Below are 57671 nucleotides of genomic sequence, written 5' to 3'. Positions count from 1 at the left end.
TTAACAACGTGTGTAATAATTTTTTGTGTCTCGCCTACAATATTATCTAATGAATTGATAGTGAATTTTACAAATTCTTTCGAATACTCGATATTCTTCTGATAGGTTTCTATTTTTTTTACTTGAGAATCGATATTGATAATTTCAAGCGAGTTAAACAAATCGTCGCTCAATTTTTCAATGCGACTGTTAGTTATCAATTGATTCTGAATCTTAACTTTTTCGTTGTTAATCTTATCTTGGTTATAAAGATATTTATTTGTCAATATGTTTTCAGTTATTCTCATCTGTTAGACCATTTGAATTATCGTTTCGAGCATTTCATCAGCTGCACGTATTAATCGAGCAGCTGCTTCGTAGGAGCGCTGGTATTTAATCACATTAGTCATCTCCTCGTCTATCGATACGCCCGAGTAAGACGACTTTTGAAGGTTCAATTGTTGTAGAACCATTTCGCTGGTTTCAATTCGATTATCGCTTTGGACTTTTTCCAGACCGAAATTATTCAGGAATGTAGAATAAGCTTCGAGCATAGTCTGATCGCCAAGTTCGCTAAATTTTACGTCCGCCAGTCCTGCAATGTTAACTGCATTGTCGGAATTTCCGTCATTATCTGCCACTCCAGAAGCGGCAATGTTTTTTGGATTGTTTAATATATCCGGATTGATCTTAATCTTTCCGTCAACGAAAGCATCGACCACTGATCCGCCGCTAAGCGTCCCAAAAAACGGGATATCGGTAGACGACGAGCCACTTTGAACCAGTGTATATCCCTGTCGGTGCAATTCATTAACTTTGTCGATGAATACATTGGCAAGGTTTTCCAAGTCGGTTTTGTACTTTGGAATTTGCTTAGAATAAAGATCTGTGAGTGCGTACAATTCACCGTTATTAAGTACTACAGAACTACTTTCATCCGACTTAGGTACAACTTTTAATTTTGTCCCATCAAGTTTTACTGTAAATTCAGTATACACATTACGGTCGGCTGCTAGAACACCACCAACACTAACCGTCACAGTGCCATATTCATTATTGCTGATTGTTATATTTGCCAATTTACTTAACTCACTCAACAGTAAATCTCTTCTATCCTTAAGCTCGCTGGCTTTAATTCCAACTGCTTCGCTATCATAAATTTTCCTATTTAAATCATATATTTCTTTTAAGTAAGAATTCATTTCGTTTACTTTCGATACGGTTTCATTTTTTAGAAGATGCTGTATGGAGCTGATACTATCATATACCTCCTTAAAACGTTCACTGAGTCGTTGAGCATTTTGAACAATCTGAGTACGATACTGGATCGATGTTGGATTTGTAGCCAGCTGACTCCACGAATTAAAGAATTGGTTGAAATAGCTCGATAATCCGTAATCTCCGGGTTCAGCTAATATTGTTTCGACCTGTTGAAGTAACTCTGAACGTTTATTGGCATCTGAATAAGTCGACTGGTATTGATAAATCTGCTTATCAATCAAATCGTTTTTCACACGAACTACATCCTGAATTTTAACACCCATTCCGATACCAGCTTGAGTTTGTTCAGTCCCAAATACAACTTTCTGACGTGTATATTCCTCATTACCAGCATTCGATACGTTTTGAGAAGTCACATCCAGAGCACGCTGGTATGTTGCCATCGTACGCACAGATATATCGAATATTTTACCAATACCCATAACTAAACTCTTTTATTAACAAGCGATTTTTTGCTTTTGCTCAGTAATGTAGTTACAGTATCACGAATAAGATTACGCGATACTCCAACTAAAACCGTAAGCTGAGAATTAATTTTTATAATTTCAGCAGCTTTTTCTTTAATTGAATCCCTAAGATTCTTTAATTGACTGCTTAGATTTGGCAATTTATTCAACAACTCTTCAATCGATGCGTTTTTTAAGTCGATTGAATTTTCCGTTGCGAATACATATGTAAGTCGCTTTCTTTCTCGCTCTTCTTTTTGAATTAAATGGAGCAATTTTTGTTCTGCATCGACGGCTTTGTCGAGTTTTGGAATATCGTTTTCTAGCAATGCTTCTTTTTTGGTTTTGATTGTATCAAGAAGCTCGCTAAAATTTTTTTCCTGCCTTCTTAGAGATTCAATTAACTTTTCTAAGTTCATGATTCATTCTCATTAAAATGATTTAAATAAGAAATTACTTTTTCAATATATCTTTGTGTTTCCTTGAAAGGAGGAATACCATTGTATTTTTCAACATTATTTGGTCCGGCGTTATAAGCCGCCAGTGCAAGCTTCAGATTTCCATTGTATTGTCGAAGCATTTTAGCCAGATATTTAGTGCCTCCAAAGATATTCTGTTCTGGATCAAAACTGTTTTTTACACCCATCTCTGTTGCAGTCGAATCAATCAATTGCATGAGTCCTTTTGCCTTTGCCGGAGATATGGCATTATGATTAGCGGCCGACTCAGCCAGTATAACCGACCTGATCAGATTTTTGTCAACTCCAAATTCATTCGATGCCTTGTCGATAATATCCTCATATTTCCTGAGACGATTCAAAGAATCCGACGCAGGTTTAACACTTTTGAATTCAGTATCATATTTTCTTGTATCCACATCAACTGTCCGCTTGAAAGAGCTTGTCTTAATATTTTTGGGCAACTCTTCACCGGTGACTTTTTTATAGACGGCGTCTGCGATGCCAATACTTTTACCCCTGGTCATAAAGTCAGCAAACTGTTGTTCAAAAATTGCATCGAAGCCGTCGGGCAATCCGAATAAGTTGGAATTATTTTTAACACCGAATTCATTTTCGCTGTTATCAAATATTTCTTCAGTAGCACTATTCATCGAGCGAAGTAGCATCGATGTAAAGAGCGCTTCGAATTGCAATGCCGCTTGAGCAATTTTTGATTTTTGCTTACTGTCGTAGCGTTCATTGACATTTTGCATCTGATTGAGATGCTTGCCCGGTTCGGTTATTTTTACACTCAAATTATTCATATTACATTATCACCAATTCTGCAATTAATGCTCCAGCTTCTTTGAGAGCCTGGAAAATAGCAATTATATCGCGCGGCGATACCTTGAGCGAATTTAATGCAGCTGCAACTTCCTGAACATTAGTTGCACCCTGTATGGCTACCGTTTTAGTTGAATCCTGTGAAACATACGGTACCAGATTATTTAATACGATTGTCTCACCTCTCGAGAATGCATTGGGTTGAGAGATTATCGGGTAAGAACGGATTTGTATATTCAAACCGCCGTGTGTGATCGAAACCGGTTGAATTTTAACATTGCTGCCAGCCACTACTGTACCGGTCCTCTCATTGAGCACAACGCGAGCAACTTCATCCACTTCCACGTTAATGTTTTCAAGTTCTGCCAGAAAACCAATTAAATTATTTTGACGCTCCTGCGGTACCGACACTCTTACTTCAGCTGCATCGACAGCTCTTGCAATATTGCCGCCAAATGTTGTATTTATAGCGTTACTTATATTGTTTGCTGTCGTAAGATCAGGCTCTTTAAGATAGACGGCAACTTCTGATTCATATAAATCAGGAAAAGAGACGGCTTCCTTTAATCTACCTCCGCGTGGCACTCTACCGGCGAGTGAGTGATTTTTTGAAATTCTATTGCCTGAAAAAGTATTGACATCGTAACCACCCACTGAAATTGGTCCCTGAGCAAAACCGTAGACCCGCCCGTTTATTCCAGATAATGGGGTCATTAGCAATGTACCGCCTTGAAGACTTGTAGCATCTCCAATTGAAGATACGGTTACATCGAATTCAGCGCCAGGTTTCAAATTTGCATTCAACGTAGCAGTAACCATTACTGCAGCTACATTTTTGGTTCGGATATCCTCCTGCGGGACTGTAATTCCAAACCGTTTTAGCATGCTTGTTACTGATTGAATCGTAAAGGACGACCTGTAACTGTCACCCGTTCCAGCAAGACCGACAACCAATCCATACCCGATTATTTGTTCGGCGTCATTTCCATTTAAATATGCAATATCCTTGATGCGCTGTGCATTCAAGGTCGTCATTAGAATAAATAGTAATACTGTTGCCTTAATTTTCATTTTCACACCTTAAAATAACCAATGGAATAACCTGGTTAGCCAGCCTGGACTTTGAGAACGGTCGATCATACCGCTACCTTCGAATGTAATTTCCGCTTCCGATATATTATATGAATAAACGGAATTGTCCGGCATTATGTCACTCGGTCTTACAATTCCTTTTATTTTTATAACCTGCTCTTCTCCATTGATTACAATTTTTCTGCTGCCAGTAATTAACATGTTGCCATTTGCATAAACTGTATCGACCAGCGCGCTTATTTTAGTTCTTACAAGACCGGTAGTTTTTGTAGAACCGGTACCTTCGAAAGTATTAGTTGTGCCCAGACTTCCATCTGCTTTTGGTAAAGGAGTGCTGTCCATATTACCCGAAAAATTACCTCCGATATTGCTCGTCCTGCCTGTAGTTGTCTCAGCGTTATTTGATGCCTGTGAAGATTCCATAACAATAATTGTAATTGCATCGCCGATTCCAACAGCTTTGTTATCAGCAAAAAGAGAATAGAGCGAATTCTGTCGCATATTTTGACCGAATACAGTTGCGGTCGTAACTATTAATAAAATCATTATATTTTTCATATTAGTCTTCCAGTATTACGTTTTTCTTGTCGATTATTCTTGCTTTGAATATTTTATTATCAGCTGTAATTACTCTAATTATCTCACCAATTCTTCCTTCCTGACGCGCTGTTGCTTCGACCGAAACATCTACATTTCCTTTTATAACATGGAGTGTAACTTTACTATCAAGATAAATGTCGGGTACAGGTTCAATTATTTCTTCCGTCACTACCACACCCTCATTAATATCGGTTCTGCTTCTTTTTCCTGCAATTTCATCAATTTTGAAAAGTGGAGTCCCTTTAATCGACGTTATTTCGACTTCTGAAGAATCGAACATGTCTGCGTTCAGTATTTCTCCTTTTTTAATTTTTCTATTTGCAGTGAGCACAGTTTTATAAAGTTCAATTTCAATGGTTATAAACGAGTTGCTGATATTGTTGTATGCATCGTAAACCTGCACTGGCAAGAAAGCATATCTGTTACTAATCCTCATCTGTCGACTATCGTCAATTTCAATTCTACTATTGTTGATAGGAAGACCGTTAACTTTGTAAGAAAATCTGGAATACTCCGACAATTTTTCTGACAAATAATTTTGCAGTTTCGATTTGAACGAATCCTCAGGAAATAGTTGAAGCAATATGATTAAGAATATTGCTAACATTATCCCCTCTTCAGATTGTTTGCCATTGTCATCATATCTTCAACTGTTTTAACAGTTTTTGAATTGATTTCGTAAGCACGCTGAGCAGCAATCATTGCAATCATTTCTTCAACTATATCGACGTTGGAAGTTTCGAGATAGCCCTGATGAATTTCGCCGTAGCCGTCTTCACCTGGTGTGCCGAGTATTGGTTGCCCGGAAGCGGGGGTTTCTCCATACAAATTGTCACCGAGTGCAACCAAACCACCGTTATTCATAAATCGGGCTATTTCGATGCTGCCAAGTGTAACTCGTGAACCGTCCACCAATTCAGCTTCGACAGTACCATCTTTGGCAATCATTAAATTTACTACGTCATTATTAATAGTAAAACCTGGATCGAGTTCGTATCCGCTTGAAGTTACGATTCTACCGTCGGCATTTAGTTTGAAGGAACCATCACGAGTATAAGCGAAAGTTCCGTCACTTTTGCGTACCTGGAAAAATCCGTCGCCGTAGATTGCCAGATCCATCTGATTGTTTGTCGCTATCAGGTCTCCCTGTTTGAAAATTTTTTGAGTCGAAGCCGGCTTGACACCATTTCCTATCTGGATTTTATTGTTCGTAGTTTCATAAACACCTGGCGTTGAGCTTGTCAATGGATTGATGTTGACCTCCTGATACATCAGATCCTGGAAGTCGGCTCGGTTTTTCTTAAAACCGGTTGTGTTGATGTTTGCTATATTGTTCGATATAACTTCGATATTAATCTGTTGCGCGTACATTCCGGATGCAGCCGTTCTCAAAGCTCTCGTCGGCATAATCTACCTCGTTTATATTTTGCCAATTTGATTTGCATGATCAAGTGACTGATCAAGCACATTTATTATTTTTTGTGACGTCTCATACGATTTGTTCAACGAAATCATCGCTTCCATTTCCAGAATCGGATTCGTATTCGATTCTTCCAGATATCCCTGTGCCAGTTTGAAATCATTTTCATTCAATTCTTTAAATGGCTGATTTTCCAGCAAAAAGTTCGAAGCACCAATACGGTTTAAACTTTCCGGAAATTCTACGTCTACAACGAGGATCGTATCAATGTATTGGTTGCCAACTCTAATTTCTCCGTTATTGGAAATTTTAACTTCCGCATCTTTATTCCTGATCAATTCACCCATATAAATTTCGCCGCCCTTGCCCTGCACTCTATTCCCCTGTCCGTCGACAAGATAGCCGTCGTCCGAAAGTCGAAATCGACCGTCTCGAGTCAATTCGTACTCACCGTTTCTGTTTTTAATCATAAAAAAACCTTTTCCATAAATGGCAACGTCGAGAGGATTTGAAGTAAGTACAGCTTCACCCTGCTGCATGCTTGTTAATTTTTTGAATTGAGCTTCGCCCGCTTCGTTTATATACTCGGAGAACGGAATTTCTCTTTTATATGCGGTTGTGTTAATATTGGCAATATTATTGGCAATGATGTCGATATTCTGCGATCTCTGCACCATCCCTCTTGCAACAGTATAAATTCCTTTAATCATATAAACTCCTCAGTTATGAAACTCGTAATATTTAAGCCTGGCTGCCAGCATCAACTCACCCTGCGCCACTTTGAGTTCCTTAGCCTTCTTGCTAATATTTTTATCATTCAATTTATTTATTACAGGATTGTTCAATAATTCTTTTCTGAATTTACTTTTTCTGTGGTCGGTTACCAGCTGCAATTTTTCTTGTCTCATCATTCCGATGTTATTTTTCAGTTTCTTCTTCGACATTTTCTGTGCTCTAAGCACGGCTCTTCGAATGAAGATTAGGACGAATAAAAACGCCGAGAAGGAAATCAATAGTTTTATATTAAACGGCAATTCCAGATACAATTGATAAAACGATTTTTTCTTATTAATCACTACGGGCATCTCGTTTTCATATTCAGGAGCTGTTTCAATAATATCAGGCTCTTTAACTGCATTATTTTCGTTTTTAATTTTTGCCATAAGAATTTGTTGAGCGACGAGTTCTCTTATATCGATCGAGTCTTGAACGTCGTCTTCATAAGCCGTTTGCAAAGAGAGCGTATCTTCCTGTGCCTGAGTAGAGAAGCCAGCTAAGAGGATCAATATTGCAACCAGAACTTTCATCTTGTTAACTTCCTTTTTAATGGGAATAACAAATGAATAGAAGTACCTTTTAGCGGCATCGAGTCGTATTCGATTTTGCCGTCACATTTTTTCATTAATTCACCGACAATCTTTATAGTCAGATTGGATATATAGTCTGTCGATTTTCCGAAATCTTCCCAGTAATCTGTAACAAAAACAGAGAGGACAATAACTTCGTTAATATATTTAGTTTGAATTACGATACCGCTGCCGCGTTTCGATTTCTTTTTAATCATTGAAAAGATATTCGTTAGGATTTGCTTAATCTCTTTAGCGTTTGCAAGTACTGGTGGAATATTATCTTCCAGGTCGAGTTCACATTCAAGTTCTAGACTTTTGAGAGTTGCTACAACCACGCCATAGAAATCTTTTACCAGAGAATTGAGGTCGCACGGCAAATTTTGTTTTTCAAAGTTTTTATTTATTTCATTGAATTTGAAAAGCTTTTGAGACAGGCCGCTGAGTCGTTCTACTCGTTCTCTTATTTTTTCGAAAATTTCGGTTTCAACGCCTGTATTCAAACTTTCGATATAATCAACATTACTCAAAATAACCTGCAGCGAGTTGAGCATATCGTGAATAATGCCTTCGGCAAATTCTCCGACGGCATAAAGTCTGAAATCATTATTTAATTTAGACTCGTAAGTGTGTAAATCGTCGTAGAGTTTGTTTATTTTATTTTTCTGCTGTATTGAGATAATTTGTGGTACAACTGAACTCAACAAAATATAGATGGCCTGATTTTCGAGCGAGTCCTCAGATATCTTATAAGCCGGTCCTAAGAGCGACACCACTCCAATCGGATTTTTCTGAAAATAAACCGGAAAGATTGTTTGATATAATTTCGAGCCTTCACCTGTAATTGAACTTAAATCCGGAATAAGTGTCGGCTTTTGTGTTTCGAATATCCAATCCAGTATTCCGTTTTTAAAGGCTTTATTGACCAATTTATTCTGGAGCACCGACGAGTTTGTACTTACAGAGTTTAAGATTGTGCGCGAATCGTCAAACATAAATAAATCGACTTCTTTGGAAGAGATGATCATCTTAACATGATGGCTGAACAAAGAATGGATCTCATCGATATTTTTCAGACCCGCAAATTTTTTCTGAAAAGTAAAAAGCGATTGAATGATGTAGTTGTACTTTTCGAACAAATTGTTTCTCGAACGATGAGTTTCGATATTAATCAGCTGGAAATCCCCTGACGAGTTTCCTTTCGTATAGTATTGAAGCGATTTCGAGAACGATTCGAATCGCGCGGTATTATCTTTAATTACTCTCAAAGCAAATTCCTCAATGATTCTATTTGTGATGAAATTGGTTCTCTGTAACTCTCAATAAATTCTTCAATTTCCTGCATATCTTTAAACTGCAGAATGGTAGCTGCTTCGGCATTTAATTCGAGGTCATTATCCCAATCAAATTTTCCGATATCGAGTTTCTGAGTCATATAATCGCTCAGATGAATAATTGAGGATAGAATTTTTGTATTTGTCGATTGTTGAGGATTGTGGTGATATTTTACCATTTCGCAAATATGCTCTGGAATATTCCAGTTGCGTAAAAGAGTATAGCCGACCATCTGATGGTCCATACCAAGTTGTTGATTTTCGGCCTCTGAATATTTCGAACCCTTTTCCACGCTTTCTTTGATTTTTACAAAGTCTGAATGCATATATCGATGGATAACCGATATGCCCAGGTCGTGAAGCAATGCGCCAATAAACACATCGTTGCTTTCACGAATATTCATATCGTCGGCAATCTTTTTTGCAGTTGTTGCAGTTATATATGAATGAAGCCAGAAGTTTTTCTGGTTCATATATTCATCGTTTTTATTTTTCATAGTTTCCATCAACGAAAGCGCCATAACAATATTTCTGATTTCATTGAAGCCCAAAATCATAATGGCATACTCGATGGACGATACCCTTTTGGCTAGTCCATAAAAGGGCGAATTGGCTATAGTAAGAATTTTAACCACTATGCTCTGGTCCTTCGAAATAGCTTTAGCCAGTTTTTGTGGACTTGTATTGAGATCTTTCAACAATTCCAGAACTTCGGAAAGTATTTTAGGTACCGGCGAGAGCGTCGTTACGCGCTTCAATACGAGTTGTGTACGTTCCCTTTTTTGTGCCTGGTCAAATACTATTGTGTTCATTGCTCTTATCTGTTTAGTGATTCAAAATGTTGATTAAATAAAGGTTTATAACTTTCAATAAATTGTTCGAGATATTCCATATTTCCGAATTGAAGTATATCGAGAATATTGTCGTCCAGAGGCATATTGTTGTCGCACATAAAAGCCCCGATATTAAATTTTTGAGTCATATAGTCAGTTAAATGGACGAGCGAAGTCAAAACGGGATTATATTCCGATTCAGATGGTGTGTGATGATTAACCACGGCATCAACTATATTTCGGGGGAAATTCCACTTGTCCAATAGAAATTCCGCTATATGACTATGAGTATAACCGAGAATTTTATTTTCGGCTTCAAGAAAACTCAATCCCTGATTTTCAACCAATTCAATTATTTGTTTGTAATCGTAATTCATGTATTTATAAAGAATAACCAGTCCCAGATCGTGCAATAGACCGGCAGTAAAAACTTCGCCCGACCTGGGATAGCGTAAATCGTCGGCAATTCTTTTAGCGCCGGTGGCAGTTAGAATCGAATGTCGCCAGTAATCCTGATGATTCCAATCTTTTGCATTTCTTACTTTAAATGTATCGAGAAGAGAAAGCGCCAGAAGAATATTTTTGATGTGATCAAAACCGATAATTACAACGGCAAATTCTATGGTAGAAACTCTGCGGGGTAAACCGTAGAGCGGAGAATTCGCAACGGCAAGAATTTTGGCTGCCAGCGCCTGGTCCCTCGAAATTACTTTGCAAAGATCCGAAGCACTGGTCATTTCATTGTCGAGCATCTGAGAAACTTCAGCTATTACCTGTGGCACAGCAGGTATATTGCCAATCCCTGATAGCTGCTTGCGTATCTTTTCTTTGATATCTGTTGTTCCCTGTTCAACCATTTTTTTCTGTCAGTTTTTGTTTGAGTATTTTCATTATCTTAGAATGCAACTGAGATACGCGCGATACGGTTATATTCAAAACTTTTGCAATCTCCTGATAGTTTAGTTCTTCATAATAATAAAGAGTAATCAACATTCTATCGCGCTCACTCAATTCCTTGATAATCTTAACGAGTCTTTCTTTCATTTCATTTTTTTCAAGAATCTGAAGAGGCTCCTCGCTATCGTCGGCCATCATCTCGTAGACCTGCATTCCCTCTTCTTCGATATAATTGCTGTTGAGCGATACCGTTCCGCTGCTAATTGTGGCAACCGGTTCAGGTTCGCCAATCATTTCGTATTTATGACTGTACTTACGAATTTCATCGTAAATTTTGCCTCGTATTCTTTGGATTGCATACGTTTCGAACTTTGTCCCGTAATCCGGGTCAAAACGATCGATTGCCTCGCTTAAACCTTCGATGCCAAATTGAAAAAAATCTCTCCTGTCGAATAATTCGCTTTGATTGAGATTTGTTTTGTGGATTACATAATGGACAAGATTGATGTAGTTGAGTATTATCTTTTTCTTCAATTCAGGCGAAGGATGCGCCTTGAAGGATTCCCATAATTGTTCGTTTTTATTCATTACTGTCTTTTCCTGATGGTTCTTCTTTTATTTTTTCGAGCGAATTGCGATTGATGGCTTTGATTAAACTGATTGTGACGAAACTTAACATTATCGTCAAAAGGAGAAATATCGAAAGGGAATTCAGTATTACTCGCGTTACATCGAGCCCCTTTTGAACAAAATAAATAACGGAAAAGAAGAAAACGAGTAATCCGAACTGCATTATTATTTTGTTCATCACCTCTCCAATTATTTTGATTAAGAAAGAGGCAAAGACTATACCATTCGAAAAGCTTTATTTTTAGGCTATATTGAGGGTTTTTGACTGAAAAGCTGGCTACTATTAGCCATCTGTGCAATATTCAGGAAACGATGTGCCAGGTCTTCTATCTGGAGGGCAGCCATAGAATTCGGATAGTGTTCGACCAGTAATTCCTGGTTAATAATTGATTTATATGCAGTTCTGTCGTGTCCAATCACACCGAGAAGCATTATTTCTTTGTTGAGAAAATGGCGCACAGCAGTAGATAAATTTTGAAATGCCTGTTCGCCTTCTTCTTTGTCTTCGGCTTTATTGATAACCACTATGTTTTGCGGCATATTCATATACTGCTTTTCAGTAACTAACTCAGTAATCATCTTAATCAACACGTAAGCATCCATAATTGCCGTCGGTTCTGGCGAAGCTACAATCAAGTTCAAATCTGACCGACTGATTTGATACATTGTATTCAAATCGGCTCCAGCAGACGAATCGATAATAATAAAATCGTAATTTCGAGCCGACTTATCGAGATGAATAAAGAAATATTCGATCAAATCATTTGTAATTTTCGGGAAATTATTGCTACCGGAATCTCCAAAAATCAGATGCAAATTTTCGTTATATCTAAAGATCAGCTCGTCAAAAGTAACTTTTTGATGGAAGAAATTGGAAAGCGGTTCTTTTACAGTTTCATTTAAAAGTAAATGCAAATTCGATAAGTTGAAATCGAAATCGACCACAAGTACTTTTTTGTTCAGTCGCGATAGTTTATATGCCAGATTTAACGAGACAAACGATTTGCCAGTTCCTCCTTTTCCAGAACATACGGAAACAATAAGAGTAGAGTTCGCTACCCTCTTATTTTGCAGTCGACGCAATTCCAGCAAACGTTTTATCTGATCGTTCATCAGTAGAGCTTTCCTTTATAAATTACATTGGCAAGGTATTCCGGATTGACGGATAAAATATCGTCGGGAATTACCTGACCATTCGTAAGAAACATAACCGGCAAATTAAATTTATTCGTCAGGTTTAATATATTGCCATAGGTTACTGCTTCGTCAGCTTTTGAAAAAATAACCGAACTGTAATTGAGCACTTTGAACTTCTCGGCTACATCAAAAAGCGTTTTCATAGAACTCGTTGCACTTACGACCAATACAGTTTCGTCCACTTCGGCGGCTTCAAGATATTCATTAATCTTATTCAAATTTTCTCTACTTTTTTGGCTTCTACCAACTGTATCGATAAATATCAGATCTTTATCTTTGAATTTCTTAATTAGCCGGGGCATATCCGAAGGTTCATATGCCACGCTCATTTCGATATCGCTTATTTCCGAAAATATCCTGAGTTGATCGATTGCACCCAGACGGTATGTATCAATCGAAATTAGTCCGACTTTAAGTTTGTGAATAATTTTTGAAATGACTGCCAGTTTGGCTATACAAGTAGTTTTACCGACGCCAGTAGGACCTACAAGTGCAACTTTTGTATTCCGATTTTTTTTGATTTTGAATTCTTTGGTCGGTATCATTGAAGCCATCCCTGCAATCAGATAGCTCTCCAGATTCGATTCTCCGAGCAGACCGTCGTAATTCTTTAATTGTTCTATTAGTTCTTTTGCAAGCTGACGGTTAATCTCCAGATCGAGTAATTTTTCAAAATATTCGTCAAGCTGCGATGTGGTCAATTTTTTTGTTTTTGTATGGACCTCTTCGGCAATAACTTTTTTATTTTCTTTAGCCTCAAATATTTTTTTTGTTAGTTTGGACAATTCAACATCGATATCAACTTTTTCAGATTCGTAATCGTTATCTAACGTGGGAGTTTTTTTAATTTCTTCATCCACTCCAGCAGTTATTTCGAACATTTTCCTAAGGTTAAATCTTCTGTCGTTTTCGATAACTCTTGTTCCCAGAATTATTGCTTCGCCGCCGAGTTCGTTTTTCATTTGTTCTTTGGCTTCTCGTAATGTTGGCGCAATAAATTTTTTAATTTGCATTACCCACCTCTACTTTTCCTATAAATTCAATTTCGATATTTGACGGCAATTCACTATAAGAGAGCAAAACGAGGTCGGGAAAACTCGAATTGACCAGTCGATAAAAATATGGTCTAATTGCCGCCGAGGTTATTATGATTGGAGGATATCCCATATTGTTGAATTTTTCTATCTCTTGTTGAATTCTGATATTCAATTCACGCAGCACTTCGGTTGAAAGTCCAAGTGTAATTATATTGTCTTTTTGAGCCTGGAGCGATTTGGTTATCATCATCTCCAAATTTTCACCCAATGCAACTGCGTGAATCACTCCGTTTGAATCTTTATAGAGGCTTGCAATAGTGTCTCCAATTGAATGCCTAACATATTCTGTAAGCACATCGATATTCTTCGTTATCTTTGAATAATCGATCAATGCTTCGAGAATTCTCACAAAATCTTTAATTGGAATTCCTTCTTTCAAAAGATTCTGAAGCACTTTTTGAATCATACCGAGATTGAGGATATCCGGATTAATATCTTCGACAACAGCGGGATATTCTTTTTTGAGATTCTCTAACAATTGTTTTACTTCCTGACGTGAAAGTATTTTGTCAAAATTTCGTTTGAGAGATTCCTGCAAATGTGTTGCGAGGACAGAAATAGCATCCACAACCGTATAACCCAGCATTTCAGCTTTCTCTTTCTCCTCGTGAGTTATCCAGTAGCTCGGAAGTCCGAAAGCTGGATCGTTCGTAGGAATACCGGATAACTCTTCTTCTGTAACTCCCGGATTCATTGCCAGATATCGATCGGGGTACAACTCATAAGTTGCGACAACATTTCCTTTAATCTTTATTACGTATTCATTTGGAGAAAGCTGTAAATTGTCTCTAACTCTTACAGGCGGAATTAAAACCCCGTATTCGAGGGCAATTACTTTTCGCGTCGATGATATCTTCTGAAATAAATTACCACCCTGTTTTTCGTCAACAAGACTGATTAATCCATAACCAATTTCGACTTCGATCGGGTCAACCTGCAAATATTGTTCGACTTTTTCTTCGGCAGGTTTCGATTCTTCTTTTATTTGTTCGCCTTCGGCTTCTTCAATAACGGTATCCGAAGCGGCTCCTTTTCTGTTCATATACGAAGTAGTTCCGAGCACACCGCTTAGAATTAGGAAAGGGATTGTAGGCATGCCGGGAATAAATGCAAATAAGAAAACTGCACCCGAAACTGTGGCCAGCACTCTCGGATTTGAAAACAATTGAGTTTTCATCTGGTAATCGAGAGCTGTGCCAGATGCACTACGCGTAACAACCAAACCGGCTGCTGTGGAAATAAGTAACGCAGGAATCTGCGACACAAGTCCATCACCAATCGTTAATATTGTATAAGTATGGACTGCATCCAGGAACGACATCCCCTTCTGAGCCACACCTATTATAAATCCGCCCACAATGTTAATAGCATTAATTATTAGTCCCGCAATAGCGTCGCCTTTAACAAACTTGCTGGCGCCATCCATAGCTCCGTAAAATTCAGCTTCCCTTTCGATCTGTGCTCTTCTTCTTCTTGCTTCAGCTTCGTTTATCAAACCTGTATTTAGATCTGCATCGATAGCCATTTGCTTGCCCGGCATGGCATCGAGTGTAAAGCGCGCAGCCACTTCCGAAATTCTTCCCGAACCTTTTACGATTACAATGAATTGAATGATGACAAGGATTATAAAGACTATAAAACCAACCACATAATTTCCCCCAACTACAAATGAGCCAAAAGATTCGATTACCTGACCGGCATAACCGTCAATCAATATTAAACGGGTCGAAGAAATATTGAGCGCTAAACGAAACAGTGTAAGAACGAGTAGAAGTCCGGGGAACACAGAAATATCAAGTGGCGATTGGATATACAACGATACAATCAGAACAAGTACTGCTAGTGTTATATTCAAAGAGAGCAAAAAATCGAGGAATCCTGCTGGCAATGGAATAAGCATCAAACCGAGCATTAATATCAAACCAAATGCAAGGACGATATCGCTATTTTTGCCAAAGAGTTTCATATCAGATTATGCTCTTCTGTTTTTTGAGTTTTTTCATTTGATAGATGTAAGCCAGAATTTGAGCAACTGCTTTGAACAGGTTAGTTGGAATTTCATCCCCGATTTCACAAGCTTTGTAGAGAGCACGTGCCAGTTCGACATCTTCGTATAGCGGCACTTTATTTTCTTGTGCAATCTTTTTAATTTGTTGAGCCACTAAATCCAAGCCCTTGGCAACAACTTTAGGAGCATTGTCTTTGCCCATTTCGTATTTGAGAGCTACTGCCACGTGTGTGGGGTTGGTTATAACCACATCTGCTTTGGGTACTTCGTGCATCATTCTACGACGCACTGCCGAAATCATTTCTTTCTTTATCCTTCCTTTAACTATCGGGTCGCCTTCCGTCTGTTTCAATTCTTCTTTTACTTCTTCTTTAGTCATCATCATATCTTTTCTAAATTTATAACGCTGAAAAACATAATCCACTGCAGCAATAACTACAAAAAAGAGAACTATTTTCCATATTAACGAAAAAGAAGAATCGAGCATAAATTCGACAGTGTCTTCAATACTCAAATCAATTAACTGAATACTCTTACTAATTAGTTCAGAAATGATGAAGTAAGTAAAAATACTGATAATCAACAGTTTGAGAAGGGACTTACCCAATTCGACGAAGGAGCGCGTGGAGAATAAAATTCTTTTAATGCCATTTAAAGGATTAAATTTATCGAGCGATAAGGAAATTGCCTTGGGCGTAATTTTAAAACCTACTTGCGACACATTGCTGACAATCGAAGCAACAAAAACAGCTAAGAGTACCGGCATTAATAACATTAAATAAAAGATTCCCCATTTTAATGCGTATGTCTGTAGCACAGTAATGTTCATTTCTACATGATTGAGTTTTGAAAATATATCTGTCGAAAATTCATAGAATTGTCCGCCGATGTAGTTTTTAAATAAAAAGACAATTATCAGGCCACTGCCAAAAATTGCAAGTGAATTAATTTCGGTACTTTTTGCAACCTGTCCTTTCTGACGCGCATCTTCGAGTTTCTTACCAGTTGGTTGCTCAGTCTTTTCCTGTCCTTCTAAGTTCGGCATTCTTTATTGTCCCATTGCTTTTATTAAATCGAGTAGTCGATATTCATAGCCTTCAAGTAAATTTTTTAATACGTATACGTAAAATGGTATTAAAGAAAATATTATAAAAAGTCCCAATAACGATTTCAAAGGCTGCGTTATGTATATTATTTGCATGTTGGGAATTACCCTTGCAATAATACTTTCTGCGAGGTGAACCAGAAAAAACGATACTATTACAGGCGATGCGATTTTAATTGCTATAGTAAAAACGAGAAACGAATATTTAATTAACAAAGTGTAAACGGGTTCATTAATTACGTATTTACCAATCGGCACGACCTTGAACGATGCCACCAGTCCACTAATTAAATAATGATGGCCGTTAATCATAAGAAAAATCATAAGCGCTGCATAGTATAGAAATTCACCTACGATGTTTGTTTGTATTTCCTGGACGGGATTTAGTGCATCCGCCAGCATGAGTCCCATATCGAATCCGATATAATGCCCAGCATACGAAACTGCCCAGAAAATAAAATTCATTACAAAGCCGAGTATCATTCCAATCAAAAGTTCGCGTACCGAATAAAGAATCAGAGTGATTAATCCCGATTGATTTGTAAAATCGAGATTGATATTTATATTTGACTTATTCAAAGTAAAAAAAACAATATATGCAATTACAATTGATAGAAATATTCTTGCCAGTATCGGAAAGCCTCTAAACGAGAGTACCGGTGCTGTAAATATTAATCCACCGATTCTCATAAAAACAAAAATGAACAATATAAAATCCGAGACCAAAATATTGGCAATCATATCACATTAAGGAACATTGTGAACATTTTATAAGTAAGCGACATCATTTTTTCGGCAATCCATGGCAGCAAAAAAATTATAACAAGCACAGTTACAATTAATTTCGGCACAAATGTAAGAGTCATTTCCTGCAACGACGTTGCAGCCTGAAATATTGATATTAAGATACCGATTATTAATGAAGCCCCGAGAATGGGCAGCAAAATTATAAAGGACGTATAGAATGCGTCTTTTAATATTTCTATAATTAATTCTTCGGACATTAATGAAAACTCCTTACAAGAGAACCAACTATTAAATTCCACCCGTCGACGAGTATAAATAACAATATTTTAAATGGGAGAGAAATCATCATTGGCGGCATCATCATCATACCCATCGACATCAAAATACTCGAAATAATCATGTCGACCATCAGGAAAGGAATAAAGAGGAAAAATCCGATAATAAAGCCAACTCTAAGCTCGCTCAAAACAAAAGCTGGAATCAATACATAAGTGGGTACATCTTTTCTTGTTTCAGGTCGTGGCAAATTCGAAAGTCCGACAAACAACTCGAGGTCTTCTTCTCTTGTATTTTTAAACATAAATTCCCTGATTGGCTCAATACCTTTATTGTAAGCTTCTTCTACGGTTATTTTATTATCCATCAGAGGAGAGAGTGCATCTTCGTTAACTCGAGACCAGGTGGGTGCCATAATAAAAAATGTTATAAAGAGCGCAATACCTGCAAGAAGTTGAGACGGTGGCATCTGCTGTGTGCCGAGTGCACTTTTTAGAAAATGGAATACAATAATAATGCGCAGATATGCCGTTGTCATTATTACAATTGACGGTGCTAAGGCAAGTATTGTCATCAACAATAATATCTGGAGAGTTACCGAAACATCTTCTCCTGAAGTGGCAGTTCCAATTCCGAGGTCAATTTTCGGAAATGGAATAACTGGCGACTGAGATTGTGCCTGAAGGGATGTAAATCCACTTAACAATATAATGCCAATAATTATCCACTTTTTCATCGCATTCCTAAATTCTGCTTGAGCAATTCATAGAAAGACTTTTTCTGGTTATTATCCTGAACTTCGTTATTCTCTGGCAAGTCGATACTGTCGAATTCTTTAATTAAAGTAATTCCAGCTTCGCTTACACCTAACAATATAATTTTATTTTCCACGCGTACAATTGAAAGATATTTTTTCGGCATAATAAGCTGGTTGCTCAGTACTTCTATCTTCAATGGTACTCGCTTTCCGCCTTTCATCGTAAATGTGTAACGTTTTACAAAGTAGAGAGTAATCCCTAAAATAATTATTACCAGTAAAAGCGGTAAAAAAGCCTGTGTTATATCGAATATGGACATTAATAGATATCCTTAATTCTTTGTGCTGGATCAACCAAGGAAGTGATTCTGATGCCAAAATGCTTATCGATAACCACTACTTCACCTTCGGCAATTTTTTTATTATTAACAAATACGTCTACAGGTTCACTGGCAAGTTTTTCCAGTTCGATGACGTATCCCCTTTCGAGTTCGAGTATATCTTTTATTTGCATTTGAGTTCTGCCCAATTCGATATAAACATTCATCTGGAGGTCTTTCAAAAGATTCAATTTTTCTTCGGCTCCACCTAATGTACGCGTAGAATCGTCGAATTCGTCGAACTGAGCTAAGGAAGCAGTAAAGTTATCTTCCATGTTTTCCATTGCATCGGGATTGTTGATATTTTCACTCATATTTCCCTCTTTAGAGTTTTTTTTCGAATACTTTTTCGGTTATTTTTATTGCTTTATGATTGTTCAATACACCGGCTCTGCCAAGGAATAACAATCTATTGCCGGTTTTAACTTTGTGTTCTTCGTGAACTTTATTTTTCAATTTGATTATATCTCCTACTTCAAGTTCCATAATTTCTTTTACAGTTAGCTTGGTTGTACCAAATTCCACAGTGATCGGAACGACTGTTTGAGCCAGATGTTTGGTGAGAACTTCTCTGGAAGTAACGCCAAAATATTTTGTGGCTCTAATTGAGGATAACTTTTGAGTAGTCATCTTAGCCAGGATAGCATCAAATGCAAAAGTGGCAAAGCAAATGTTCATCATGTAGGATTGATCACCAATGATAAGTTCGAAAGAAATCAGGAGTACAGATTCGCTTTGCGAGGTTATCTGTGCGAAGTCAATATCAGGCTCAAATTTTTCAACTTCAAATTCGAGGTCGTCAATAATTTGCCACGATTTTTTTAAGTCATACATTATACGGTCGACGATAACCTGCAACACTTTTTGCTCAATCAGCGTAATAACTTTTACCTGTTTTGTTGTCAATCCATTGCCACCCAGCAACTTATCGACAAACAAGAATGCCAGATCGTTGTTTAGTTCCAGTATTCCTTTGATATCTGTGTTCTTGATATTGAACGTATAAAGACAAGCCGGATTTGACACCGACAGTACGTATTCCGAGTAATAAATTTGATCGATTGAAGCTACATTAATGTTAACATTGGTTTGGAGTTTAGTTACCAGAAACGATGTAAAACTTTCGCCAAAGTTATCGCAGATACTCCGAATAATGCGGAGCTGGTGTTTTGAAATACGATTTGGAAGGCGGAAGTCAAAAAGCACCGCCTCCTTCTCTTTATCGCTCTGCTCTTCAGGTTTCTGTTTTTGGCCGCTCTTTATGTTATCGAGCAGTTGATCAATTTCTTGCTGCGAAAGTATCTCTGCCATTGTTATTGAAGAATATATTTACTGAAATAAATATTGTTAATTTTTATATCGGGCATTAACTGTTTAATTTGATCAGAAATCTGAATTTTAAGCGAATCCCGATAAAGCGCATCGCTCAACTGAGTCATATCTTTACTGCCCATCACGGAAATGATTGCGTCTTTCACCAGTACTTCTTTTTCTTCGAGTTCCTTTTTATTTTGTTCTGTTGCAATATCAAACCCGATCGAAGCAAGCAAAAGACGTTTACCATCTGTTCCAGCAGGATTAATAATAAGGTCTTCTACAACGTAGATAAATTTTCCGAATTCAACGTCTTCTTTTTCGGAAGCCGAAGAATCACCAATTTGAGCTTCATCATCCTGCGTGGCTGCATAGTGGGATTGAATTTTGGGCAGCAATATATTGGCGGTAATAAAATAAACCGCAACGAGTTGAACGATGAAAAGAGGCAATCCAATAATCAGGATTTTTGAACTGGAACCTTTTTTGGTTCCGGAATTTTCAGACTGTTCTAAGATATTTTCATTTTCTTGTGCCATAGTGACTAATATTTTTCAATAAATATGCCATCCATTTAAGCCTTAAAATTCATTAAATAATTATAGAAGCAAGCTTAATGTTTGGCTAATATTAGTCACCTGTTCATACTGCTGCAGTCAGCAAAATTGAATTTTAACCAGGAAGAAGGGACTGCCCTGAAAAGAGCAATCCCTTCAATTTTCAAGAATTATCTGATCAGATTTGTAATTTCCTGGAGAAGGTTATCGGCGGTTGTAATAACACGTGCGTTAGCCTGGAAACCTCTCTGGGAAATAATCATTTTGGTGAACTCTTCTGATAGGTCGACATTCGATTGTTCGAGCGCACCGGATTGTATCGTAGTTACTGAATTTTCTCCAGGAGTGTCGATACGCGGATCACCACTGTTGGCAGCAACATTGTACATATTATCACCAACACTTACCAGTGCATTTAAATTCTTAAAAGTTGCGACCATGATTTGTGCTAATATTCTGGAATTCCCATTTGAAAAAATTCCGATGATATTACCGTACTGGTCAATATTTAAATTTGATAATGCAGCCGAGGCAGAACCGTTTTGTGATAGTGCAGCTATTTGAGATGTAAGGTTGGTTTGTGTTACTCCTGCAGTGCCCGAACCGAAATCGATATCAATAATTTGAGCTTCGGCACCACTTGCTGGAGTGAATGTCACTTTAGGAATAGGTGGAGTCGATGTAACTTGATTTCCAGCCTGCCATACGCTCTGAATCTGTCCATTCGGGTCAAAGTATATTTCTCCATACGAATTCGGACTCAGAGAACCACTTGTCGAAGGTATCGATACATTCCACTTCCAGCGATTATTGTCGACATGTTCGAATTTTACAGAAAGTGTGTGTGGATTTCCCAATGAATCAAATATTGTTACAGCACCAAGAACTGGTTCCGGAACTTCTGCTTTATCTATTCTAGTTACAACATTGCTATCAGCAATTAAATTACTTAATGAAGAAAAATTCAGTTTATAATCGATTTTTTCAGTTGTATCTTGAATAACGACTTGATTTGTAGTACATACACCCGTTAAGGTATCAAATGTTAATGCCTGGCTTCCTGTAATTGGGGTGGCGAGCGGATTTCCATCCTCATCCCTTATTTCATAATAATACGTCCATGCACCAGTGGTATCTTCTTCGTACCTGCTCCAGAGCTGATATTCATTACCATCCTTATTATAAATTGTACTTACATCCCAATCTGTATTTGTTGGACCCGGGTAATATTGAGTAGAAGTTGGGACTTCTTTTTTCAAGTTACCAACGAGTTCCACAATGTCTGTCCTGATAGTAGTTGAACTACTTTGCAGGTTTCCACCCCATGAAACAGTTGTTGTTTTAACTGCAGGCAGTCTCAGATTTTTGTCTATCACAATATCCTGCAAGGTAGTGCCAGCAGGAATTTCACCCAGCCCATTTGCAATTTTACCCTGTACAACAGCTCCGTTTTGAGGATTTACTAATTTACCATCTGCGTCAAAAATAAATGCACCGGCTCTTGAATAGAATTGTTGACCGTTACTTTTTAATATAAAGAGACCCTGACCCTGCAAAGCTAAATCAGTAGTAATTCCAGTTCTTTCAAATGTGCCCTGGTTCCAATTACGATCAATTGAGTTAATCTTCATTCCAAGACCAATCTGGAAAGAGTTAGTACCGCCGGAAGTAGTAGTTGGATTGGTACCCGATTTTACGAACTGATTAAAAGTGTCGCTGAACGTAACGCGCGAGCCTTTAAAGCCAATTGTGTTTACGTTCGAGATATTGTTACCGATAACATCCATCATCGATTGGTGATTGCGCAGACCGGAAACGCCTGCAAAGAGAGAATTGAGAAGTGCCATTTTAACCTCCTTGGACTTAAATTATTAATTTAATTTTAATTGACCCGGCTTCAGTCAGTCCACCAGGTCCGGAGCGTCCTCGGAAGGTCCCGCTCCAAATTATTACGTTTAAGCAAAAACTACACTATCGATATTTGTAAATACATTTTCTTCAGCGTTTTCGACCTCGATTGCAGTAACAACTGTTCGGTTCGGAATATTAACAATAAAAGCTGCCTTGCGTTCTGTTGCAGAAAGGTCCATCAGAATTAACGAATCACGCGCACCTTTCGATTCTGCTTTTTCAACAGCATTCTGAATCTTAGTTAAATCTTCCTCGCCCAGTTGAATGTTTCTCGATTCGAGGCGTTTTAGTGCGTGATTGGAAAATTTAACCTTTTCGAGTTCCTGTTGAAAAATCGAATCGAACGAGGCTTTAACAGGATCACGGGAATTCCTGACCGAATTGTTGTTCCCGACAATCGGAACAAAAGGAACCGAAATGCCATTAATTTCGGCCATTAACTATCACCTCCTTTTTTGTTGATTATTTCGAGAATGTCTCCTGCAGAATATTCTACTCCGTTTATTATTAATAATGTGCCTTCTTCAGTGTATTTAACCCCGTCAATTGGTCCGGATTTGTATTGAGTAACTTCGACTTCTTCGTTGCTATAATTATATGCTTTTACTTCAAATGTATATTCACCGTCAGGGACACGATTTCCATTGCTATCCGTAAAATCCCATTCAAAAATATTACTACCCTTCTTGTTCGAAGCTTCAATTGATTTAACTAATGTTCCATACTCGTTGTATATATTAATTTTTACTGACTTAACGCCGTCTGGTAGATCGTAGCCTAATGTAATTGAATCCTGCCCATTTACTTTTATGTCGTTTCCACTAATCTTCACTTCCTTCCCGATTAGATTTGCAAGCATTGTATTGTTAATCGACTGAGTCAACATATAATTTGCATCGACACTCTGCTTGAGATACTCGTTGAGATTAGTAATTTGTTCGAGCGAACTAAATTGTGCCAGCTGCGAAGCATACTCAGTACCATCCATTGGATTAAGCGGATCCTGATTTTTTAACTGCGCAATCATTAATTTCAAAAAATCGTCCTTACCCAAAACACTTTTGTTAGCAGATACATTTGAACTCGTACTAACCGTACTACTTGAACTTACATCCGATACCATTTTGATTCTCCTATACTAAAAAGTCGTATGTGTTGTAACCCATCATTTTCTTAACTTCAGAAGGATTTTCCGTTTTAATTTCCGCAATTTTTCCATAGAACTTTCTTTTGGGATTTACATGTTTTGTACTTTTTTGTTCGCTGTTATTAAGTCCCACATTCAGACTACTTACCTGTATGCCGTTATTCTGTAAATTGCTCTTAAGCTGCTCGAGATTGGACTGGACGAATTGCTTAATCTGTTCGTTTTCGACTTCAATGTTTGCATGTAATTTATTATTGACATAGTCGATGGATACTGTCAATTTTCCTAAAGTTTCAGGTTCAAGTTTGAAGCTGAGATGCTGTTTCGAACCGTCAACGTTTTTTACAATTTCAGATATTATTTCTGATGCCTTTATAGTTTTTAAGATTTCTTTCATGTTTTCAGTTTTGTAACCACCGTACTCGACTTTTGCATGGCTATCGTTTGAGATAACTTTCCCAGCTTGAGTTTCCGGCTTATTAAATACGCTGTCTTGTTGTTTACTAAATTCTTTATTGAATTGGTCGTTCAGTAAATGTTTTTTGTCGGTCTCTTTTTGTTCTCTTACTATAGTTTCTTTTGCTTCAACATATTGTTCCTTTGGCTGATCGTTTTCCTTATCGTCTTTACTTAAATGCATTTCGGGTTTGCCTACGTAGTTCGTTTCACCGTTAGTTGACGAAGTCGGATTCGTTTCAACAACTTTTTCCGTTTTAACTTCAGAATTTATTTTTACTTGTGGTGCTGCTTCTGATTTTTCTGTTTGAGTTATTTTTTCGAACGAAATCGCATCGCTTACTTTTTTATTAACGTCAACAAGTACACTATCACTTAATTTATTGCCCTTCCTCACCGATATATCATCAATATTTTCTTTTATATTACCCTTTAAATTATCTCCTACATTATCTTTTATATTACCTTTATCTTTTTGATGCAGACTTTCTTTTAAATGTAATTCTTCTTTATCATCTCTTAATAATTTTTTGTTAGTCAGTATCTCTTTTTTAATAACTGGAGGATTAAATTCAGTAATGTTCTTATTATCGTCGACTGTAATAATTTTTGAATTTACCTTTCCTGAAGAATCGACTTTTCTTTCTTTCGAAGTGAGTGCTTCCTGTAACTTGCTAAATTCTTCTTTTGTCAGTTTTGTATTTAAGTCCTCAAAATTGATTTTCGTAAGGTCAATTCCTTTGTTCTCCATTTCCTGCAGCTTTGGAACCTGATCATCATTTACAGCAGGTTTTATCTCGCCGATTATTTTATCCGAACTAAATTCTTTATTACTTTCCGATCGATAGAGTTTTGCCCCTTTTTCATCTATTTGATCACTTTTATCGGGAGTAATTTTAGAATCCTCAATTTCCGGTTGCCTTATCTCACCGGTCTTTATATCGAATATTTTTTGTTCACCCTTATGAATATGGATGATTTCAATTTTATAATATTCAGAGTTAGCTTTTTCAAGCTGGTTGAATCCAGGGATATTTAATAATAAATTCTGGGAGTGGGCTAACTTATCATGCTCAGTTGTAAATTCGCTCGAATGGCTTTCATCTTTTTCATTTACCTCCGGAGCGCTCTCATCCACGTTTAACTGACTAATTGTAACCGTTAACTTCTCTCCGTTTGTTGTAAAATTGAATTTGATGGAATCTTTATTCGACATAACGGAGAATAATTTTTTGATATCCAGGAGTTGGCAATTAGAATTAACGTCTCCCTTGTGGTTATTCTGGAAATCGTTCAGATAAAATAAAATACTCCCTGAGGGGTTTGGGGGTTGTTCATTTCTAGTTTCGGAAATAATGTTGTTTATACTTCCGAGGAAAGCAAGCAAATTATCCGGGGTTAGCACAAATACTTTCGAAGAAATCTTGGCATCGTCAATGTTAAATGAATTTGAATTGGACACTAAAGAGATCTCTTCGAGATTGTTAAGACTATTCTGGAATCCTTCAATAACTTTCGTATCCGTCTTTGTAACAATAAAATCTTTCAGACCTTCGAGGTTTACCAGTAGATCATTGTTCAGCTTAGAGTTTTCTACGTTTAATTCCTCTTCGTAAACTTTAATGATATCCGCAAACAGATAATTTTTGTTTCCATCGGCAGGCAATGCTTTGCCACTAAGAAATAGCGAGCTAATTCCAGCATTGCTCAAATTATTATCTATAAATAACGGATTGAAGTTCATCATTGTAAACTGATTATTCTGTTTGCGATTTCAGGTTTTAGTTCTGCTATAATTTCTGCTGCTTTTTTCTTCTTCATAGAAAATATTATATCTCTCGCTATATTATCGGAATAATTCTCGATTATTTTAGCAGCTTTTTTTGTATCCATCGCTTCATACAGTTTTACCGTATTTTTTATCCATTCTTTATACTTTTGTTGATCTTTCGGAACCTCAAAATTTTTCTCGTCTTTAATAGTCTTCTGATTTTCAAGTAGTTTTTCTTTCTCAGTTTTCAATTTGCGAATTTCAGCAAGCAATACGTTTATACTGTCGATTAACGAGGATGAATTTTCTAGGCTAACCGTCATTGTATCGTATGCTCCATTATCGGAGAAGTCATAACTCTTTTTTTCCTCTTTATTATTCATCGGATTGAATTTTTCTTTTTTCTCTGTGGCGGTGTTCTTTGCAGCTTTCGCCTGTGCTGCTTTAAGTTCTGATACAGGTGTAAAGTCGAAAGCAAATATATTCCGATAATTTGTAGCACCGTAAATCATTAAAACGGTGACTACTATAAATGCAAGAATAAACGATATTATTACTTTGCCGTTCACTTTTATTTCCTGTTAAAATTATATATTGCGATTTCGTCGAGATACTTAAGTTCTTTTCTATTGGTTTCCATCATAAATTCTTCAAACTTCTTTTCCTTTAACTTCTCGATTATTCGTCTTTCTTTCGTTCTCTCTTTTAATTCCTCGTACTTCAACTTTTTTTTATTATTTAGATCAAATATACTGCGCTCTGTATTCTCAATATCTTTTTCAATCTGTTTACAATGAGCTTTTAGACTTTGATATTCGAGTGCTTTTATTTTCCCTTTCAATATGGATTCATTCAAGTTTTTTAATTTCTGTATCAAGTTTTTTTTATAATCTTCAGCTCTATTAATTTCGAGTTCGATTGACGCTATTTCTTTCAATACTTTTTTTTCAAGAATATTTTTAATGCGCAATATCGCTTCGAATTTGTATTTAAACACAGCCATTCATCTTTCCTAATTATAATCGATCAACTGACGTAGTTTTTCAATGGTATCTGGATAATTTGCTTTTTCGAATATTCCCTGTCTCAGGAAAGCGTTCAAAGCTTCAATTCTACTAATCGCGAGGTCAATTTTGGGATTACTTCCTTTTGCATAAGCTCCAATATTAATCAGATCCTCAGCTTCGCGATAAGTTGCCAGTAGCTCGTTAAAAGAGATGACTTTTTTATAATGTTCAGAATCGATAATATCTGGCATAACTCTGCTTACGCTTTGAAGAGTATCAATTGCCGGATAATGACCTTTGTTTGCAAGTTTTCTGGAGAGTACAATATGTCCATCGAGAATCGACCGAACAGCGTCGGCGATGGGTTCAACCATATCGTCTCCGTCTACAAGTACAGTATAAATTCCAGTAATTGATCCTTTGTCGGAATTGCCCGCTCTTTCGAGTAATTTTGGCAATAATGCAAAGACAGATGGAGTATATCCTTTAGTTGTAGGCGGCTCGCCAATTGTAAGGCCAACTTCACGTTGAGCCATTGCAAAACGTGTAACCGAATCCATCATCAGTAGTACGTTGAGTCCCTGATCTCTGAAATATTCGGCGATAGTAGTGCCTACATAAGCGCCTTTCATTCTTATCAATGGGGATTTATCACTTGTGGCAACTACAACCACAGAGCGTTTTAATCCCTCCTCACCGAGGTCACGTTCAATAAATTCTCTTACTTCTCTTCCTCGTTCGCCAATTAATGAAATAACATTTATATCAGCGCTTGTATTCCTTGCAATCATTCCGAGTGTAACGCTTTTACCAACACCGCTACCGGCAAAGATTCCAATTCTCTGTCCCTTTCCAATTGTTAGCAAACCATCGATTGCACGTATTCCTGTTTGCAATGGTGTTGTAATCCTTTTTCTTGCCAGCGGATTTGGAGCTTCTCGATGTGCCTCGCGGAACGCTGTATAATTAATTTCTCCTTTACCATCTATCGGATTGCCCAGTCCATCTATTACCCTGCCCAGTAACTCATGACCAACTCCAACATAAAAGCCTCTACCTGTGGCTTTGATTTCGCAAGCTGGAGAAATTGAGTGCACTTCTCCCAAAGCTATCGACAATACTTTCCCTTCTTTGAAACCGACAACTTCCGATTTGCATATTTCGTTGCCATCCCTGTCGACAATACTACACACTTCACCCATAACTGCATTAGGTCCAACAGAAACTATTATTAAACCGACTACATCTAAGACGCGCCCGTTTACTTTTAATGGATCTGTTGTTTCAATAACACGACGATAATTTTCGACTATGTTCTCCAGTTCGATCATTGGTTTTTCTTATTTATCGATTCTTCCAATTTTAATCGGATTTCCTCAAGCTGGCTCGAAATACGTGCATCAACGTTGCCAATTTCAGTTTCCACCAGGCAACCTCCTTTTTCAATCCTTTCGTCTGATTCAAATTTGATTTTATTGAATGAACTGTTGTTCAATAGATTTCTACTGTATTCGTTTAACTCATCTTTGTCGGAAGGGTTAAGTTTTATAACCACTTCGTTTGCACCAATAATTTTTGAAATGGCATCTTTGAGATTTTCGTTTATCAATGTCTCTTTTTCTACTTCATGTCGTACGATTTTGCGAGCAATTTCTACGGCTGTATTAACGACTAATAATTCGAAAGCTGTTTCATATTCTTCCATTTTTTGTTCGTATGCCGTTAAGACATGATAAATTTCTTCGTACTTTTGAAAAAGTTTTTCGGAATAGTCCTTTTCGATCTCCATGCGTCCTTTTTTACGTCCTTCCTCGAAGCCTTTCTTATAAGCTTCTTCAATTCGTTGCTGGGCAGATTCGTAATTATTTATTTCTTCAACCACCTGAGTTTTCGAAGAAACTTTAACAGTCGGTTTTGTTTTGCCAGCATTAATTTTAAGGACGTTAGACATAAACCTCCTCCGGACCGCCCCTCATATTCAATGATATTTCGCCTGCTTCTTCAAGATTTTTAATTATGTCGATTATTCTGCCCTGAGCCGTTTCAACTTCTTTCAATTTAACTTTACCCATATATTGAAGTTCTTCCCTGAGGAGGTCGGCAGCGCGCTCGGACATATTTCTAAAGATTTTTTCTTTTAATCTTTCATCGGCAATTTTTAGTGATAGCGCCAGGTCCTTACGGTCAACTTCGCGCAATATTTTTTGAAGGTCTTTATCTGAAATATTTATAATTTCGTCGAAGATGAACATCAATCTCTTAACTTCGTAAGCTGTTTCCGGATCAATTTCTTCCATTTTATTGAGTATATCTTTTGTGAGGGTGACATTTAATCGATTCAAAATGCCGGCCAGGCATTTAGCGCCACCAAGTTTGCCTACCGATTGACTCATTGAAAGCCCAGCAATTTCATCTACAACGTGTTCTATCTGTTTTAGTGTTTGAGGAGCTATTTTGCCCAGTGTGGCAATTCGGTGCGCAACGTCGATGCGTAGATCTTCTGGTAATTCTTTCAACGCAGCCGCAGTTTGGTCTGGACTCAGCTGTGAAAGAATCAATGCCATTGTTTGTGGATGTTCTTTACTGAGGAAGTTAATAAGCTGCGTGGGTTCGGCTTTTTTAAGAACATCGAAACCTTTTAATGTAGTCAGTCTTTTTACTTTTTCAATAATCTCGGCTGCTTTTGGTGGTCCAAAAGTTTTTTCAAGTACAGCCTGTGCATAATCGATACCCCCTTCGAGTACATATTCACGTGCTGTGACCATACCATAAAATTCTTCAATAACTTTATCGGCCACCTTCGAAGGGATATTTTTAACTTTTGTAATTTCAGCAGAAATCACTTCTATATCGCTAGGATCGAGATACTTCAGTACAGCCGAGGCAGCTTCTACATTCAATGCCACCATCAGCATTGCGGCTTTTTGTACACCGCTAACATCTTCGAGCAATACTTCCTGTTGTTTCTCAGATTTCATCTTCATGCATCCATGCGTTTATTAATTTAGCTGCTTCACCCGGATTTTTTGTTACGTAATTGATAATTTTTTCCTGCTGTGTTTTTTTAGCAACGGCTTCATCTGAAATTTCATCTTCGATGTCATTAACTTGAAGCATGGGTCTCTTGCGCGGTTGAGCTAATTGATTCATCAAATTGGACGAAGCACGCGATTGAGTCAAAGCGCCAGCGCTGCTGCCTCCGCTCAGTGCGAGTGTATCGGCTGCAGCAGCAGTGTTTATTGTTCCTATTATTATTTTTTCGTTCTTAAGTTTCTTCATCAAACTCTTAAGTACAAAGATTGCAGAGATAATAGCGAAGAGCATAATCAATACATTCATCCATTCGTCGGCATTCGGGATGCTACCGAGCGCACCTTTCTCATCCTGCATTTCTTCAATTTGATTCACTTCAAACGGAATGCTCACAAGAGAAAATTGATCATTCCTTTGAGGGTCGATTCCTACAGCATTTTTGACGAGTTCTTCCAGTTTTTTTAATTGCTCCGGAGAACGAGGCTCGTAAACAATCTCCTTTTTACCTTCTTTTTCAACTTCTTTTGGGATATCATTGACCACGGCTGCAACGCTCAAACGTAATATATTTCCACTGCCTTCAACAACCTTCTGAATGGTTTTGCTAATTTCATAATTAGTGAGTGAATTTTCGCTCGACTGAACTGTTGTGTCTTTCAAAGAGCTACCAGCATTATTCGATTTGATAGTCTGCTCGCTTATTGCAACCTGCGATTCGGGGTCGTATTGCTCCATCGTTTTTTCAACCTGATCAAAATTGAGATCTGCATTTACCTTGACTACCGAATTACCATAACCCAGAATATTGTCGAGCAATGATTGAGCTTTTTTGGCGAGATAATTTTCAACCGATTGCTTAACTTCATACTGTTTTGTCGAAGCAAAAGCAAGTGGTCCTTCTTCCGAGTCGTTGGAAAGAATTCTTCCTTTTGTATCGATAATCGATACTCTGCTGGGCGGCAATCCCTCGACGCTGCTCGAAACCAGATTAACTATTGAAGAAATATTTTCTTTACTTATAAAATTACTATTGCGCAATTTTAGAACGACAGATGCCGAAGGTAATTTTTCTTCCTCTTTGAAAATTGTTTTTTGTGGGATGACGATATGAACACGTGCGCCTTCCACCCCGTCTATTTGTGTAATTGTTCGCGCCAGCTCGCCTTCCAGAGCTCTTTTATAATTCAACTTTTGCATGAACTCCGACATTCCCATCGTAGATTTATCGAATATTTCGTAGCCAATAACACCCGAACTCGGTATTCCTCTACCGGCAAGTGCCAGACGTGTTTCATAAACTTTTTCTCGAGCAATTTTAATTGTCTGGCCATTATCGTCAATTTTATATTGAATCTTCTGGCTGTTCAAGTATTCGACAACCTTCGAGGCATCTTCGGCAGACAATCCTGTATAAAGCGTAGTGTAATTTGGCTCGTTAAGAAAAAAGATCATGACGACCAGCAAAACCACGGTGGAAATTACACCACCGGCTAACATGAATTTCTGCTTTGGATTAAGTTTATTAATTATCCCAAGTAAAGCTTGTAATGGACTTGAATTCATAATTATATCGGTATTTTAGTTAGTTCTTTATACATATCAATTGTTTTGTTTCTGATCTCCATGAGCAACTCGAGACTTGTTTTTGCCTTTTCACCGGCAATCATTACTTCGTGGAGTTCGATACCGTTGCCTGCAATAAAGTCTTCAATAGCTTTTGCAGATTCAACCTGCGCTTGATTTACGCTTTTTAGTAGTTCAGCAAAAACATTTCCCGAATCGACCTGCTTTTTTTGCTCCTGGTTAATAGCATTGGCAATAAATCCGTTTAATCCCTCAATTTTCATGATTAACCTCTTTTATCAAATAATGACCCAACTGCCACTCCGCTTACTTTTCCCTTGGCGTTATAGAATTCGTATTTGAGAATTTCATCCGTTTTTTCCGGATAAAGATTAGCGAAGAATTGCTTTTCGGCGTTGGTTAATTCGTTTTTTTTATCTGTTTGAGTTCTTTGAATCTGTTGATTTTGATTAATACGATTGAGAGAATAATTACCAAATGAATTTGTAGTAATCTTCATATTATATCTCCAGAGAATCTTTAATCATTTGCTTTGATGAATTTAAAGCTGTTAGATTGGCTTCGTAAGCACGTGTAGCTGCAATCATATCTACCATTTCGTTAATAATATTTACATTCGACAGACGCACATATCCGTTTTCATCGGCGTCGGGATTGTCGGGCATATAAACAAGATCGCCGGGTCGGGAGTCTGTAGTGACATTAACTTCAACATCGTTATTTACAGGCGGCAATCCAACTGAATAACCGTTTTCCCTGACTAAATGATTCGGATTGGTAGTGTTCAACCTGATCAGTTCGCCTTCTTCTAACTTCAGTCTGGAAGCGAAACTGTTTTGTTCCTGTCTCACCTGTAAAAATTGACGTTGATATGGTTGCCCGTCAATAGTTCGCACGGTGTCGGCATTTGCAATGTTCTGGGATATGAGTTCCATTTTTTTTCTCTGAATACTCATGCCCCGCGCACTTATACTAAGGCCGAACATACTACCGGATAATTTCAAATTCTTCCTCCTCCGCTTATTACTTTTTGAATCATTTTATAGTATTCGCTAACTTTTTTAGAAGCAAACTTGAAACGCAATGTATTTTCTGCCAGCTCGGCCATTTCCTGTTCAATATTTACATTATTTATCCCCGATAGACTTTCAGTATTATCGTCTGTAACAATTCTAAATCGATTCTGTCTGTCAAAAGGATCGTTTAGTGATTTTAAATGCTTCGATTCGGTTGTCCTAAGAAGTGTGTTGGAATTTTCTTCCAGGAGGTTTTTAAATTCTACATCTTCCCGTTTGTAATTTTCAGTCTGAATATTTGCAATGTTATTTGCAATTACTTTATTCTTTACAGCACAATAGTCTAAAAGATTTTCGAGAAGCTTTATTGAATTTTCCATTTCCACTTATTCTGGATAATTTTATATAAAACTATCCAAAACAAGTGCCATTTAGAAAGGCTTAAAAACAAGCGTTTTGTGTGATATGAACGCTCAATGATTGGCTAAAATTAGACAGTTGACAATTATTACTCATTATAATCGAGTATAACTGTTTTGGTCTGGCCACATGAGCAGACGAATTTAATTTCTTTGACAACGTCGTTAATATCTTTTTTCAGATAAATTTTTACGTCTTCGTTCTCGTCGTCTTCGACGGTAATTTTAGAGTAGCCATTAAATTTTACATCCCTGGCTTTAATTAAATTACCCGATCTGGCAGAAGTAATATTAAAGTCTCTCATTACTATATCTTGGAACTGGTTCTTTTCCATTTACTAATGCTCCGTTAATTGTGGCTGGTATTTTTTCGAGTGGTAAAATTAAATCCGCAAGTCCCGCTTCGACAATAGCTTTTGGCATACCGTAAACCACGCAGGTTTCCTCGTCCTGGGCGATTGCAATGCCTCCTTTTGATTTTAATAATTTGACAGCCTCGAGTCCGTCTTTGCCCATCCCGGTCATTATAATTGCGAGAGTATTTTTTCCGTAATGTTCAACTACGGAAGTCATTGTAACGTCGACCGAAGGACGATGCAGAGTTGTGGCAGGTTCCGGTGTAATTTCTATTGCGTGATTAAGATTGCTTACTTTTTTTAATTTCATATGCATCCCGCCTGGGGCTAAATAAACAACACCTCCTCTGACCACTTCTCCATCTTCAGCTTCTTTTACTTCGAGCTGGGAGAGAGTATTAAGTCTATCAGCCAGCGATTTTGTAAATTTAGGTGGCATGTGTTGTACGATGAATATTGGTATATGAATCTCTCCAGAAAAATTGGGTATAATTTTTTGTAGTGAAAGAGGACCTCCCGTTGAAATTCCGATCGAAATGGCATTGTAATTTAATTTGGGCAGCTCTTTTCCCGAAATATATACAGGTTTCTTTTTTTCTAAATTACGTATACTGTCTAAGCGGGATGTAATAAGTTTATGGCGTGTGATCTCTTTAACTTTGGTAATTAGATCTTCTTTAATCTTGCCGATATTGACATTTACATACGAAAGTTCTTTAGGAATAAAATCGACAGCGCCCAATTCCATTGCTTTGATCGTGGCTTCTGCACCTTCTGTCGTAAGAGAGCTAATCATTATTACAGATGTAGGAGCGGTATCCATTATTTTTTTTAGAGCAGTCAGTCCGTCCATAACTGGCATTTCAATATCCATCGTAATCAAGTCGGGTCGTAATTTCTGAGCCAATTCGACGCCTTCCTGACCGTTGCGTGCAGTTGCCACTACTTTAATTGAAGGATCGCTTTCAAGCATTAAAGAGATCGATTTCCGCATGAAAGCCGAATCGTCCACCACAAGAACAGAAATGTTATGCATCTAAACGTTTTTCCATTTTATTGAATAATTCATTAATATCAAGGATGATGACAACGGTTCCGTCTCCCATAATTGTTGAACCTGCAATGCCGTCAATTTTACCGAGATAATTTCCGAGCGATTTAATTACCACCTCCTGCTGACCGATGAGATTATCTACTTTAATACCAAATCTCTTTTCAGCAATTCCAACTTCAACGATATACTGCCATTGCCTTTCTTTGCCGTTGCCATTGCTCGAATGATTAATTAATTCGTCGAGACCTATAATTGGTAAAACCGTGTCTCTCAGATTGATTACCTCTTTGCCCCTTATGGTTTCTATTTGTTCTTTATTTACTCTTATTACTTCAATAACGGAATGAAGTGGAATTACTAATTTTTGACCGCAGGCTTCCACGATCATGCCGGATATTATTGCAAGTGTCAAAGGAAGACGGAGTATGATTTTTGTTCCTTTGCCAACTTCAGATTCAACGGCAATTGTACCACGTAATTTTGTTACATTTGTCTTAACCACATCCATTCCCACTCCACGACCGGAGACATTACTGACCTGTTCAGCAGTCGAAAAGCCGGGGTGGAAAATCAAATTATAAGCTTCCTGTTTGGAGAGTTCTTTGGCTCTTTCGGGAGCAAGGAAACCTTTCTTAATTGCCTTATCTTTAATCACTTCAGGATCAATTCCTTTTCCGTCGTCTTCAATTGTAATTACGATATTATTACCCTCGTGCTCTGCTGAAAGAATAACAGTTCCCGTACGCGGTTTGCCTGCAGCTTCGCGAACCTCTGGCTTTTCAACTCCATGATCAACGGCATTACGAATTAAGTGCACAAGGGGATCGTTAATTTCTTCGATCAGATTTTTATCTACTTCGGTATCCTCACCAAAAATTTTCAATTCCACTTCTTTATTCAATTCTTTGCACAAATCCCTGACTAACCGGGGAAATCTATTGAAGACTTTACCAATCTTAATCATTCTCAGTTTCATTACCACAAGCTGTAACTCTGTAGTCATAAGGTCAATTTGTTTGGTGGCGTCGGCAAGGTCTTTTGCGTAGTTGGTGCCTTCATACTCTAAAGCAAATTGATTGTTGACCTGAGTCAGTCTGTTCCTTCCCAATACCAGCTCCGACGCTATATTCAAGAGCGCATCCAGGCGTTCAATTTCGACGCGAATAGTATTGTCTGTTTTCTTGGACTCTGTCTTTGGAGCTGCTTTCGGTAATGAAACTTTTTTCTGTTGGACGGTCACTACAGTTTCATCGGTTTTCTGATTATTTCCGTCTGCAAAAGAAGAATTGTTTTCCTCCTCAGTAACTGTTTGTTCTGTAGGAATAGTCGAATTTTCTCCTTTCGTTTCGGAAGGGCTGGATGATTCGTTAGGGGTGGTATCAGAATTTAGGCCTGTAAGAAGATTTTGCAAAACGTTAATTACATTAGCTATCTCTACATCTTCGTTTTTATCGTTTTCAATTTTCACCAGTAATTCTTTGATCGTATCAAATCCAAGCAGAATACCGTCCATCAGTTCACTGGAAAGCTTTGCTTCCCCTTTTCTTAACTTATTCAAAATATCTTCGCATTTATGCGTAACTTCCGGCAGTTTTTCTAATCCTAAAAAACCGGAGGTTCCTTTGATGGTATGAAATGACCTGAAAATCTTGTTCAGGAGGTCCAGATCCTGAGGTGACTTTTCAAGTTCCATCAAGTCGACATCGAGATTTTCAAGAATTTCTTTTGTCTCCAGCAAAAAGCTGTCGACAATTTCTTTCATCTCCGGATCGACGAGCATTGGGTTTTGTGTTATGTCAGCCATTGTTCCGAAAAAGTTTGTCTATTTCTTCCTGCGACGTTTTATTTCCGTTATCGTTATTATTTCGTTTTGCCTGTTCAATTAGCTGGTCAGCAACCGACTGATGAGCTTCGCTTCTATCGTACTTAGCATTGGGATTAAATGCTTTGGGATCTACTTTTGGAGTTTCTGCATGGGGCAATACAAATCCTTCCTGTTTATTGAAATCGATCAACAACGAAGATAATTTTTCCTGCACAGAATGGATGAGGTGATTGACAGAAGCAAGTTGCTGCGCCGTTATATCCTGTACCTGAAGTGAAATCGTAATGTTTGTAGCATCCAGTTCAATCTTATTAATAACTTCCTCGAGCGAAATAACTTTACTTTCCAGCTCGTCAATACTTAAATTGGACTTCAGTTCCTCCAGCGTTTCGCTCGATGCAGGTACTTTTTGCGCAAATGCATCGAGAGCAACTCTTTGATTGAGAAATCCGTTTTTCAGATCGCTCAATTCGTTTTTTATTTTTATCATATCATTCGACATTGAATCTACAATATCGAGTATTTCACTGGTAGCAATTTCCGTTGCGCTTGTAACACTGCTAATTTGATGAGCCGCTTTCGGAATTTTACTTGTGGTATCCTGTATTGAATTGTTAACATTTTCAAGTAGCGGGACTATGTCGGTCATAAAATCGATAATTTTTTTGAAGAGGGGAACAATTTTCTGACCGAATATAAAAAACTGCTTCAAGTCCCCTAACTTTTCAAATACCTGTTCCATACTGAGTTTATTTTCCATTATGTACCTCTTATTAAGCGCTGGCTAAAATTTGTTCAATTTTTTCACGTAGAATTTGAGGAGTAAAAGGTTTTACAATATAATTGTTCACTCTTGCCTGTAATGCCTCAAGAATATCTTCTTTTAATCCCCTTGTAGTAACCATTAAGATGGGGATCGATTGTTTCTTTTCGTCCGAACGAATAGCTTTGACCAGTTCGAGTCCCGAAACTTCGGGCATATTCCAGTCAGTAATTACAAAATTGATTGAATCATCGGAATTCAATTTCGTCAGAGCTTCTTTGCCATCGCTGGCTTCGACGAAATTATCGTACCCGATTGATTTGAGGGAATTTGCAACAATTCTCCTCATTGTAACAGAATCGTCCACAACTAAGAATTTTAGTGCCATTTTATTACTCCTAATTCAAATATTTTGAAACTTCGTATAGTACTCTTTCCGGATCAAAGGGTTTAATTAAATATGAATTTGCGCCGTATTCCAGTCCGCGATGTATGTCTTCACTGCTGCCTAATGAAGAAAGCACAATTATTGGAAGTTCTTTATATTCTTCATTTTCCCTTATCGATTTGATCAACTGAAAGCCGTCGACATTCGGCATATTCAGGTCTGTTATCAGCAGATCGATTTTATTACCGGGTAATTTTTCCAGAGCTTCCATACCATCGGCGCAGGCAATGATTTCGTATCCCTTCGTGCTTAATGCTACACTAACAAACTTTCTGATTGTGGGAGAATCGTCTGCTATTAATATTACACGTTTCATTTATAAAACTACTCCTTTTTATATCCAACGGTTTTTGGAAAACTGACCACCTTAAAAGCTTTCGAAATTCCCTGCAATGTTTCAGAATATCCAATAAAAAGATAGCCTCCGCGATTGAGAGAATTATATAAATGAGAAACCACCTTTATTTTCGAAGCAGTGTCGAAATAAATTAAGACGTTCGCACAAAAAATAACATCGAAACCAGTCATTGTACGCATCATTATGTCGTCATAAAGATTCATTACTTTAAACGAGACAAACTGCTTAATTTCAGGTACCACTTCATACGAATTTCCATTTATTTTGAAATACTTCTTGAGATAATAAGGTGGAATGTTCCGAATTGAATATTCTTTATAAACTCCCTCTTTGGCAGTTTCCACTACACTTGCGTTGATATCAGTACCCACAATTTCCAGATTAACATCGGGAAATTTCGGTTGAATTAAATCGTGGAAAACCATTGCAATTGAATAAGCTTCTTCACCAGAAGAACTTGCAGCACTCCAGATTCTAATCTTATTTTTCTGAGCAGGCAACAAGCCAGGTTGAAATTTTTTATTGTTGATAATTTCCTGAAATATTTTCGATGCCATAGCATCGAGCTGAGGTTGATTTCTAAAAAAGAAGGTTTCGTTGATTGTAATTGCTTCGTAAAAATATCGTTTTTCTTCTGGGTTGGAATTTCGCTTGAGAAGCAAAAAATATTCATCGAAACTCTTTAGCCCCAGATAATTTATGCGTCTTTGTAATCTGCTTTCGAGAAGATATTTTTTATTATCCTGGAAATAAATTCCGGTATTTTCATATATATATTTCCGAATTTCCTGGAATAACGGAAGTGACATTGTCATTGGCTTGGGAAGTACATTACCCAAGTTTTTTCTGAAGTCCGATAATTTCAAATCTGATGGCTGATTCATAATCTTTTCAATTAAATAGTGGATTTTCTGTAATTAACAATTTCAGCGGCGCGTTCGCGTACCATTTCATCCTCGTCGTTACTCAACCTGGCAAGTGTCTCGGTCGAAGCATCGATTTCGAGTAACTCGAGAATTTCAATCAATCTCATTTTATTCCAGATATTCTCGTCTGCCACCATCGTATCTACAAAAAGAAACGCCGTTTCTACATCGAGATAGAAAAGGATTTCCATACTTGTACGTCTTACTTCTTCATCCGGATGACTTAGATAATTGCTTACCGCGTGGAGTATATTGCGAATTAAGAGTAATGGTATCGCTTCTTTTTGTTCTTCACCTAATGACGAGATAATGCCCATCAGGAGGTTCAATATATGTTTTATATTTTCGGGTTTCGAGTCGAGCAGATGCGGAATTTCTTCGAGAAAATATCCAATATTGTTGTAAATTTTTTCACGCACCATATCATCCAGCTCGTAATCGTCACCCAGGAATTTTAAACTTGCGATAAGAATATCCTTATCGTTAAATATCTTTACCATTTTCAGGGCAATTTTTTTGTGGTCGGCACTGCCTTCATTAAGCGTATACAAAAGAAGGCTTTTCATCTTGTCTTCGTATGGAATATCAAGATTAAACTTTTCCTTTAACTGGTAAATTGACGTAATTAATGGCCACACGAGCGGCCCGTGTATATTGGGAATTTGTTCTAATAAAAAGAAATATGTATTAATATCGCCGATCGTGCCCAAACTTTCGATAATCGAATATTTTGTCAGGTCGTCTTCTCTGTTGAATCTCGAAAGGAGAAAATCGAGAGCTCTTTGCGAACCAATTTTACCCAGCGCTTCGACAATCGTAGGTTTATACAATTCATTCCGTTCGTAAAAAAGAAGCAAGATATCGATTGACTCTTCGAACTTGATATTTCCAAGCGCTTCGATGCATGCAAGAATTACATTATCGTTATCTGTTGCGCTTAATACTTCCATTATATGATTTCCTGCTGCTGGGTCGCCAATCAATCCGAGCAAATCGATGATAAATTTCTGGTCGTCGTCGCTTTTATCGCTATTGTATTCGATCAGCCATTGGACGGATAGACTCCCAAATTTTACCAGAATTTCGCCAGCAAGATTGCGGACTGAAATATCTTCAGAGGAAATAAAAGGGACTATCAGTTTAGGTGCTTTCTCCGGCTTTCTGCTCAATAGCAGCATACTTGCCGCATTACGGACTCCTTTATCTTCATGAGAAATCAGTCCGCATACAAATTCAAGGTCATTCTCCAAATTTTCTTTATCGACAAGTGAATAGAGTTCCTGAATGATGTCGTCAGCAGACTTCTTTTCTGAACTTGCAGTTTGGTTGTAAATGTCTTTTCCCATAATGTCTTATGTTTTGTTTGCTTTATTAATACAAGAAATATGCCTCTTTAATTAGCATCTTTTTTAACCCTATTTAATCGATATCTATTAAATACTCTGCTGAATATTAGCCAGCTGTCAAAAAATCTTCATTGTATTATCGAACTATTTATCGAAAGTTTTAGGAAAAATTGAATATATTTTGTCTATTTTTCTTCAAAAAGATTTTCTAATTAAATTAAATAATTAAAAATTTTTTTCGATAATTATAATGTTTATTAGAATGTGTTTATTAAATAAAAAGATTGTTTTAAAAAGAAGGGCAAAAATATGGGCAAATTGGCGGAAAAATCAGATAACTTTTTTATATTAGAATTACTATAATGGCACTTAATGCAAAAAATATCGATAACAGCCACATTCAAACATTATTTTCATTACTTAATAGTTTGGATGTAGGCTTTTTTATATCCGACAAAAGCGGTAAAATAATCAACACAAACAGCTCACTTTATAATTTATTTAATATCGGATTCGATTCGACTATAACGAAGGATACAGGTAAATTTTTTGAATATATAAAAGAGCACTTTATCAGCAATATATTCAATTTTGAGCCTATCGAAAAATTCACATATGATTTCACTCAGAATTTCAGTACGATCTTACCTGCAAAAGGCAATAGTTTTATCAAAATAGTAACATATCCTCTCATTGGTCTATCACAGGAAATGAGGTTATGGGCTTTTTTTGACATTTCTGAAAAAATAAGAGGCGGCTTAACTTTACCGGTTAATTTACCTGCCGTCACTGACGAACAATTAGAGGAAATTGAGGGGGTAGATAGCGTCAATAAACTCAAAGAAGAAAACAAGGAATTGAGAGAAGAACTAAACGCTAAGGATAAATTTATATCCGTTATTGCACACGATTTAAAAAGCCCTTTTCAGGGATTACTCGGAATTTTTGATATAATATCGGAAACCTTCGACGAATTGAATCCAGAGGAACTAAGACGTTATCTCGGATATGCAAAATCGTCCGTAAAAAATCTCTACAATCTTGTTGACGAACTTCTCAACTGGTCGAGACTACTGCTCGGACAGGTGAAAGTAAATCCAGCCAGAATAAATCTGACAGATATTTACAATAACATAATTGAACTGAACAAACACGCTCTTAACAACAAAAAGTTGACTGTTATTAATTATCTGAGCGAAAATTTAATTGCCTATGCCGATGAAAATATGGTGCATACTGTATTTCGTAATCTTCTTTCGAACGCAATTAAATTTTCTCATCGAGGTGGTACAATCATTATCAATGGCAAACGAACAAACGGTAATATTGAGATTTCCGTAAGTGATCAGGGTATCGGTATGGATAAAGAAACGCAGGAAAAATTGTTCAAATTGGGTGAACAGGTAAATATGCTTGGCACCGAAAATGAACCTGGATCAGGTCTTGGGTTATTGTTATCAAAAGAGATGGTAGAACTAAATAACGGTAAAATCTGGTTTGAAAGCGAAATCGATAAAGGGACTACATTCTTTGTTTCATTACCCAAAGCAGAATAAACAGGAATTTGTAGATGAATAATAATCTCTCAAAACTATTGGAATTATTCAACAGTATGAAATCGACTCCAAATATTGATTCACTTCTACTCAATGCTTTCGATCATTCATTCGATGCCATTGTTATCTTAAAAGATTACTCAATTATTTATCACAACAAAGTATTTCGTAATACTTTCGGTTACATCGATAGGGACCAGCTTATTTACCGTCAATTCACAGAATTTATCCATGAGAAATATTTCAAACGCTTCAAGGAGAAAGTAGAAGAATGTAGAAACACTTCGACTGAATTGAAGAATTATCATCTTCGTGGTATTAAAAAAGATATGACAGAGTTCGACATAGAAATTAATCTTAAAACTATTCCGTTAGACAACGAAGTTTATGATTTAATATTTATTCGAGACATTACTGAAAAAAAGAAAATTTCCGAACAGATAAATAAACTTTCCCGCATTGTGGATCAAAGTTCCTCAATTATCATCATAACCGACCTCGAAGGGAGAATCGAGTACACAAATCCAAAATTCACCGAAGTAACGGGATATTTTTTCGAAGAAGTTTACGGTAAAAAAACCAGTATACTAAAATCGGGATATACCTCAGAGCACATTTATAAAGACCTGTGGGAAAATATATTGTCTGGAAAAGAATGGCGTGGCGAATTTAAGAACAAAAAGAAAAACGGTGAATTATATTGGGAATCAGTTAGCATCTCACCCATTCGTAATGAAGACGGCGAAATAACGAATTTCCTCGCTATCAAAGAAGATATTACTGAAAAGAAAGAAATGGAATTTGAGCTCAAAAGAGCTCTTGACAGTTCGGAAGAAGCCAATCGGCTTAAATCCACTCTACTTTCAAATATGAGTCACGAATTGAGAACTCCATTAACTGGGATAATCGGATTTGCCAGCTTACTGAGAGACGACCTTAAAAATACCGATCAGGTGGAAATGGTCGATAAAATTTTGAAATCCGGCAAGCGTTTACTCATTACCCTTAATTCAATTCTTAATTTATCTGAAATCGAATCCGGCACAATACCAATCAATATAACAGAATTCAATCTCGGCTCGTATACGAAGTATTTTCTTACAAATTATAATAAAACAGCAGCGGAAAAATCCCTTACGTTCGACATAAAAGTGCTTAATAATGATATTAATGCTGTAGCAGACGAAAATTTATTTAAACAAATTTTAATGCACATAGTAGACAATGCGATCAAATTTACTCAAAAAGGTGGAGTGACAGTAGAAGTCAATTCAAAAATTGGACCGGATAACCAGATACTGGCAACCATAAGAGTAATTGATACTGGTATTGGCATAGCTAAAAAGGATCAGGAAAAAATATTCAGAGAATTCCGCCAGATAAGTGAAGGCATTAGGAGAAATTTTGAAGGCAGCGGACTCGGCCTTGCAGTTGCAAAAAAAATGGCAAACTTGATGAATGGTGACATTAGCGTCGAAAGTGAACTAGGCAAAGGTTCAATCTTTACAATCACTCTGCCGGGCACATTTAACAATAAAGAACTTGCTCCTATCGAAAAAAAATCACGTCGAACGGACAAAAATAAAATTATCTCACCTGACGAAAGCAAACCCAGAATTCTAAGTATAGAGGACAATATTCTCAATGCCGAACTTGTAAGCCTCTATCTAAAAGAAATTTGCGAAGTTGATACTGCATTCGATTATTATGAAGCTATCGAAAAATTAAAGCATGGCACTTATACTGCCATTCTTGTTGACATCAACCTTGGAAGTGGACCTTCAGGAATCGATTTTGCAAGAGAAGTAAGGAAAAATTCAGCATACAAAAACCTGCCACTTATAGCAATAACCGGGTATGCGCTCCTTCGCGACGAGAAAAAACTCCTTAAGGAAGGTTTCGACTATTATATTGCTAAACCTTATGAACAGGATGACCTTCTGGAAATTATCCATACTATAATTAAAAAATAATTTTTAAAGTGGGGGACCACAAAATATGTGGTCCTTTCAAAAGATTGGTAGGTATGGTTCCTTAGGGCAATTTATTATCGTAAAAGAAAGAAAAAAGTTTAGGGATCATTTTTAAGTTTTTGCAGAAGCAATTGAAAATCTTCCGTTAACTCGGAATCGAAAAACATTTTTTCTTTGGTGTGTGGATGAATAAATCCAAGCGTTTTAGCGTGAAGTGCCTGACGTTCCATAATATTCAAGAGATTTTCAACCCTGCTTTTCATTTTCGGAAGTTCTGCACCATATACAATTTTTCTACCGCCGTATGTTGGGTCGCCAAAGATGGGATGATTAATATGCGACATGTGCACTCTAATTTGGTGGGTTCTGCCAGTTTTCAATCTTAATTTTACAAGCGATGCAAAATCATATTCTTCAATGACTTCATAAAATGTGTGGGCATATTTCCCTTCACTTTCACTGACGGCAAATTTTTTCCTGTCCTTAGTTGACCGCGCAATGTTTCCGATTACCTCACCTTTTTTTTCTTTAAATAATCCCCAGCACACCGCCCAGTATTCCCTATCGATGGTATGCGCAGAAAATTGCTTTGCCAGTTGGGCATGTGTCCATTCGTCTTTGGCAATCAGAAGAAGCCCGCTTGTGTTTTTATCGAGCCGATGAACTATCCCCGGCCTTCCTTTATCGTTCAACTGACTTAATTTATTCGTATAAGCAAGCAAAGCATTTACAAGCGTACCCGTGTAATTACCAAATGCGGGATGCGTTACCATTCCTGCAAGCTTATTTACAATCAATAAATATTCATCTTCGTAAACAATATCCAGTGGAATTTCCTCTGGAATTGTTTCTTCAGGGCGAGGAGAAATCGGAATTGTTACGTCAATAATATCTCCAGGGTTAACAAGATAATTGGCTTTAACAATTTTACCATTTACAAAGACGAGTTCAGATTTAATTAATTTCTGAATTTTGGATCGCGTGGAATGTTCGATTGAATTTGATAGAAATACGTCTATTCTTTCTTTTTTTTTGCCTGGAGGTATTTCAATCCTAATCTTCTTTTCCGTTACTATCCTTGACATCAGCCACAGACAAATTTATTGTCGATAGTTCATCATATTTTTTTACAATTTCACCCGAATCGGTCGTTTGCTTTATATGAACATCCTCTTTTACACTGCCATGAAAGATCACCAGTAAAATTACTCCAATCGTTACAGAAGCATCCGCAATATTAAAAATAGGCCAGCGGTCATATGTTCTTCCCAGAATTGTAAAGTCAAAGAAATCGACGTTGAAAAAGTCGACTACTCTACCGTAAAATATTGGCGCATATCCATAAATAACACCGTAAAAAGTGCGGTCTATCAAATTACCAATAGCCCCACCAAGTATCAAAGCAAGAGCAGCACGCACAACAAGTTTCTGGTGTTTCGATTTATATAAATAGTAGAAGATTCCAGCACTAGCAATTAACGAAAAGATTGAGAGCAACAATTTAGCACTGTCATTTACATCGATTCCAAATGCCAGTCCGGGATTTTCAACAAAAGTAATCTTAAAAAAATCGCCTATGACGTTGATACTTTCACCATACGACATGCCTTCAAAATGGAGATTCAAAAAGGGGATCGAGATTCCCTTTACAATTAATTTAGTTATCTGGTCAATTACTATTACTGTTAAAGTTACATAAAGTGCTTTCACTTAATATTCCGTAAATTATTTGGATTGCATCTTTTGTTTTACCTGCAAACAATGCTGGGTATGCGGCACGGCTTTTAGTCTTTCTTTTGGAATTAATGGACATGTTGGACAAAGATGTTGAGGCTCGTCGATACATTCAATACAAATACCGTAGGTTCCATTTTCGATTCTTTGCAATGCTTCGTCGAGATAGCCCAAAAATTTGTTTTCACGCTGTGCCCAGAGATAAAGTTTTTCACGTTCCATTGCGTCTGTACCCTGTTCGGCCATATGGAGCGAATAAGGCGAATTCTCGTTTACGTATTGTCCAGTGGATGGATCCATCATTTGTTCTTTAAGCGCCTGAAGTTGTTCGATTATTTCATTTCTTTTTTGAATAATAATTTGTTTGAATTCTTCAAGTTCAGCTTTCGAATACCCTTGAATTTTTCTTATTTTTTTGGTTGGGGACATTACTTCAACTTTATTATCAGATGTCATTTTTTTCTGCTCCGTAGTTTTCGGGATTTTTTTCTTTGTTTTTGTTTCAGCATTAGATTTCTTCGATGCAACGCTTCTTTTGAGTGTCGCTTTTTTCGAAGTTTTAGTTGTCGCTTTTTTGTCGAGCGTCTTCTTTTTTGAAGCAGCCGAGACAGTATTTTTCGTTTTAACACTCTTGGCCGACGTTTTTTTTGAACCGGCAGAACTCTTCTTTTGAGTCTGTTTCTTTGCCATGTTTCCTCCGTTACTAAGTTATTGCTTTTTCAATACCGATCTTGCACCTGAAATCTCCCAATTCCCATTCTTGAACATTACCGCCTTCAGCATTAAATTTAATCGTTTTTGCAAGGACTTCATTTGATATATAATCGTTAAAATTGCTCAAATATTTAATTAACTTTTCGTCGCCGTCAACATAAAGATCGATTCTGTCGGTTACCTCAAAATCGAGATCTTTTCTCATGTTCTGAACTCTATTGACGAATTCTCTTACATAACCTTCTGCAATAAGTTCCTCTGTCAGTTCAGTGTCAATTGCGACTGTTACTCCTTCTTCCGTCTCTACGAGCCAGCCTTCGATCTCGCTGCTTACAATTTCCACGTCTTCTTTACCGATCGACACCCTTTCACCTTCGACGTCAATCTCAACTGTTTCTCCTTTTTCAATAAGTTTAATCGACTCTTTATCGAGTTCTTTAATTTTTTCCGCCAATTTTTTTACGAGTTTTCCAAATTTTGGACCAATCGTTTTGAAATTCGGTTTTGCACTTTTGTTTACTATACCAGCGTCGTCTTCGAGAATTACCATTTCTTTGATATTAACCTCCTCAAGAACCACATCTTTCATTTTAGTGAGCGCATCACGTAAATCTTTATCGACATAGACCATCATCTTCCGTAGCGGCTGACGTACTTTAAGATTATTTTTTGCTCTGATCGAACGAGCAAGATAAACAACCCTCTGAGCTACGTCCATTTTTGTTTCGAGCGCTTTGTCTCTGTAACCCGATTTTGGATAATATGCCAGATGTACCGACTCAAAATCTTCTTTTTTCGTTACCTCATTCAGATTAAGATAGATCTCTTCGGCGATAAACGGAGCAAATGGAGCTGTTAATTTTGAAACGGTAATTAAACATTCATATAATGTTTGATAAGCTGATAATTTATTTTTGTTAATTTCCGATTTCCAGAATCTGCGTCTGTTTCTCCTTACGTACCAGTTGGATAATTGGTCGATAGTAAAATTCGATAAAGCTCTGGCGGCTTTGGTAACCTCGTAATCTTCCATATATTTTTCGTATTCTTCCACGAGCGCATTTAATTTGGATATAATCCATCTATCAATTTCTGGACGCTCTTCGTAAGGGATTATTTCTTCTTGATGAGTAAATTTGTCGATGTTTGCATAGAGTGCAAAGAAGGAATAGGTATTGACAAGCGTTCCGAAAAATTTTCTCTGTACTTCTACAATGCCATCTTCGTCGAACAAAGTTGGTTTCCATGGTGGACTTATGGTTACCAGATACCATCGGGTTGAGTCGGCCCCGTATTTTTCAAACAAAGCAAAGGGATCGACTGTATTGCCCCTCGATTTGGACATTTTAAGTCCATTTTTATCGAGCACAAGTTCATTTACAATAACATTCTTAAAAGTAATGCTGTCGAATAGCATCGTACCAATTGCATGCAAAGTATAGAACCAGCCACGTGTTTGATCGATGCCCTCGCAAATAAAATCTGCAGGGTAATTTTGTTCGAATAATTCTTTATTTTCAAAGGGATAATGAAATTGTGCGAAGGGCATGGCACCGCTATCGAACCAGACGTCGATCAATTCCGGAGTTCTGGAATAGATCTTCCCTCCTTTTTCGAACTTGATTTCATCAACAAATGGTTTATGCAAATCGATTTCGTCATCTGGTAAATCTTTTACAGCAATTTTCTTGCCGTCCCTAATTACAAAGCCTTCCTTCAATTCAGCAATTGAACCAACTGCAAACATCTCCCCATCTTCGTTAATCCAGATTGGAAGCGGGGTTCCCCAATATCTATCTCTAGATAGCGACCAGTCTTTATTTTCTTCCAGCCAATTTCCAAATCGACCGGCACCAACTTCTGGTGGATGCCAATTAATTGTTTTGTTGAGTTCTATCATTCTGTGTGCTATCTGTGTGGTTCTAATATACCAGCTGTCTCTGGCATAATAAATTAAAGGATTGTCGCATCGCCAGCAATGAGGATATGAGTGAAGATAATCCGTTGTTGCTCTGTAAATCAATCCTCTTTCTTTAAGATTTTTAATGATATCCGGATCGACTCCTTTTTCTTCGTGCGTTTCGAATTTAATTGACTTAATCAGCCTACCTGCAAAATCTGTAACTTCGTCAGTAAAACGACCGTTTTTAGTAACAGGTTGAATAAATGGAAGATCGTATTTAATAGAAACTTCATAGTCGTCAGCGCCGAAAGCAGGGGCTATATGCACCACTCCCGAACCGTCTTCTGTACTAACAAAATCTCCTGCTATAATGTACCACGCTTTTTTATTAACCTTTATGTAATTGAATAACGGAATATATTCCCTGTTGAGTAGGTCTTTGCCCTTCAACTCTGCCAGTATTTCATAATTTTCAGTTATAACCGAGAGTCGAGCTTTTGCCAGGTAGAGCACACCGTGATTCTCTGTCTTAATTTTAACATAATCGATCTCTTCTCCAACTGCTAAAGCCACGTTCGAAATAAGCGTCCACGGCGTAGTTGTCCATACAAGTACCGATGCGTCCTCGTCTTTCAGTTTGAACTTTACATAAACATTCGGATCACGTACATCTTTATAGCCAAGTGCAAGTTCATGCGACGACAGAGGAGTTTCACAATGTGGGCATTGCGGAACAATCTTGAAGCCCTTGTAGATCAATCCTTTTTTAAAGTATTCTGACAGTGCCCACCATACCGATTCAATATATTCATTTGTACATGTAATATACGGGTCGTCGAGGTTAATCCAGTAGCCCATTCTTTCGGTAAGTGTGCGCCATCCTTCCTTCATTTCGATATGATGGTAAACAAGTTCTTTCGCCTTTTTATTGAACTTGCCGACGCCGTATTTTTCGATGTCCGACTTTTGAGTAAATCCGAGTTCTTTTTCGAGTGCAATCTCGATAGGAAGACCATGAGTATCCCACCCAGCTTTACGTTGAATTCGAAATCCTTTCATGGCTTTATAACGGCAGACGAGGTCTTTCAGCGTACGTGCCATCACGTGATGAATGCCCGGTTTGCCATTTACAGTTGGAGGACCTTCATAAAACGTGAAATGAAAATTTTTATTCCTTGTTTCGATGCTTTTCTCGAATATTTTATTCTCCTTCCAGTACTTGAGAATTTTTTCTTCGATTTTCGGGTAACTTATTTTTTCATCAAATTGCTTGAACATCTTTTATCTCTATATTAATGAGTAACTATTCTTCTGCTTCATATTTTTTGATTAATTCTTTTTCAGTTGCAATTAATTCTTTCAATTGCATTTCGAGCTGATTTTTACGACTGATAATTTCGTCGGCTGTTTTTTGAGCTTCGTATATAATTTTGTCGGCAGCAATTTTAGCTTCGTCGATTATAATATCAGCTTCTCTTTTAGCCGATTGAAGTAAATTTTTAATCTCATCCCGACTTTTTGCTCCAGCTATTTTATCGCGCTGCATGATTAAAAGTTCACACGTGACCATCCCAAATAGTGCCATCGAGCCAAGCATAACGTTTCGCAACAAATAAAGAATCATGTTTTCAACCAGCAGATCATTAAGACCGAAATATTCCCTGAACATCGTTATCATAACAACGCTTATGAATGAAACAGAAATTATCACTGCAAAAATAACTTTGCCTCCATGATTATAACCGAGTGTCTTATTAATAAGCCATCCGCATACAAATGCAAAGAGCGAGAGAAGAAACCATACAGAAAAATCTTGATAACCCGACTTGAATATTTCAGTACTCAAAAAATCCGACGCAAAAATTATTACAGCCAATAATCCCGGTGTTGCATAATAGATATTTTTTCTTTCTGTCATAATGCTTCGATCACTTCCTTCATTATCAAAGTCATTTTCGGTTCAGCTTCGTTTGCTGCTTGCAGAATTTCATCCAATGATACCGGTTTGAGAGCTTCGGGAAAACATTCGTCTGTGATAATACTTATACCCAGTACCTTCATTCCCATGTGATTGGCAACTATATTTTCAGGAACGGTAGACATTCCAACGACGTCGGCGCCGATTGTTCTCAAAAATCTGTATTCTGCTCGAGTTTCTAAATTTGGTCCGGGGACAGCCACATAAACCCCTTTTTGAATTCGTATTTTATTTCTCAAAGCCGCTTCTTCCGCTAATTTTATTAATTCCTTGCTGTAAGGCTCGCTCATATCTGGAAATCTCGGTCCTAACTGGTCTTCATTCGGACCGATTAAAGGATTATCGCCCAATAAATTTATATGGTCGACAATCAACATTATGTCTCCTCTTTTGAAAAGAGGATTCATGCCTCCGCATGCATTTGAAACCATTAAATATTTAACTCCGAGAAATTTCATTACACGAACAGGATAAGTAATTTGCTTCATGGAGTATCCTTCGTAGTAATGAAATCTCCCCTGCATTGCAACGACGTTTTTGTTACCGATTTTGCCGAAGATCAATTTTCCCTGATGCGACTCTACAGTTGAAAGTGGGAAGTGAGGTAGTTCGCCATAGTCGATCGTATGTTCGACATCAATTTCTTTTACCAGACCACCCAATCCAGTTCCTAAGATGATCCCCACTTCGTATTTCTTATCCGTATATTTTTTTATAACATTCAAAGTTTCATTAATATTTTCGATAAGTTTACTCATAGCAACTTCTCCAGTATATCGTCTACGTTAATATCGGTTTGCTCTTCCTTTTGGGAATCGTCTTTTATTTCTCTCCTCAATTTAAGATCCGGCATTGTTTTATTTTTATCAGCTATCATTTCCATTAAATTGGATTGTGTATCGACCATAGCTTTTAATTTTGAAATCAACAATTTTTTTTCTTCTCTCAGTTTAACTATTGACTCTCTCAATGCATCTGCGCTTGCTTTGGCTTTTTCGATCATTTGGGTAGCTTTAATTTCCGCTTCTTTAATCATTAATGCGGTTTGCTTTTTTGTAGAATCGACCGCTTTTGATGTTGTTTCAGTCGCACTTAGCAGCGCTGCCTGCAAATTTTTTTCGAGTCTTTTATACTCAGTTAATTGTTCCTCCTTCAACTCGAGTTCTTTTTGCAATTTTTCGTTTTCACTTGATATTTTTTCAAACTCATCGGCCAATCGTTCCAAAAAGGCTTTAACCTCGTCTCTGTCGTAACCTCTGACGGATTTATTAAATTCCTGATTCTTTATGCCGTAAGGAGTAAACTTCATTTTTATTTACTCCTCTCTCCAAAAATTGCCGTTCCAATCCGTACCATCGTTGCTCCTTCTTCAATAGCAATTTCAAAGTCGCTCGTCATACCCATCGACAGTTCAGTCATTTCAAAACCGTCGCTTGTCAATTTTTCTTTTAACTTTTTCAAATTTATAAATGCATTTCGGACGATCTTTTTGTCATCTGTAAAAGGAGCAATAGTCATTAAACCCGTTAGTTTTAAATTTGCAGATTTTTTACAAAATTCTGCTAAGCGATAGATTTCATCCGTATCTGTCAATCCGAATTTGGAAACTTCTTCAGAGGTTTTAATTTCCAGTAGAACGTTCTGGATTTTCGAAATTTTCTGTGCTCTTTTTTCAATTTCTTCAGCAAGTTTCAACGAATCGACCGAATGTATATATTCGGCTTTATCAATAACGTACTTAACTTTGTTCGTCTGCAGATGGCCGATAAAATGCCATTCAATATCGCTGTAATCGGCAAGATTATCTGCTTTGTCTTTTAATTCCTGGGCTTTATTTTCGCCAAATACTTTGAGCCCGGCATTATAAGCTTCGATAATAGTTTCTTCAGGAACGGTTTTAGTAACGCCGATTAACTTAATTTCCGTTGAGCTGCGCCCGCAACGATTGCATACTCTCTCAATTCGATCCAGTATATTTTTAATATTTTCGGCAATCATAATTCTAAATCAAGACTGAAAAACTATCCCTTTTAGGGTAAAAAGTCAATTAAAATGGACATAATCAAAATGAACTGGGTAAATATAAAAAATCTCGTAATCCTTTATAAAAATAAAAAAGGGGGCAATATGCCCCCCTTCGTAAAAAAAATCAACTGCAGCCGGTAGTAGCTCCGCAAGTAGTGCATTTCAAACAAGTTCCGTTACGTACCATCGTCATGCTCTGGCATTCGGGACAAATATCGCCGGTGTATCCTTGTTCGCGTGCTTTGGCTACAGGATCGTTACGCGAAATCATTTTAATTTTGTCTTCCACCTTAGGAGAGGAAGTCCATTTGCCATTGTCTTTTTCTGAATTTTTATCGAGTTCTACCATTCTTTCACTAACCACTTCCTCGTCGACATAGTCGGTTTCGACAATAGTACGGCAGGAAGCAGCGGCTTGTTTCCGATTACCCGCTACTTCTTCTTCGTCGACATGCGCCAGGTCGTTTCTACCGAGATAAGTGACAGCCAGTTCTCTGAAAATATAATCGATTACAGAAGTTGCCATTTTAATTCTGCGGTGACCAGTTACAATACCACTCGGTTCGAAACGAGTAAATACAAATGCGTCCACAAATTCTTCGAGAGGTACACCGTGCTGTAATCCGAGGGAAATTGAGATGGCAAAACAATTCAAAAGACTTCGGAATGCAGCTCCTTCTTTGTGCATATCAATAAAGATTTCGCCGAGCTGTCCATTTTCATATTCTCCCGTACGAAGATAAACCGATTGTCCGTTAATCTTCACTTTTTGGGTATAACCGGTTCTTCTGTCGGGCAGTCTTCTTCTTTTGGCAATATATCGGTGAATAATTTTTTCCGCAATCTTTACAATATCGTTTTCTTCTTTCTTTTCGAGAATTTCCTCAATTTCCTCTTCGGTCATAGTATTAAGAGGTTGTGAAAGCTTGGAACCATCGCGATAGAGTGCATTGGCTTTACATCCAAGTTTCCACGACAGCATATATGCATTTTTAATATCTTCGATTTCAGCTGAGTTCGGTAGATTTATGGTTTTGGAAATTGCACCGGAAATAAAAGGTTGAGCGGCCGCCATCATTCTTATATGAGCTTCTGGCTTTATAAAACGAGTTCCCCTTTTGCCGCACTTATTGGCACAGTCAAAAACGGGATAATGCTCGTATTTAAGAAAAGGGGCACCTTCAATTGTCATTGTACCACAAACGTAATCGTTGGCTGCCGAAATTTCTTCACGTGTAAAGCCGAGTTCAGTCAATAAATCGAATTCAATGTCATTAATTTGCTCTTCGGTAAAACCGAGCTGTTCTTTCAAGAACTTTTCACCTAAGGTATATTTATTGAATGCGAAGCTGATTTCGAATACAGTGGGAAGTATATTATCAATTTTGTTCAGTATTTCTTCAGTAAAACCTTTTGCTTTAAGGGATTCGTGATTGATATAAGGGCATCCTTCTAAGGTTCCTGACCCTTTGGCATATTTAACGATTTCTTTAATCTGATCTTCGTTGTAGCCAAGTTTTCTGAGCGCAGGAGGAATCGATTGATTAATAATTTTGAAATAACCTCCACCTGCGAGTTTTTTGAATTTAACGAGCGCATAATCGGGTTCAATTCCTGTGGTATCGCAGTCCATTACCAAACCGATTGTGCCTGTAGGAGCAATAACGGTAACCTGAGCGTTTCTGAAACCGTATTTTTCGCCCATTTCCAGAGCGAGGTCGGCATCCTGACGGGCTGCTTTCAATAGATCGGATGGGCAATATTCAGGGTCAATTCCCATCGGAATTATCGAAAGTCCTTCGTATTCTTTTGCAGGTACATTATAGGCAGCTCGGTGATGATTTCGAATTACCCTCAGCATATCCTCTTTGTTTTCAGAATAACGTTTGAATGTACCTAATTCTTTTGCCATTTCAGCCGATGTAGCGTAAGCATGCATATGCATAATTGCTGTCAATGCACCTGTAATTGCAGTGGCCTCTTTGCTGTCGTACGGTATTCCCTGGCGCATCAATAAGGAGCCGAGATTTGCATAACCCAGTCCAAGTGTTCTGAATTCATAACTGTTTATCGCCACCTCTTTGCTGGGATATTGAGCCATCAATACGCTTATTTCCAGTACAATCGTCCAGAGTCTTACGGCATGCCGATAAGCTTCGATATTAAATTTATGGTTATTTTCGTCATAGAAACGGACAAGATTTAAAGATGCCAGGTTACAAGCCGTATCATCGAGGAACATATATTCACTACATGGATTTGAAGCCCTAATCCTACCACTTTTTGGACAGGTGTGCCATTCATTAATTGTAGTGTCATATTGTAAGCCGGGGTCTGCACACGACCAGGCCGCGTATGCAATTTGATCCCACAAGTCTCTTGCTTTCAATGTCTTGCATGGAACTGGTTTTCTTCCTTCTTTGGCAGCTTTCTTTTTTTCGGTGCGCCAGTAAAGATTCCATTCTTCGTCGTTTAAAACAGCTTTCATAAAATCATTCGAAACGCGTACAGAGTTATTCGAATTCTGCCCCGAAACGGTTGCGTAGGCTTCTGAATTCCAGTCGGTGTCATAAATTGGAAATTCGATTGAACGGAATCCCATCTTGGCTAATTTGATTACGCGATCGATATAATTTTCGGGAACTTTTGCCTTGCGTGCTTCGATGACTGCTTTCCTCAGTTTTAAATTTGTTCTTTTGTTAAAACGGTCGTTTTCGGGATGTTCTTCGTAGCAGGCCTTCATTATATTATTTAAGTGAAAATTGCAAATTTTCGAACCTGCCACCAGCGCTGCAACTTTTTGTTCCTCAACAACTTTCCAGTTTATATATTCCTCAATATCGGGATGGTCGATATCGAGAGTTACCATTTTAGCAGCGCGACGTGTAGTGCCGCCGGACTTAATAGCTCCGGCCGACCTATCGCCGATTTTCAGGAAGGACATCAAACCGGACGATTTACCGCCACCGCTGAGAGGTTCATTTATTCCTCTGATATCAGAAAAGTTTGTGCCTGTGCCCGAGCCATATTTGAAGAGGCGTGCTTCGCGTACCCAGAGATCCATGATACCACCTTCGTTGACAAGGTCGTCTTTTATCGATTGAATAAAACATGCGTGTGGCTGTGGATGTGTATATGCATCTTCAGATTGCGTTAATTCGCCAGTTTGGAAATCGACATAATAATGGCCTTGAGCTGGTCCGTTGATGCCGTATGCCCAGTTTAACCCTGTATTGAACCATTGTGGCGAATTGGGAGCTGCATATTGTTTTGCCAGCATATAAACCAGTTCATCGTAAAATGCCCTTGCATCCCCTTCTGAATCGAAATATTTAGCTTTCCAGCCCCAGTAAGTCCATGTGCCGGCCAATCGATGAAATACCTGCCGTGCGTCGGTTTCGGATGTAAATCGGTCTTTTTCGGGCAATTCACTTAATTTTAGGTCAGGTACAGAGGGCTGCAACCACTTGGGCACCCCTTCTTCCTTTACCTTTTTAAGCAATTTAGGTATACCCGCTTTTCTGAAATACTTTTGCGCAATAATATCTGTTGCTACCTGCGACCATTCTTTAGGTACCGTAACTTCTTCCATTCGGAAGACTATTGAACCATCCGGATTTTTAATCTCAGATGTACGTTTTACAAACTCAATTGATTCAAAAGGGTCCTTCCCCTCGACTGTAAAGATACGATTAACCTTCATGTGTTCTCCAATCAATTGGTGAACGAAACTTGTTTATTACTTTAAGAGCTTCTGTCTCTCACGTGGGAATGGTAACTTAATTAAAAAATATTTTTTTAGCAATTGCCTAAAACAAAAAAAATAAAATTACTCAATTGATTTATTTATTCCCTTCGTTTTTGGGCCGTTTTCAAAATGTGAGGGAAAATTTTTTCTCTCTAGCTACAAATAATCAAAATTCTATCAATTATCTTTTTTATATTATCCGACGAAATTTCATACGAATATTGGAGTAAATTAAATGTCGAATCTCGATGCTATCTTAAAGAATCAAAAATCTAACAAAAAATTACAATTAGCAGCCGCTTCTATCTTTCTTGAAATTGCAAGAGCGGATAATCAATTTACAAACGACGAAAGACAAACCCTAATTAAATCGATAAAAAAATTATTCAAATTAAACGACGAAGAAGTCCATGAGCTTCTCGATATTGCCGAAGATGCAGTGTTACATAGCGTAAGTATTTATGAATTCACCAATGTTATTAATCAATATCTCAACGAAGACGAAAAATACACGCTGGTCAAACATATATGGCATTTGATATTTGCAGACAAAGACTTAAATCGTTACGAAGACCATCTAGTCAGATTAGTAACTAACAATCTGAAATTGAGTCACAGAGACATCATTGCAGCTAAACAGGAAGTTAAGCAGGAACTGGGACTTAATTGATTTTCAGTTAAGTAATTTTTCAATTTGTCCGATAACTTCCCTGCTGTCTGGTTTTACAGCGCTGCGAAATCGGGCGACAACTTTCCCGTTTCTATCAACAATAAATTTTTCGAAATTCCACTTTACGTCGCCGGTTTCAATCCCGTTGTAATTAATCAGGAATTCATAAAGTGGCGCTTTATTTTTTCCAAGTACGTGGATTTTATCGAACAAATTAAATGTAACATTATAATTTGTTGTACAAAATTCTTTAATTTCTTCATTTGTACCTGGCTCCTGGCCATTAAAGTCGTTGCACGGGAATGCAAGTATCTCAAACCCTCTCTCTTTATATTTTTCATATATTTTTTGAAGTCCTTCATACTGGGGCGTAAAGCCGCATTTACTGGCTACGTTAACAATTAACAAAACCTTTCCTCTGTACTTACTTAGTGACACGTCTTTCCCATCGATATCTTTAACGTTGAAATCATAAATATTGCTTTTGGTTTGTGGAAAAACCAGAGTGAATGATAAAAATAAAAAAACGACTTTCCTTAACATAATTCCTCCATTTATTGAGATTGTAACATTTATCCCAGTCATCCAGTTCATTAAAATAAATTGTAATTTTGCTCGATAATAAATAAAGATATAACTATTTTACAGCATGCACAATTTGATAGATTTCATAAAAGGGCAGTTGCCTGTTACTTATATATTATTTTTTTTAACACTCTATTTCAAATCTGGAATAACAACCGCTCAAGAATATCGTTTTGAACATCTAACCTCAGAGGATGGTCTTTCCCAGAATACAGTATTATGTATTTTTCAGGATTCTGAGGGATTTTTATGGTTCGGAACTTTTGACGGTCTCAATAGATACGACGGTTTTGGTTTTAAGGTCTACAAAACTGATCCAGATGATTCAACCAGCATTTTGGGCCAGGGGTTTTACTCGATTGTTGAGGACAAAAACAAAGACCTCTGGATAGCTTCATTAGGCGAAGGTTTGAATCGATATATTCGTTCTCAGGATAAATTTTCAAGATATCGAAGAGAAGATAGAAGTAATAATCCCTTGATATCTAATCGTGTTAGAGCACTATTATACGATTCAAAAGGAAGGCTATGGATTGGTACAGAAAAAGGCCTATGCAGATACGACTTTGAAACCGACCGTTTCATCGATTACACACAAATTATTCCTTTTCATAAATACGAACGTTCGGAATATATAACCTCGCTTGCAGAAGACAGTACGGGAATTATCTGGGTGGGTGCCTGGAATGGATTGATCAAGTTTAATCCCGAAAATAACAGTTCAGAATTTTATTTTAATATTCCTGGCAACGATAACAGTCTTCAATCTAATTTTGTAAATGCCCT

62 protein-coding genes (2 of these 62 running past the window's edge) are annotated in these 57671 nt (G+C 37.4%); 4 read left to right on the top strand and 58 right to left on the bottom strand.

The annotated features are described in order from the left end of the window. From ACSSV9_RS09735 to ACSSV9_RS09500, 48 genes are all read right to left on the bottom strand, one after another. Nucleotides 1-287: the 5' portion of a flagellin family protein gene (locus tag ACSSV9_RS09735; protein WP_437347062.1), read on the bottom strand. 589 nt of this gene lie to the left of the window's left edge; 287 of the gene's 876 nt are visible here — the first part of the coding sequence; it begins with the start codon at nt 285-287; the stop codon falls past the left edge of the window. 3 nt (nt 288-290) lie between these two features. Beyond that, the gene (flgK, locus tag ACSSV9_RS09730) at nt 291-1682 is read right to left on the bottom strand and encodes a flagellar hook-associated protein FlgK (protein WP_437347061.1); all 1392 of its coding nucleotides are present in this window, start codon (nt 1680-1682) and stop codon (nt 291-293) included. Between the two features lie 2 nt (nt 1683-1684). Further along, the gene (gene flgN, locus ACSSV9_RS09725; protein ID WP_437347060.1) at nt 1685-2125 is read right to left on the bottom strand and encodes a flagellar export chaperone FlgN; all 441 of its coding nucleotides are present in this window, start codon (nt 2123-2125) and stop codon (nt 1685-1687) included. Further along, nucleotides 2122-2970 (bottom strand): transglycosylase SLT domain-containing protein, encoded by an 849-nt coding sequence (locus ACSSV9_RS09720; protein WP_437347059.1) that lies wholly within the window; start codon nt 2968-2970, stop codon nt 2122-2124. The genes flgN and ACSSV9_RS09720 overlap by 4 nt, the downstream gene beginning before the upstream one ends. A gap of 1 nt (nt 2971) precedes the next feature. Further along, the gene (locus tag ACSSV9_RS09715) at nt 2972-4060 is read right to left on the bottom strand and encodes a flagellar basal body P-ring protein FlgI (protein WP_437347058.1); all 1089 of its coding nucleotides are present in this window, start codon (nt 4058-4060) and stop codon (nt 2972-2974) included. Nucleotides 4061-4069: 9 nt separating this feature from the next. Beyond that, complete coding sequence (locus ACSSV9_RS09710; protein ID WP_437347057.1) at nt 4070-4639, bottom strand: flagellar basal body L-ring protein FlgH; 570 nt, start codon at nt 4637-4639, stop codon at nt 4070-4072. A gap of 1 nt (nt 4640) precedes the next feature. Continuing rightward, a complete protein-coding gene (gene flgA, locus ACSSV9_RS09705) occupies nt 4641-5288 on the bottom strand; it encodes a flagellar basal body P-ring formation chaperone FlgA (RefSeq protein ID WP_437347056.1) in 648 nt (215 codons plus the stop codon). After that, the gene (flgG, locus tag ACSSV9_RS09700; RefSeq protein ID WP_437347055.1) at nt 5288-6088 is read right to left on the bottom strand and encodes a flagellar basal-body rod protein FlgG; all 801 of its coding nucleotides are present in this window, start codon (nt 6086-6088) and stop codon (nt 5288-5290) included. Before flgG ends, flgA begins: the two co-directional genes overlap by 1 nt. Before the next feature lie 12 nt (nt 6089-6100). Beyond that, nucleotides 6101-6811 carry a flagellar hook-basal body protein gene (locus ACSSV9_RS09695; protein ID WP_437347054.1) on the bottom strand — a complete coding sequence of 237 codons (711 nt, stop codon included), beginning with the start codon at nt 6809-6811 and terminating at the stop codon, nt 6101-6103. Nucleotides 6812-6820: 9 nt separating this feature from the next. Next, nucleotides 6821-7408 carry a hypothetical protein gene (locus ACSSV9_RS09690; RefSeq protein WP_437347053.1) on the bottom strand — a complete coding sequence of 196 codons (588 nt, stop codon included), beginning with the start codon at nt 7406-7408 and terminating at the stop codon, nt 6821-6823. Continuing rightward, nucleotides 7405-8715: a sensor histidine kinase gene (locus tag ACSSV9_RS09685; protein WP_437347052.1), complete on the bottom strand. Its 1311-nt coding sequence runs from the start codon at nt 8713-8715 to the stop codon at nt 7405-7407. The genes ACSSV9_RS09690 and ACSSV9_RS09685 overlap by 4 nt, the downstream gene beginning before the upstream one ends. Then, nucleotides 8712-9593, bottom strand: a complete 882-nt coding sequence (locus ACSSV9_RS09680) for an HDOD domain-containing protein (protein ID WP_437347051.1) — start codon at nt 9591-9593, stop codon at nt 8712-8714. The genes ACSSV9_RS09685 and ACSSV9_RS09680 overlap by 4 nt, the downstream gene beginning before the upstream one ends. A 5-nt stretch (nt 9594-9598) precedes the next feature. After that, a complete protein-coding gene (locus ACSSV9_RS09675) occupies nt 9599-10471 on the bottom strand; it encodes an HDOD domain-containing protein (RefSeq protein WP_437347050.1) in 873 nt (290 codons plus the stop codon). Further along, entirely contained in the window at nt 10464-11099 is a 636-nt protein-coding gene (locus ACSSV9_RS09670) for a sigma-70 family RNA polymerase sigma factor (protein WP_437347049.1), read from the bottom strand. Before ACSSV9_RS09670 ends, ACSSV9_RS09675 begins: the two co-directional genes overlap by 8 nt. Further along, entirely contained in the window at nt 11092-11319 is a 228-nt protein-coding gene (locus tag ACSSV9_RS09665; RefSeq protein ID WP_437347048.1) for a hypothetical protein, read from the bottom strand. The genes ACSSV9_RS09670 and ACSSV9_RS09665 overlap by 8 nt, the downstream gene beginning before the upstream one ends. Before the next feature lie 68 nt (nt 11320-11387). Then, nucleotides 11388-12254, bottom strand: a complete 867-nt coding sequence (locus tag ACSSV9_RS09660; RefSeq protein WP_437347047.1) for an AAA family ATPase — start codon at nt 12252-12254, stop codon at nt 11388-11390. Then, the gene (flhF, locus tag ACSSV9_RS09655) at nt 12254-13351 is read right to left on the bottom strand and encodes a flagellar biosynthesis GTPase FlhF (RefSeq protein ID WP_437347046.1); all 1098 of its coding nucleotides are present in this window, start codon (nt 13349-13351) and stop codon (nt 12254-12256) included. Before flhF ends, ACSSV9_RS09660 begins: the two co-directional genes overlap by 1 nt. Then, nucleotides 13341-15401, bottom strand: a complete 2061-nt coding sequence (flhA, locus tag ACSSV9_RS09650) for a flagellar biosynthesis protein FlhA (RefSeq protein ID WP_437347045.1) — start codon at nt 15399-15401, stop codon at nt 13341-13343. The genes flhF and flhA overlap by 11 nt, the downstream gene beginning before the upstream one ends. 1 nt (nt 15402) lies before the next feature. Continuing rightward, the gene (flhB, locus tag ACSSV9_RS09645; RefSeq protein WP_437347044.1) at nt 15403-16488 is read right to left on the bottom strand and encodes a flagellar biosynthesis protein FlhB; all 1086 of its coding nucleotides are present in this window, start codon (nt 16486-16488) and stop codon (nt 15403-15405) included. A gap of 3 nt (nt 16489-16491) precedes the next feature. Continuing rightward, nucleotides 16492-17289, bottom strand: coding sequence for a flagellar biosynthetic protein FliR (fliR, locus tag ACSSV9_RS09640; RefSeq protein WP_437347043.1), 798 nt, complete (start codon nt 17287-17289; stop codon nt 16492-16494). Further along, nucleotides 17286-17552, bottom strand: a complete 267-nt coding sequence (locus ACSSV9_RS09635) for a flagellar biosynthetic protein FliQ (RefSeq protein WP_437347042.1) — start codon at nt 17550-17552, stop codon at nt 17286-17288. Before ACSSV9_RS09635 ends, fliR begins: the two co-directional genes overlap by 4 nt. Further along, the gene (gene fliP, locus ACSSV9_RS09630) at nt 17552-18307 is read right to left on the bottom strand and encodes a flagellar type III secretion system pore protein FliP (RefSeq protein WP_437347041.1); all 756 of its coding nucleotides are present in this window, start codon (nt 18305-18307) and stop codon (nt 17552-17554) included. The genes ACSSV9_RS09635 and fliP overlap by 1 nt, the downstream gene beginning before the upstream one ends. Beyond that, a complete protein-coding gene (locus ACSSV9_RS09625; RefSeq protein ID WP_437347040.1) occupies nt 18304-18648 on the bottom strand; it encodes a flagellar biosynthetic protein FliO in 345 nt (114 codons plus the stop codon). The genes fliP and ACSSV9_RS09625 overlap by 4 nt, the downstream gene beginning before the upstream one ends. After that, nucleotides 18648-19022 carry a flagellar motor switch protein FliN gene (fliN, locus tag ACSSV9_RS09620; RefSeq protein WP_437347039.1) on the bottom strand — a complete coding sequence of 125 codons (375 nt, stop codon included), beginning with the start codon at nt 19020-19022 and terminating at the stop codon, nt 18648-18650. Before fliN ends, ACSSV9_RS09625 begins: the two co-directional genes overlap by 1 nt. Nucleotides 19023-19032: 10 nt before the next feature. Next, nucleotides 19033-20019 (bottom strand): flagellar motor switch protein FliM, encoded by a 987-nt coding sequence (fliM, locus tag ACSSV9_RS09615; RefSeq protein WP_437347038.1) that lies wholly within the window; start codon nt 20017-20019, stop codon nt 19033-19035. Nucleotides 20020-20021: 2 nt separating this feature from the next. Beyond that, the gene (locus tag ACSSV9_RS09610; protein ID WP_437347037.1) at nt 20022-20561 is read right to left on the bottom strand and encodes a flagellar basal body-associated FliL family protein; all 540 of its coding nucleotides are present in this window, start codon (nt 20559-20561) and stop codon (nt 20022-20024) included. 188 nt (nt 20562-20749) lie between these two features. Further along, nucleotides 20750-22426 carry a flagellar hook protein FlgE gene (locus tag ACSSV9_RS09605; protein ID WP_437347036.1) on the bottom strand — a complete coding sequence of 559 codons (1677 nt, stop codon included), beginning with the start codon at nt 22424-22426 and terminating at the stop codon, nt 20750-20752. 108 nt (nt 22427-22534) lie between these two features. Then, entirely contained in the window at nt 22535-22927 is a 393-nt protein-coding gene (locus ACSSV9_RS09600; protein ID WP_437347035.1) for a TIGR02530 family flagellar biosynthesis protein, read from the bottom strand. Continuing rightward, a complete protein-coding gene (locus tag ACSSV9_RS09595; protein WP_437347034.1) occupies nt 22927-23613 on the bottom strand; it encodes a flagellar hook assembly protein FlgD in 687 nt (228 codons plus the stop codon). The genes ACSSV9_RS09600 and ACSSV9_RS09595 overlap by 1 nt, the downstream gene beginning before the upstream one ends. Nucleotides 23614-23623: 10 nt before the next feature. Further along, on the bottom strand, nt 23624-25840 hold the full coding sequence (locus ACSSV9_RS09590; protein WP_437347033.1) for a flagellar hook-length control protein FliK: 2217 nt from the start codon (nt 25838-25840) through the stop codon (nt 23624-23626). Continuing rightward, nucleotides 25837-26433, bottom strand: a complete 597-nt coding sequence (locus ACSSV9_RS09585; protein ID WP_437347032.1) for a MotE family protein — start codon at nt 26431-26433, stop codon at nt 25837-25839. Before ACSSV9_RS09585 ends, ACSSV9_RS09590 begins: the two co-directional genes overlap by 4 nt. Nucleotides 26434-26435: 2 nt before the next feature. Next, a complete protein-coding gene (gene fliJ / locus ACSSV9_RS09580; protein WP_437347031.1) occupies nt 26436-26867 on the bottom strand; it encodes a flagellar export protein FliJ in 432 nt (143 codons plus the stop codon). A 9-nt stretch (nt 26868-26876) separates the two neighbouring features. Next, nucleotides 26877-28202, bottom strand: coding sequence for a flagellar protein export ATPase FliI (fliI, locus tag ACSSV9_RS09575; protein ID WP_437347030.1), 1326 nt, complete (start codon nt 28200-28202; stop codon nt 26877-26879). Beyond that, the gene (locus ACSSV9_RS09570; RefSeq protein WP_437347029.1) at nt 28199-28822 is read right to left on the bottom strand and encodes a FliH/SctL family protein; all 624 of its coding nucleotides are present in this window, start codon (nt 28820-28822) and stop codon (nt 28199-28201) included. Before ACSSV9_RS09570 ends, fliI begins: the two co-directional genes overlap by 4 nt. Next, on the bottom strand, nt 28815-29849 hold the full coding sequence (gene fliG, locus ACSSV9_RS09565; RefSeq protein WP_437347028.1) for a flagellar motor switch protein FliG: 1035 nt from the start codon (nt 29847-29849) through the stop codon (nt 28815-28817). Before fliG ends, ACSSV9_RS09570 begins: the two co-directional genes overlap by 8 nt. Continuing rightward, complete coding sequence (gene fliF / locus ACSSV9_RS09560) at nt 29839-31467, bottom strand: flagellar basal-body MS-ring/collar protein FliF (protein WP_437347027.1); 1629 nt, start codon at nt 31465-31467, stop codon at nt 29839-29841. The genes fliG and fliF overlap by 11 nt, the downstream gene beginning before the upstream one ends. 2 nt (nt 31468-31469) lie before the next feature. After that, a complete protein-coding gene (gene fliE, locus ACSSV9_RS09555; RefSeq protein ID WP_437347026.1) occupies nt 31470-31751 on the bottom strand; it encodes a flagellar hook-basal body complex protein FliE in 282 nt (93 codons plus the stop codon). 2 nt (nt 31752-31753) lie between these two features. After that, nucleotides 31754-31987, bottom strand: a complete 234-nt coding sequence (locus tag ACSSV9_RS09550; RefSeq protein WP_437347025.1) for a hypothetical protein — start codon at nt 31985-31987, stop codon at nt 31754-31756. Nucleotide 31988: 1 nt separating this feature from the next. Next, nucleotides 31989-32492 carry a flagellar basal body rod protein FlgC gene (flgC, locus tag ACSSV9_RS09545; protein WP_437347024.1) on the bottom strand — a complete coding sequence of 168 codons (504 nt, stop codon included), beginning with the start codon at nt 32490-32492 and terminating at the stop codon, nt 31989-31991. After that, nucleotides 32489-32884: a flagellar basal body rod protein FlgB gene (gene flgB, locus ACSSV9_RS09540; protein WP_437347023.1), complete on the bottom strand. Its 396-nt coding sequence runs from the start codon at nt 32882-32884 to the stop codon at nt 32489-32491. Before flgB ends, flgC begins: the two co-directional genes overlap by 4 nt. A 128-nt stretch (nt 32885-33012) precedes the next feature. Then, a complete protein-coding gene (locus ACSSV9_RS09535; protein WP_437347022.1) occupies nt 33013-33228 on the bottom strand; it encodes a hypothetical protein in 216 nt (71 codons plus the stop codon). Then, on the bottom strand, nt 33215-34315 hold the full coding sequence (locus tag ACSSV9_RS09530) for a protein-glutamate methylesterase/protein-glutamine glutaminase (protein ID WP_437347021.1): 1101 nt from the start codon (nt 34313-34315) through the stop codon (nt 33215-33217). The genes ACSSV9_RS09535 and ACSSV9_RS09530 overlap by 14 nt, the downstream gene beginning before the upstream one ends. Continuing rightward, complete coding sequence (locus ACSSV9_RS09525) at nt 34308-36137, bottom strand: chemotaxis protein CheA (protein WP_437347020.1); 1830 nt, start codon at nt 36135-36137, stop codon at nt 34308-34310. Before ACSSV9_RS09525 ends, ACSSV9_RS09530 begins: the two co-directional genes overlap by 8 nt. Continuing rightward, nucleotides 36130-36918, bottom strand: a complete 789-nt coding sequence (locus tag ACSSV9_RS09520) for a protein phosphatase CheZ (RefSeq protein WP_437347019.1) — start codon at nt 36916-36918, stop codon at nt 36130-36132. The genes ACSSV9_RS09525 and ACSSV9_RS09520 overlap by 8 nt, the downstream gene beginning before the upstream one ends. Nucleotides 36919-36931: 13 nt before the next feature. Then, complete coding sequence (locus tag ACSSV9_RS09515) at nt 36932-37309, bottom strand: response regulator (RefSeq protein WP_437347018.1); 378 nt, start codon at nt 37307-37309, stop codon at nt 36932-36934. A gap of 10 nt (nt 37310-37319) precedes the next feature. Then, complete coding sequence (locus tag ACSSV9_RS09510) at nt 37320-37685, bottom strand: response regulator (protein ID WP_437347017.1); 366 nt, start codon at nt 37683-37685, stop codon at nt 37320-37322. A gap of 8 nt (nt 37686-37693) precedes the next feature. Continuing rightward, entirely contained in the window at nt 37694-38611 is a 918-nt protein-coding gene (locus ACSSV9_RS09505) for a CheR family methyltransferase (protein WP_437347016.1), read from the bottom strand. An 11-nt stretch (nt 38612-38622) separates the two neighbouring features. Continuing rightward, a complete protein-coding gene (locus tag ACSSV9_RS09500; protein WP_437347015.1) occupies nt 38623-39999 on the bottom strand; it encodes a HEAT repeat domain-containing protein in 1377 nt (458 codons plus the stop codon). 362 nt (nt 40000-40361) lie between these two features. On the opposite strand from ACSSV9_RS09500, the gene ACSSV9_RS09495 reads away from it, so the two are divergent. Beyond that, nucleotides 40362-41555, top strand: coding sequence for a sensor histidine kinase (locus tag ACSSV9_RS09495; protein ID WP_437347014.1), 1194 nt, complete (start codon nt 40362-40364; stop codon nt 41553-41555). Between the two features lie 14 nt (nt 41556-41569). Beyond that, a complete protein-coding gene (locus tag ACSSV9_RS09490; protein ID WP_437347013.1) occupies nt 41570-43528 on the top strand; it encodes a hybrid sensor histidine kinase/response regulator in 1959 nt (652 codons plus the stop codon). Between the two features lie 98 nt (nt 43529-43626). Here ACSSV9_RS09490 and ACSSV9_RS09485 read toward each other — a convergent pair whose 3' ends face one another. The 9 genes from ACSSV9_RS09485 to ACSSV9_RS09445 all read right to left on the bottom strand — a co-directional run bounded on the left by ACSSV9_RS09485 (nt 43627) and on the right by ACSSV9_RS09445 (nt 55585). Next, complete coding sequence (locus ACSSV9_RS09485; RefSeq protein ID WP_437347012.1) at nt 43627-44613, bottom strand: RluA family pseudouridine synthase; 987 nt, start codon at nt 44611-44613, stop codon at nt 43627-43629. Continuing rightward, nucleotides 44582-45238 carry a signal peptidase II gene (gene lspA, locus ACSSV9_RS09480; protein WP_437347011.1) on the bottom strand — a complete coding sequence of 219 codons (657 nt, stop codon included), beginning with the start codon at nt 45236-45238 and terminating at the stop codon, nt 44582-44584. Before lspA ends, ACSSV9_RS09485 begins: the two co-directional genes overlap by 32 nt. Before the next feature lie 15 nt (nt 45239-45253). Then, on the bottom strand, nt 45254-45952 hold the full coding sequence (locus ACSSV9_RS09475) for a TraR/DksA family transcriptional regulator (RefSeq protein ID WP_437347010.1): 699 nt from the start codon (nt 45950-45952) through the stop codon (nt 45254-45256). A 13-nt stretch (nt 45953-45965) separates the two neighbouring features. Then, on the bottom strand, nt 45966-49157 hold the full coding sequence (gene ileS, locus ACSSV9_RS09470; protein WP_437347009.1) for an isoleucine--tRNA ligase: 3192 nt from the start codon (nt 49155-49157) through the stop codon (nt 45966-45968). A gap of 25 nt (nt 49158-49182) precedes the next feature. After that, entirely contained in the window at nt 49183-49797 is a 615-nt protein-coding gene (locus tag ACSSV9_RS09465) for a hypothetical protein (protein ID WP_437347008.1), read from the bottom strand. Continuing rightward, nucleotides 49794-50615 carry a purine-nucleoside phosphorylase gene (locus tag ACSSV9_RS09460; protein WP_437347007.1) on the bottom strand — a complete coding sequence of 274 codons (822 nt, stop codon included), beginning with the start codon at nt 50613-50615 and terminating at the stop codon, nt 49794-49796. The genes ACSSV9_RS09465 and ACSSV9_RS09460 overlap by 4 nt, the downstream gene beginning before the upstream one ends. Then, nucleotides 50612-51166 carry a DivIVA domain-containing protein gene (locus ACSSV9_RS09455; RefSeq protein ID WP_437347006.1) on the bottom strand — a complete coding sequence of 185 codons (555 nt, stop codon included), beginning with the start codon at nt 51164-51166 and terminating at the stop codon, nt 50612-50614. Before ACSSV9_RS09455 ends, ACSSV9_RS09460 begins: the two co-directional genes overlap by 4 nt. A 2-nt stretch (nt 51167-51168) precedes the next feature. Further along, nucleotides 51169-51855: a YggS family pyridoxal phosphate-dependent enzyme gene (locus ACSSV9_RS09450; RefSeq protein WP_437347005.1), complete on the bottom strand. Its 687-nt coding sequence runs from the start codon at nt 51853-51855 to the stop codon at nt 51169-51171. Between the two features lie 151 nt (nt 51856-52006). After that, complete coding sequence (locus tag ACSSV9_RS09445) at nt 52007-55585, bottom strand: vitamin B12-dependent ribonucleotide reductase (RefSeq protein WP_437347004.1); 3579 nt, start codon at nt 55583-55585, stop codon at nt 52007-52009. Between the two features lie 280 nt (nt 55586-55865). Here ACSSV9_RS09445 and ACSSV9_RS09440 point away from each other — a divergent pair, with 280 nt between their 5' ends. Continuing rightward, a complete protein-coding gene (locus ACSSV9_RS09440; RefSeq protein WP_437347003.1) occupies nt 55866-56300 on the top strand; it encodes a tellurite resistance TerB family protein in 435 nt (144 codons plus the stop codon). A gap of 3 nt (nt 56301-56303) precedes the next feature. On the opposite strand, the gene ACSSV9_RS09435 is transcribed toward ACSSV9_RS09440, so the two are convergent. Next, on the bottom strand, nt 56304-56843 hold the full coding sequence (locus ACSSV9_RS09435) for a glutathione peroxidase (RefSeq protein ID WP_437347002.1): 540 nt from the start codon (nt 56841-56843) through the stop codon (nt 56304-56306). Nucleotides 56844-56949: 106 nt separating this feature from the next. Here ACSSV9_RS09435 and ACSSV9_RS09430 point away from each other — a divergent pair, with 106 nt between their 5' ends. Beyond that, nucleotides 56950-57671, top strand: the 5' end (the start) of a protein-coding gene (locus ACSSV9_RS09430) for a sensor histidine kinase (protein WP_437347001.1). The gene runs 2620 nt beyond the window's last position; the window shows 722 of its 3342 coding nt (coding positions 1-722); its start codon is at nt 56950-56952; the stop codon falls past the right edge of the window.

The sequence above is a fragment of the Melioribacter sulfuriphilus genome (genome assembly GCF_051488685.1).
Lineage (GTDB): Bacteria > Bacteroidota > Ignavibacteria > Ignavibacteriales > Melioribacteraceae > Melioribacter.
Note: the sequence above shows the minus strand (reverse complement) of the source record. Positions and strands in the feature narration are given on the sequence as shown.

Bases quoted from the DNA above. Each gene is read 5' to 3' on its own strand.
- flgK (WP_437347061.1), bottom strand. From the start codon at position 1,682: ATGGGTATTGGTAAAATATTCGATATATCTGTGCGTACGATGGCAACA.
- flgN (WP_437347060.1), bottom strand. From the start codon at position 2,125: ATGAACTTAGAAAAGTTAATTGAATCTCTAAGAAGGCAGGAAAAAAAT.
- ACSSV9_RS09720 (WP_437347059.1), bottom strand. From the start codon at position 2,970: ATGAATAATTTGAGTGTAAAAATAACCGAACCGGGCAAGCATCTCAAT.
- ACSSV9_RS09715 (WP_437347058.1), bottom strand. From the start codon at position 4,060: ATGAAAATTAAGGCAACAGTATTACTATTTATTCTAATGACGACCTTG.
- ACSSV9_RS09710 (WP_437347057.1), bottom strand. From the start codon at position 4,639: ATGAAAAATATAATGATTTTATTAATAGTTACGACCGCAACTGTATTC.
- flgA (WP_437347056.1), bottom strand. From the start codon at position 5,288: ATGTTAGCAATATTCTTAATCATATTGCTTCAACTATTTCCTGAGGAT.
- flgG (WP_437347055.1), bottom strand. From the start codon at position 6,088: ATGCCGACGAGAGCTTTGAGAACGGCTGCATCCGGAATGTACGCGCAA.
- ACSSV9_RS09695 (WP_437347054.1), bottom strand. From the start codon at position 6,811: ATGATTAAAGGAATTTATACTGTTGCAAGAGGGATGGTGCAGAGATCG.
- ACSSV9_RS09690 (WP_437347053.1), bottom strand. From the start codon at position 7,408: ATGAAAGTTCTGGTTGCAATATTGATCCTCTTAGCTGGCTTCTCTACT.
- ACSSV9_RS09680 (WP_437347051.1), bottom strand. From the start codon at position 9,593: ATGAACACAATAGTATTTGACCAGGCACAAAAAAGGGAACGTACACAA.
- ACSSV9_RS09675 (WP_437347050.1), bottom strand. From the start codon at position 10,471: ATGGTTGAACAGGGAACAACAGATATCAAAGAAAAGATACGCAAGCAG.
- ACSSV9_RS09670 (WP_437347049.1), bottom strand. From the start codon at position 11,099: ATGAATAAAAACGAACAATTATGGGAATCCTTCAAGGCGCATCCTTCG.
- ACSSV9_RS09665 (WP_437347048.1), bottom strand. From the start codon at position 11,319: ATGAACAAAATAATAATGCAGTTCGGATTACTCGTTTTCTTCTTTTCC.
- ACSSV9_RS09660 (WP_437347047.1), bottom strand. From the start codon at position 12,254: ATGAACGATCAGATAAAACGTTTGCTGGAATTGCGTCGACTGCAAAAT.
- flhF (WP_437347046.1), bottom strand. From the start codon at position 13,351: ATGCAAATTAAAAAATTTATTGCGCCAACATTACGAGAAGCCAAAGAA.
- flhA (WP_437347045.1), bottom strand. From the start codon at position 15,401: ATGAAACTCTTTGGCAAAAATAGCGATATCGTCCTTGCATTTGGTTTG.
- flhB (WP_437347044.1), bottom strand. From the start codon at position 16,488: ATGCCGAACTTAGAAGGACAGGAAAAGACTGAGCAACCAACTGGTAAG.
- fliR (WP_437347043.1), bottom strand. From the start codon at position 17,289: ATGATTGCCAATATTTTGGTCTCGGATTTTATATTGTTCATTTTTGTT.
- ACSSV9_RS09635 (WP_437347042.1), bottom strand. From the start codon at position 17,552: ATGTCCGAAGAATTAATTATAGAAATATTAAAAGACGCATTCTATACG.
- fliP (WP_437347041.1), bottom strand. From the start codon at position 18,307: ATGAAAAAGTGGATAATTATTGGCATTATATTGTTAAGTGGATTTACA.
- ACSSV9_RS09625 (WP_437347040.1), bottom strand. From the start codon at position 18,648: ATGTCCATATTCGATATAACACAGGCTTTTTTACCGCTTTTACTGGTA.
- fliN (WP_437347039.1), bottom strand. From the start codon at position 19,022: ATGAGTGAAAATATCAACAATCCCGATGCAATGGAAAACATGGAAGAT.
- fliM (WP_437347038.1), bottom strand. From the start codon at position 20,019: ATGGCAGAGATACTTTCGCAGCAAGAAATTGATCAACTGCTCGATAAC.
- ACSSV9_RS09610 (WP_437347037.1), bottom strand. From the start codon at position 20,561: ATGGCACAAGAAAATGAAAATATCTTAGAACAGTCTGAAAATTCCGGA.
- ACSSV9_RS09605 (WP_437347036.1), bottom strand. From the start codon at position 22,426: ATGGCACTTCTCAATTCTCTCTTTGCAGGCGTTTCCGGTCTGCGCAAT.
- ACSSV9_RS09600 (WP_437347035.1), bottom strand. From the start codon at position 22,927: ATGGCCGAAATTAATGGCATTTCGGTTCCTTTTGTTCCGATTGTCGGG.
- ACSSV9_RS09595 (WP_437347034.1), bottom strand. From the start codon at position 23,613: ATGGTATCGGATGTAAGTTCAAGTAGTACGGTTAGTACGAGTTCAAAT.
- ACSSV9_RS09590 (WP_437347033.1), bottom strand. From the start codon at position 25,840: ATGATGAACTTCAATCCGTTATTTATAGATAATAATTTGAGCAATGCT.
- fliJ (WP_437347031.1), bottom strand. From the start codon at position 26,867: ATGGCTGTGTTTAAATACAAATTCGAAGCGATATTGCGCATTAAAAAT.
- fliI (WP_437347030.1), bottom strand. From the start codon at position 28,202: ATGATCGAACTGGAGAACATAGTCGAAAATTATCGTCGTGTTATTGAA.
- ACSSV9_RS09570 (WP_437347029.1), bottom strand. From the start codon at position 28,822: ATGTCTAACGTCCTTAAAATTAATGCTGGCAAAACAAAACCGACTGTT.
- fliG (WP_437347028.1), bottom strand. From the start codon at position 29,849: ATGAAATCTGAGAAACAACAGGAAGTATTGCTCGAAGATGTTAGCGGT.
- fliF (WP_437347027.1), bottom strand. From the start codon at position 31,467: ATGAATTCAAGTCCATTACAAGCTTTACTTGGGATAATTAATAAACTT.
- fliE (WP_437347026.1), bottom strand. From the start codon at position 31,751: ATGAAAATTGAGGGATTAAACGGATTTATTGCCAATGCTATTAACCAG.
- ACSSV9_RS09550 (WP_437347025.1), bottom strand. From the start codon at position 31,987: ATGAAGATTACTACAAATTCATTTGGTAATTATTCTCTCAATCGTATT.
- flgB (WP_437347023.1), bottom strand. From the start codon at position 32,884: ATGGAAAATTCAATAAAGCTTCTCGAAAATCTTTTAGACTATTGTGCT.
- ACSSV9_RS09535 (WP_437347022.1), bottom strand. From the start codon at position 33,228: ATGAGAGACTTTAATATTACTTCTGCCAGATCGGGTAATTTAATTAAA.
- ACSSV9_RS09530 (WP_437347021.1), bottom strand. From the start codon at position 34,315: ATGCATAACATTTCTGTTCTTGTGGTGGACGATTCGGCTTTCATGCGG.
- ACSSV9_RS09525 (WP_437347020.1), bottom strand. From the start codon at position 36,137: ATGGCTGACATAACACAAAACCCAATGCTCGTCGATCCGGAGATGAAA.
- ACSSV9_RS09520 (WP_437347019.1), bottom strand. From the start codon at position 36,918: ATGGAAAATAAACTCAGTATGGAACAGGTATTTGAAAAGTTAGGGGAC.
- ACSSV9_RS09515 (WP_437347018.1), bottom strand. From the start codon at position 37,309: ATGGCACTAAAATTCTTAGTTGTGGACGATTCTGTTACAATGAGGAGA.
- ACSSV9_RS09510 (WP_437347017.1), bottom strand. From the start codon at position 37,685: ATGAAACGTGTAATATTAATAGCAGACGATTCTCCCACAATCAGAAAG.
- ACSSV9_RS09505 (WP_437347016.1), bottom strand. From the start codon at position 38,611: ATGAATCAGCCATCAGATTTGAAATTATCGGACTTCAGAAAAAACTTG.
- ACSSV9_RS09500 (WP_437347015.1), bottom strand. From the start codon at position 39,999: ATGGGAAAAGACATTTACAACCAAACTGCAAGTTCAGAAAAGAAGTCT.
- ACSSV9_RS09495 (WP_437347014.1), top strand. From the start codon at position 40,362: ATGGCACTTAATGCAAAAAATATCGATAACAGCCACATTCAAACATTA.
- ACSSV9_RS09490 (WP_437347013.1), top strand. From the start codon at position 41,570: ATGAATAATAATCTCTCAAAACTATTGGAATTATTCAACAGTATGAAA.
- ACSSV9_RS09485 (WP_437347012.1), bottom strand. From the start codon at position 44,613: ATGTCAAGGATAGTAACGGAAAAGAAGATTAGGATTGAAATACCTCCA.
- ACSSV9_RS09475 (WP_437347010.1), bottom strand. From the start codon at position 45,952: ATGGCAAAGAAACAGACTCAAAAGAAGAGTTCTGCCGGTTCAAAAAAA.
- ileS (WP_437347009.1), bottom strand. From the start codon at position 49,157: ATGTTCAAGCAATTTGATGAAAAAATAAGTTACCCGAAAATCGAAGAA.
- ACSSV9_RS09465 (WP_437347008.1), bottom strand. From the start codon at position 49,797: ATGACAGAAAGAAAAAATATCTATTATGCAACACCGGGATTATTGGCT.
- ACSSV9_RS09460 (WP_437347007.1), bottom strand. From the start codon at position 50,615: ATGAGTAAACTTATCGAAAATATTAATGAAACTTTGAATGTTATAAAA.
- ACSSV9_RS09455 (WP_437347006.1), bottom strand. From the start codon at position 51,166: ATGAAGTTTACTCCTTACGGCATAAAGAATCAGGAATTTAATAAATCC.
- ACSSV9_RS09450 (WP_437347005.1), bottom strand. From the start codon at position 51,855: ATGATTGCCGAAAATATTAAAAATATACTGGATCGAATTGAGAGAGTA.
- ACSSV9_RS09445 (WP_437347004.1), bottom strand. From the start codon at position 55,585: ATGAAGGTTAATCGTATCTTTACAGTCGAGGGGAAGGACCCTTTTGAA.
- ACSSV9_RS09440 (WP_437347003.1), top strand. From the start codon at position 55,866: ATGTCGAATCTCGATGCTATCTTAAAGAATCAAAAATCTAACAAAAAA.
- ACSSV9_RS09435 (WP_437347002.1), bottom strand. From the start codon at position 56,843: ATGTTAAGGAAAGTCGTTTTTTTATTTTTATCATTCACTCTGGTTTTT.